A 45,026-nucleotide genomic window follows, 5' to 3' on the forward strand; every position below is an offset into this window, starting at 1 on the left:
ATTTTTGAAGTGATCATTTTTTTCTAGTGAGGGCTTGACTTTAGTTAGCTGGTCTGTATTCCATTAGCATGGCGATTCGGAGAACCGTCACCTGGCTCATTTCAGCAAGTTAAGTCCGAATTGATGGGTTAAGCTAACAGTAAAACAATAATGTGAGAAAAAGTCCCTTGGGAAATCTAAGAGACTCAGATTGTAAACAAAAGGTACTTTACGCTTGTGTAAAGTACCTTTTGTTTACAATCTGGACGCGTTATCATTTTTAATCTAATTCTAATCTTAGTCTAATGATAGTGTAATAATGGAGGGCTATTATAAAGGTAAGATTAACTGAGAGGAGAAAAAAATAGCTTTAAGCCATAAATGAGCTTCAGAGCAATTGTAATGATAATCAAAATAATTTAAAGATGGCGATAAGGAGATAATATACATGTATAAGAGTTTGTGTATACTTGTAACAATGTTTGTTATGCTGACATTCCCAGTTCATGCATCTTCTGCGAACCCCGAAAATATAAGGTTTATAGTAACGGATAGTTCTAAAGAAACGTATGGAAATGAACTGAAAAGTGAAATTACTGCGAAGTTAGCCAAACAAATGCCAGGTGGCGAAATTGTAAATAAGGACTTAAGGGAGAATACGCTGGAAAAACTACAACTAGAAGATCAGCAAGATTTAAACAGTTTGGCTAAAGAATTAGGAACTAATTCCTTACTTATTGTGGAAATTCTTCCTGTAAAATCCGATTATCGTGATCTATTATATTATAAAAATATCAAAACGGTGGCTACACTTAGAGTTCGTTTATATAATGCCATTACCCAGAAATATACTTTAATTGAAGATGTTATAGGCCGTGGCTCTAACACTACGTGGCTCCCATATACCTCCATTGGTAAGAAATCCCCAGTGAAGGAAGCTGTGAGAAAAGCAACAGATGCTGGAATAAAAAAGATTAATCAGAGTATCGCAGATTCAAACGCTCCCCCTAAAGACGACAGTGATGCAAAGATTTACTTGAAGATATAGCCAATATGCAGCTCTCTTAGTAGACAAAATGGACGAACATCCAATTGTTTATTTGGAGAGTTTTTGTATGAAAGGTTGACGAATTGAGCGGACGTCACTAAGAGAGCTGGTTTGCATCAGTTAATCATTGATTTTGGAAGGTAGGGGAAACTGCAGTCTAATTGTAGTACCTTCATCTACTATACTTGTCAATTGAATCTCAATGTCATGCTGCTGAGCAATACATTGTGCAATAGAAAGGCCGAGACCGGTTCCACCTGTTAGTTTGGAACGGGATGCATCAACCCGGTAGAAACGATCAAAAACTTTAGACTGCTCTTCTTTCGGTATACCAATATATCCATTAATAGAAATTAATCGTTCAACTCTTTAGCAAATAAGTGATAGGAGGCTTATATAATGTGTACAATCATTCATGGTATCCCAGTAGTAGCGGATCCAACCTTGTCGCAGAAAAAAACCAATATAATTGTATCAGAAGTCATCAAGTCCTGGATTTGGGAAGGCAGGCAACTCGGAAAAATCGAGTTGATTTGTGATGGAAAATGGGTTCATGTCTGCTCTTATGAAAAACCGTCAATTCAATTTTTTCCTAATAAATAATAAAAACTAGGAGTGAATAATTCCAACGCTGGGGAGCATGGTCAAACATCCTAAGCATATAAGAACATTTTCTTGTACAAATAGGAAGAGAAATTTGTACTTTTTAATAAAAAAGGCAGTCAGTACCTAAATGAGTACTGATTTTCTTTTTTATAAAACTCGTGATTCAGTTAGAATGTATTTTATTGGCACTGTCTAGAATTAGAGCCGTTTTCTGACGGGTTTTTCCGCTTCTGTTTGCTTCTGACTTTTTTATATAACAGTAATATTGCGCCTGCAGGAATTTGGATTAATTATAGCTAAGTAATAATTTAAGAGGTTTCTGGATGAGAGGACGAGGACATGAAGATAAGACCAGCTGTATTCTTTCTGATCGGTAATATATAGGAAGCAGGACATCAATGCTGGCATACAGGATATCTCTTTACTCAGGGGGTAATTTAAAGGCAGGCAAGTATGTTTTTATTTAGGATATTTTGAAGAATAGGTAGGTGTTCATTATGATGGAGAATTGGAAACGGCTGCAAAATGGCACAGATATACGGGGGATTGCCATTGCAACGCCAGAGAATGCAGTGACTCTTACATCAACGATAGTACAGGCGATTGGTTCTGGGTTTAGACAGTGGTTATTGGAGGTAAAGAAGATACAGGCAGCTAGCTGCAAGATCGCGATTGGTATGGATTCAAGGTTGTCAGGTCCGGAATTAAAAACGGCTTTGATTGAAAGGTTAGCTGAATTAGGCTGTGATGTCTATGATTGTGGTATGAGTACAACACCAGCCATGTTCATGACCACTATTTTAGAAAACTACCAATGTGATGGGGCTGTCATGATAACAGCCAGTCATCTTCCCTTTTATCATAATGGTCTAAAGTTCTTTACCAAAGAGGGCGGTTGTGAAAAGGAAGATATCGCAGCCATTTTAGAGAATGCATCACAAGCTGATTCTATTTGTTGTGAGCGTAAGGGCGTTGTCTATGAGAAGGATTTGATTGCGGAGTATTCCGAGCTGCTAGTACATACGATTCGCAAGGGGATTAACTCTCAGCAGAATTATGAAAAGCCTTTGCAAGGCTGTCATATTATTGTCGATGCCGGCAATGGTGCGGGAGGGTTCTTCGCGGCAAAGGTTTTGGAGCCATTAGGAGCGGATACGACGGGAAGTCAGTTTCTAGAACCGGATGGAACCTTTCCCAATCATTCTCCCAATCCTGAAAATCAGGCTGCCATGGATTCACTGAAAGCGGCAGTGCTGCGCACTAAGGCAGATTTGGGGATTATCTTTGATGCCGATGTGGATCGAGCTGCCATTGTGAGCAGCAATGGTGTGGAAATCAATCGCAATGCTCTGATCGCTTTGCTCTCTGTTATTGTTCTGGCCGAGCATCCTCAATCGGTGATCGTTACGGACTCTATCACCTCTACTGGCTTACGTAAGTTTATTGAGGAGCAAGGGGGGAGACAGCGACGCTTTAAACGGGGTTATAAGAACGTGATAAACGAAGCAAAACGGCTCAATGCCGCAGGAGAAGCCTGCCATTTGGCGATTGAAACTTCCGGTCATGCTGCCTGCAAGGAAAATTATTTCTTGGATGATGGTGCCTATCTGATTGCAAAGATACTAATCAAAATGGCAATGTTACGTCAGGATAACAAAGAGATACAGAGTGTTATCGAAACATTACAGATGCCTTATGAGAGTGATGAAGTTAGAATTCCTATTATTGATAAGGATTTTCGGGCATGTGGAACTGCTATTCTAGAAGATATAGAAAAACAGGTACAGGAAATACAAGGATGGAATCTCGTTGCTGAGAATTATGATGGCATACGAGTAGCGGCTGATGAATCCAGAGGTAATGGATGGTTTATGCTGAGAATATCCTTGCATGAACCCCTGTTAGTGCTGAATATTGAGTCTGACGCCGAGGGCGGGATAAAAAGTATGTTAGGTATATTAAAACCAATTTTAAAGGGCTATGATGCATTAAAGTTAGACTAAATGCAGCTTTCATAAACCAAATTGAATACGTTTAAAATAGGCATTACTCATATAGAGCAATGCCTATTTTTATAAGCCTAGAAAGTGTAAGTTTCTTAAAGGGAACACTGAACACACCAGGAATGCTTTGTGGTTCGAAACAGCTATGTTTTAAAGAACGCGCAGTGTTCTTAGCTGCGTTTCATATTGCGTATGATGATCTTTGTTTCTTTGCTCACACGGAAAGATTCGGTGATTTTTTGCAGCGTTTTGTTGTAGGTAAAGTCATCCAGCGTATTTTTATTTAAGTAGGTCATAGTTTTTGCTGGATATTTGACAAAGCAGATGGAAAGAGCCCAGGCTACTGCCATTTTAACGTAATAGCCCTTGTGTTTTATCCTATCCAAAAGCAGCAGAACCCGATCGATGTACTCAGCTTCTATGTAAAAAGTCAGCAGCATCACGATGCCGAATCGCAGTTCATATTCTTTTTGCGACAGCAGATAGGGTCGCAGAAAATCCCAGACCCTTGCCAGATGATTTTTGGTGATTTTAAAGCTGCCGCAGCACCAGTCACATACTGCCCAGTTGTTGATTTTTGGCACAAAAGCGGCAACATAGTGCAAGATTTCTTCGATATCCGCCTTTGCATAGCCGATGATCAAGCCTTGCAGCATAACTTCTTCATAATACTCGTCCTGCATTACGGCTATATCATTGCGCCAGTCTCCCTTGGCAAGTTCTTTGGCAAGTTTTCGCAAGCTTGGAAGGCGTACTCCTAAAATGTTGTCCACACCTGGTATCAATTTGCTTTGAAACTGCCGATATTCGTCATCTGCCAGACTGCAAATACGCTCTCTTATCGTCTTCTCCATACATTCTCCTTCTTCAACTTAAACGTTTGATGAAATCGTAGATGACAAATTTTCTATAGCTGCCGATTCATTTTATCACACTGATATCCTTGGTGTGAATGTGCCTAAAATTACAAAGTGAAATACCGTAAGACTGGAAGGATATTTTTGATATAATAAAGAGTAAGTTATGAAAAATAAGCGATGGGGGTAACGATATGACAGCACTAACTAAAGATGAAAAGTGGAATGCTGTTGTTCATTGTGACCATTCCTATGATGGCATATTCTTCTATGGCGTGAAAACAACAGGTATCTTTTGCCGCCCATCGTGTAAATCGAAAGAACCAAGGCGAAATAACGTTGAATTCTTTGATGAAATCAAAGAAGCCTATGCTTATGGATTGCGGCCTTGCAAAAGATGCCGGCCGGATTTGACTGAGTTTCGACCTATGCTGGATATAATTGAAAAAGCCAAACATATTTTTGATACGCATTTTGCTGATGGCGGCAGGCTTACTGCCGAAATTAAAGAACTAGGAGTCAGTCAAAATCATTTTATCCATTTGTTTCGCCAGCAATTTCAGATGACACCTGTAGAATACATTAATCGGCTGCGGGTGGAAAAGGCAAAGCAGATGCTTGTCAATACGGAGTTAACTATAGTAAACATTGCATTGTTATGCGGATTTGGAAGCCTTTCTACTTTTTATGAATTTTTTAAAAAGCAAGTCGGATTACCCCCTAAAGAATACCGAAAACAAAGCTGTACTGATAAGGGATGAACGGTACGTATACTGCAAGATCCAATGGACATCACCCGTGCCTTACGCCTGCTTTGTGAAAAAAACATTCCCCAACGCTTGGATGTAGTTGATTCAGTTATCGCTGGATACCTCTCAAAGCTAACTGCTTTAGAAATGACCATTGAACATCTTACAGGGAAAGCGTCAGAAGATTGATAAATAGTTGGCTGAGTTTGTCTTATTCGAAATGGTTTATTTGAATCTATTATGATCTACAAAATAAAAAGATGAAGCGTGGTTTGGTCATTACTGATCAAACCACGCTTTATTTAGAAGAGTAAGCCCATCTACAATTTCCTTTTCATTTAACATGTTAAAACCTAAAAGAAGTGTGTTTTCTTGGCATGTTAGATGTGCTATCTATGTGGATCATGAAATCTTCTCCCCGTAATACCATGAATAAATTTGCTGCTATTTTATAATTGTATCCATTTAATAATCTTAAATTGGCACTTTTAATACCTCCAATGTAAGCCGATTATGATACTATCATAATCGGCTTATATCGACAAGACAGCATATATAAAGGATGAATTACGTTATCTTTAAAAGAGATTATCAATTGAGGAGGATCATTATGCAGAATAGAATCGAAGACCCATATTGTGGAAATCTGCAATTTATCCATTATTTCCAAATGAGACTCTGGTGTCCATGTTGGTGACGGCAATCCATCGGACTCAGTTCCATTTTGTCCATGATTTATCAATGCTTGGCGATAAACTTCTGGTACATAATGTGCATGGACATCTATGCAGTGGAAAGATGAAGAGAAATTATGAATGTCTTTATAGAAGTAAGTTTATTCATTGTCCCATATTAAATTGCTTCTTTGAATTAAGCATAGCTTATAATTTTGATTATGAGCTATGCTCTTTTGGTCTGAATAGAGACAACTTGAGGTGAAAGTCGATAGCATTTTTGACAACATAAAAAATATATAAATCAAATTTTATCGTAAAGAGCCCTGTTAGTTTTTAATGTGGTTTTTGAAAAAAATTGGACTTTTATTGCAAAAGATTGTAGTGAAATATATACTAATAGCATATTTACTTACTATTAGGGAGGAAGAGAACTGAGGATGTTGATGAAAGTGACATCCATGCAGGTTTTCCAGAAGATACAATAAATACCGATATGGTAATTAAGCTCGAATTTTGTTTTTTTTGCTGTGCTTTTTTGAAAGGTATCGGCTAAATCTACCTAATAATTTGCTTAAAATAGCAAAAATGGTGGTTATGCACAAGGAGTTTGTCAGAATTAGCTAGAAAGTTAATTATTTATTATGTAACAATGTTAATAGATAAAAATCGATCAGGATTACTGTGATGCACGATATAGTAGTATTATGGATATTGTTGAATAGATTAGTAAGAGGAAAATAAATAGTTTCTTGATTTTGTAGATTGGGTATAATATAAGATATAAGATATGTACAATAAGTTAAGTGCGATAGGTTTACACTTAAGGATGGTAAAGAGGATATAATATATGACTAGTATAAAGGATGTTGCAAAGTTGGCAAAAGTGGCACCGAGCACAGTATCATTAGTGCTTAACCATAAGGGTTATGTGTCAGAAATAACGCGGAAAAAAGTCGAAGAAGCAGTGGCAAAACTTTCATATGTGCCAAGTGAAATGGCTCGAAATCTTTCCCTAAATCGTACTAATATGATAGGGGTAATTGTACCAGAAATTTCGCATCCATTTTTTGCAACGTTTATTCGCGAGGTAGAGGTAGAACTCTATAGGCGTGGCTATAAAACAATGGTTTGCTCGACCGTGCAGAAGGCTAATGCGGAACATGCTTTTGTTAATATGCTTCGACGTCAGACTATGGATGGTATTATTATGGGAGCGCATTCGCTAGAACTTGATATTTACGATGGATTGAGTCATCCGATTGTAGCCTTTGACCGTTTTATCAATGAAAATATACCAATTGTTCATGCGGATCACCAAAGTGGTGGTCGACTTGCAGCAAAGGCTTTCTTGCCTCATCGGTGTCATCATATCGTGCAAATCATGGGGGCGCGTGAAGTTCTTACACCAGCTAATGTGCATCATGAAGCTTTCATTGAGACTTTGACGGAAGCGGGGACGCGGGTCGATACGCTGGAGATGGCTTGGAATGCTTTTGACCCCATTGATTTTTTACAGACAGCGGAGCAACTTTTTAATAAATACCCGGACGTTGATGGTATTTTTGGACCAGACTTAGCTATATGCAGTTGCATGCGAGTAGCTGCGCAGAGGGGAATTCATGTACCGGAAAACTTAAAATTGGTAGCGTATGATGGAACTTATATAACGCGTGTGGGGCAGCAGGTAATTACCGCTGTAGTACAGCCAATTGGTCATTTGGCGTATATGGCTGCAGAAAAAATTACATCATGGGTTAATGGAAGACCGGGAGAAAAACTATATGCTTTACCTGTTACCCTTCAAAAAGGAGATACCTGTTGAGGATCTCTTATTTTTTTAATAAGCAGAAAATTAACAATAAACGAAATAAAAAATGAATTCAGAAAAAACTATTGACAAATTTATTATATTATAATAACCTTTAATTATCGAACCGGTTTTATAAAGCAATAAAATGGGTTTAATTTTTTTAAAAAATGTCGAACCGGTTTTATAAATGATGTATAAGGAGGAATATAATGGATTTTATACAAGAAAAAAAATTAGATAAGCAGCAGAAAGCAATTGATCATGCTATGGATTTTATCAAAAAAAAGGGTGAACATTCTACAAAGTCAAGATGGTATCCTGTATATCATATAGCAGCTCCAACGGGGTGGATAAACGATCCAAATGGTTTTTGTTTCTTTGCTGGAAAATATCATTTATTTTATCAATATCATCCGTATTCGGCACAATGGGGGCCGATGTATTGGGGGCATGTGATAAGCGAAGATCTTGTTCATTGGAAAAATGTGCGTGTGGCTTTGGCACCCGTAGATGAATATGATAAAGATGGCTGCTTTAGCGGTAGCGCAATAACTAAAGATGGAAAATTATATTTACTTTATACTGGGCATGTTAATTTACCTCTAGATGAGAAGACAGAGGTTGATCGCATTGAATCACAATGCTTGGCAATAAGTTATGATGGTATAACTTTTGAAAAAATAGCTCGAAATCCGGTAATACATTGTCCTAAAGGTGATAACATTCATAAAGGACATTTTCGAGATCCTAAAATGTGGCAGCATGATGAACATTATTATACTGTTATCGGTGCACAGAACTCAAAAGAAAGAGGACAAGTATTATTATTTGAGTCAACTGATTTAGAACAGTGGACTTTTAAGAGTATTATGGCAAGTTGCAGTGGTAATGAGGGATATATGTGGGAATGTCCGAACTTTGTTGAGGTTGATGGGCAAGAAGTATTCATATTTTCACCACAAGGCATTGAACCGGAGGATAAAAAATTTTTGAATCATCATCAGTCGGGCTATATGCTAGGAAAGCTTGATTATGAAAGTGGCATATTTCATCATGGTGCTTTTGAATTATTGGATTATGGTTTTGATTTTTATGCGCCACAAGTTATCCAGGCACCTGATGGTCGGTGTATTATGATTGGTTGGTTAGCTATGTGGGAAAGTGAAATGCCGGAACAAGAAGATGGTTGGGCTGGCATAATGACGATTCCACGAGAATTGCATATGGAAAATGGAAAATTAAAAATTTGTCCAATACAAGAAATGGAAAATTTGCGAGAGCAAAGTAGAGTGTATGAGAATATAGAGCTTTACGAGGCAGACTCTCTAGATGGGATTTCAGGAGAATTTGGTGAATTGCTGACGGTAATGGATCTTTCAGGAACGGAGACGATGCAGATTAATCTCAGATGTTCTTCGGAGGAAGAGACGGTATTGTCTTATGACAAAAGAAAGCAGATATTTAGTTTAGATCGCAATTGTGCAGGAAAGGGGCCTAAAGGGCAACGTGAGATAAAGATAGGACTTCAGAATAATTGTCTTAAATTACGGATTTTTATAGATAAATCTTCCATTGAGATTTTCTTAAATGATGGTGAGGCAGTATTGTCGGCACGAATTTATCCAAATAAAGAATCATCTCGGATTATATTTTCCCCAGGGGGAGGAAAATTACGATTGACCCAAGTAGCCTTTTATTCATTATCAAGCAGTTAAACATTGGTGAGTACATGTAAGGTAAAGATATTTTTGATTACCGAATTTATCTTTGCCGAACTTATGAAAGTGGTGAATATTGTTGCATTTAGGGCATATAACGGATGAAATTTTCTGCATGAGGCATCGTGCTTTCGATTGGTGTGTTTTGCTGCAGAAACATTGTACCATTGAAAGGCTCGATGCCTCAATTTTCATTTAACTTAACAATACGATAGCGACTAAATGGAGGTTATTATGAAAAATTCATTATATTGGAAGCTGAGTGCGTTCTTCTTTGCATTTTTCTTTTGTTGGTTAGTATTTTTTGCTTTTATGCCAATATGGTTTAAACAGATACTTCATCTTTCGGGAACGGAAATTGGTACAATTTATTCAGTAAATGCCATTTTTACAATGATGATGCAACCTTGTTATGGATATATTTCTGATCGGATTGGTTTGAAAAAAACATTGCTGTATTTTATTACAGGGATGGTATCACTTACTGGCCCGTTTTTCATTTTTGTTTATGGGCCGTTACTTACATCTTTTTTTTCAGCAGGAGTTGTTGTAGGGGCAATTTTTATGGCATTGGTATTTTTAGCCGGTTGTGCAGTTGTCGAATCGTTTATTGAAAAAGTTGGACGTAGATATAATTTTGAATTTGGACGTGCTCGTATGTGGGGCTCACTGGGGGCGGCAGTTGGTATTTTTTTTGCAGGTATCGCGTTTAATATAAATCCCAATATTATTTTTTGGTTTGCATCGGTAGGCTCGGCTGTTATGTTTATTGTATTGATGAATGTAAAACTTGATGAAGCAGATGTTGAAGTTGCTAAGAAAAATAACATTTCATTGAAGGACGTACGACAACTTTTTAAGAGCAAAGATGTATGGAGCTTTATGGTATTTATTCTTGGTTCTGCTTGTGTTTATAGTGTATTTGATCAGCAATTCCCAATTTATTATGCATCGTTATTTCCAACTGAAGCCGAAGGCAATTCTGCTTTTGGCTATCTAAATTCGTTTCAGGTATTTTTAGAGGCTGGTGGTATGTGTATAGCACCGTGGATTGTTAATAAAATCGGTGCAAAAAAGGGTTTGGTTCTGGCAGCAACAATTATGACTTTTCGAATGCTTGGATCTGGTATAGTGACAAATACTTATGGTATTTCCGCAATTAAGTTGTTGCATGCAATTGAACTTTCTATCCTGTTAGTTGCTGTATTTAAATATTTAGCCAAAAATTTCGATAATCGTCTTTCATCCGTGATGTATCTTGTTGGCTTTCAACTTTCTAATCAAGTTGGTGCGGCTATACTTTCTCCGATTGTTGGATCTCTTTATGATAGTATTGGCTTTCCCCCCACATATCTTTTTCTTGGTGTGGTCGTTGGGAGTTTTACCTTATTCGGCTTATTCAGCTTGCGTTCAGATAATAAAAACATAGGTAATATTAGTTCTTCTGCAGTCAATGATAATGTATTAGAACAATCTAAATATAACTAGCAACCTATGCGTTATGGAGAAATTATGGCAGGGCTATTTTTTTCACTATTCCGAATATTATCACCTTTATGCTGTCCAAAAGTGCATTGTCAAGGGACGCATACCGGTTCAAAGGAATAATGAGGGAGAAAAATTTATGCCCAATAGAATTTACTCTATAGGAGAAGCACGGATTGATTTTACTTGTGTTTAAATGTTGGCGGGAAGGAGGTTATTGCACGTCTATCGGTGCGGAATACACAACCGAGGTGATTAGGTAACGATGATGATCAATTGGAATCATATGCATGTCTTTGATTTTGCGACGGAGTTGGCAAATGTGTAATATTAAACAGCACTCGAGATAGGTAACCAATATTAAGCATGGTAATGACAACACTGAGGTGTAAAAAGATATAAAATACTGTGCTCACATTGAGTTTTATTTTAAGTCAGCAGGTTATAACAACAATAAGAAAAGGGTGAAATGAACAATGAAAAAAAGTTTATTTGCTACGTTGTTTCTTCTGGTTTCACTTAGTGCTAGCGGCATTGTACTGGCAGCAGATTCGTCAACTGATGTACCCCAGGAATATAGAGCCTATAATGCATTAGATAAAGCAAATAAAGCCGTTTGGGCTGATTATGAAAAAGTACGGCAGAGTCCCTTTAGGCTTAATTATCACATTATGGCACCTACTGGTTGGATCAATGATCCCAATGGCTTAATCCAATTTAAAGGACAGTATCATGTGTTTTATCAGCACTATCCCTACGCACCGTATTGGGGTCCCATGCACTGGGGGCATGTTGTGAGTAAAGATTTGGTACACTGGCAATATAAACCGATCGCTTTAGCACCTGACCAAGACTACGAGTCGGGTTGCTGGTCTGGTAGCGCTGTGGATGATAATGGTGTAATTACTTTATTTTATACAGCTCATTCTGACAATCGTACAACCAAGGAATTGCAATGTATGGCGACTAGTTCTGACGGTATTACGTTTAAAAAATATGAAGGAAATCCAGTGATTCGGGAATTGCCGCCCGATGCTAGCACTGATTTTCGTGATCCTAGCGTATGGAAGCATGAGAATATGTGGTATATGTTGGTTGGTACTGGCAAAGATGGCAAAGGACGGGCTGTATTATACCGTTCTACCGATTTGCGCCAGTGGGACTATCAAGGTGTTGCTGCTGAAAGTAATGGCACGCAAGGAGATATGTGGGAGTGCCCGAACCTTTTTTCTTTAGGTGAAAAAGATGTATTATTACTTTCACCGATGAATATGAAGGATGCAAAAAATATATTTATTGTTGGAAACATGAATTATCAGACGGAAAAATTTACGCAGCAGAATGTTCAGCAGGTAGACTATGGTCAGGATTTTTATGCTGGTCAAACTTTCCAGGATAATAAAGGCAGACGCATTATGATTGGTTGGATGAATCGATGGGGTAGTAAGTTTCCTACTGCCAACGATGGTTGGGCAGGTGCGTTAACGGTACCTAGGGAGCTAAAACTTAGCAAAGACGGATCTAAAGTACTATCTGTTCCTGTTGAAGAGATGCAGAAACTGCGTGATACGCAAGTTTCCTATAAAAACCTGAATGTAAGCGAAGGTCAGAAAGGATATTTGAAGAAGGTTAACGGGGATTCTTTAGAAATAAAGGCAAGAATTAAACTATTAAAGGGAAATGGACGATTTGGGCTCATCGCACGTGAATCAGACGATGGGAAAGAAAAAACATTACTATACTATGATGTAGGCAAACGAGAATTTGTGGTTGATCGGTCTGAGTCAGGAATAAATGATTGGAACAAAGAGACAGGTGAAGACTACAGTCAAAGCCGAGCAAAAGTAGATCTAAAAGATGATCGCTATCTCGATTTGCAGATTTTTATAGATCGTTCATCTATTGAAGTATTTGTGAATGATGGTGAGGTTGTTATGTCAAACAGAATATATCCTAACAGCACTAGTATTCACTATGATCTTTTTGCAGAAGGAGTATCAGTTCAAGTAGAAAAATTGCAGGCATGGAAACTTCTCAATGGCTGGATTAATTGATCTAGAGAGAGTAATGGCGGAAGTCACGACAAAATGTTATTTTAATAATATTCACAATATATAGTAAAATCAAAATAATAAGAATGCTAAGCCCATATAAAAAATGAGATTCGTGAACTTCGAAATAAAAATGTAATCCTGAAAAAACAGCGGTCTACTTCACGAAAAATTCGAATTTATCAAGAGCAATCGCTATTAGTATAGGTAGCGAAGCTATACAATGTATTGACGGTATCTCGAAGTGGGCTATACAGGAAAAAAAGCCGATGGGCTTAATAAAAATAACTTTATCCATATTATCCATACATATACAAAATACTTGAATCTGTTTAAACTAAATACTGTAATATCAAGAGTGTTTGAAGAACACAAGATTACATAGGAGTGTTTTAAATATGAAAAAAGATTTAGTGATTTTTTTATTGATACCAACTATGGTACTTAGCATAGTTGGCACCTCCCTTGCTGCTACAGTTGATCCTCTTTCAGACGTTAAGCCTGATTCTTGGGCTTATAATGCAGTAAATGATTTAGTTAAAGCTGGTATTATCGATATTAATACTAATGATGGAATTTTTAATGGTACAAACGCTATCACTCGTAATAAAATGGCTTCACTTGTACTTAAAGCTATGGCCAGATTCGACAAAGCTAATGATGCTCAAAAAGATGAGATCGAGAAATTGGCGAAAGAATTCAAGGATGAATTCCAAAGTTTCGATAGGCGTTTAGAGAGGATTGAACATGAAGAAGAATTCAAAGAAGAATTCAAGGATCAATTCCAAAGTTTCGATAGGCGTTTAGAGAAGCTCGAAGATAAGGCGGATAATCCTCGACTTTCTATGTATGGTTATTCTCGTATTAGATACGATCGAGATAACTTCGGTACTAGGGCTTATAAAGATAATCAGACGATGTGGGTTAACATAAGTACCAACTTCAAAATAAATGATATTTGGTCTCTTAGAAGTGAGAATGAATTTGAAAACGATATAACTAACAATACCGGAGCATATACTTCAAATGATTATCAACGGCCATTTTTACAGCTGTATGCGGATGGTTCTATTGGAGAAACTAAAGTGAAACTTGGTAGATATTATCATCTTTCTCCATATGGTCTCACTTTTGATGACAAAATTGACGGCTTTCAAATTAGCTATGGCGATAAGATAAAAGCCACTCTGAATTCGGGTAATACTTATAGTCACATAATGCATGGTTATAGTGGTAATCCTGATGGTGTATGGGAAGACGGGAGTACTAACTATCGTGTTACTTCTGTTGAAGTTGAAGCGCCAGTAAATCCAACCACCTACATTAAAGGTAGCTATGGTAAAGTGACTCGGAGACAAACTGGAGAAGGTTTCAAATCCTATGAAATCGGTTTTAATACCAAACTTAGCGAGGACCTCAGTTTCTTCGCTGCATATGCTAAATCCGATTTCAGCTATAAGAATAAGGCTAATATCATGAGTCTTCAATATAAATCATGTGATCCTGGTATACCGGGTTCTTATGATATCTATGTTAAAAAGTATTTTATACAAGGCCATTCTAGCCTCACAAATATTTTCCTAGATGATCTTAAGTCTAATAATGAAGATTGGAGTGCCAGATATAATGAATTCAAAGGCATTCGCATTGGTTTTGAGTATGTACCAGTAAGAAGTACGAAGCTAATTTGTTATTATACAGTTGGAAAAGCTAATAAATTTGATCCTGGAAATATTTATAATAATGTTCAGGAAGACGCTAAATTTTCTCGTGTTCAATGGGAATTCTATTTCTAAAGGCGTTTGGTGACAAGAAGTGTAGTTGTCGCACAAGGGTTTCACTTCTTTCTGTGCCTTGAGTGAAGCGAAAGGAATGGTTACAAAATGAAGAAATTAATTTCTATTTTTATAGCACTTCTGAGTCTGTTTTTTGGAATGAGTGTTACGTCTGCATTTTATCAATTAACAATATTTCCAAGAACAGGATATAGTTGGGTGGGAGATCCTATGCCGTATTACGACGGTAATAAATTTCAAGTATTTTATTTAGAAGATTTACGGGATGGCGATGTTGGATTTCATCCATGGAGTTTATTTACAACAAATAATTTCTACGACTATAAAAATGAAGGTGTTGTTATTCGATATTCTCAAAATGAATTTGCTCAAGATTCTGCATTAGGTACTGGGTCTGTAATGCAGGAGAAGGACGGATTATATCATGCTTTCTATACAGGATTTAACTGGAGGAAAGTACCAAAAGAAGCAATTATGCATGCTATCAGCAAGGATCTAATAAATTGGATCAAGATACCTGGGGATAAATTTTTTGCTTCAGCAAAATATTTACGCAATGATTTCAGAGATCCATATGTTTTTTATAATGATGATTATAAAGAGTATTGGATGCTTATAACAACTAGAACCAAAAATGATAAGGGCGTAATAGCACTATATACATCAAAGGATTTGAAAAATTGGGCTGATAACGGTGTATTTTTTGACAATGATATGGGAAATTCTGCCAATATGGAATGCCCTACCTTAATTAAATATGGGGAATATTGGTACCTGACTTTTTCTGACCAATGGCCAAATCGTGTTGTTCATTACAGAATTGCAAAGGATTCAAAGGGACCATTTACTAAACCTCAACTAGATTTTTTTGATAGCAATGGTTTTTATGCAGGAAAACTTGTAAAAGATTCTCAGAACCTTTATTTATGTGGATGGACACCGACAAAGGGAGGACATTCCGATAATAATAAAACTGACTGGGCAGGAAACCTGGTAGTACATCAAATTAAACAGAGGGAAAACGGAGAACTTTATCCAACACCAGTTGAACAGGTTGTTGAGAATTTAAATAATAACATTAAGCTAAAGCCAATCACTCAGACAGAAACAGTAACGGCTTCCAATGAGAAGTATACTTTTTCAGCAAAAGGCTATGAAGTGGTAACATTTCCTAAAATACAGGGAGTAAATAAGATAACGGGAAAAATAACTAAAAAATCAAAAGAAGGCATGTTTGGATTTATGTTTAATGTAGGAGAATACGATATTGCATCTTTGAATATTGCATTTAACCCTAAATCGAAAGAGGTCAAATTTTTTAATGTATCCACAGATAAAATTGCAACTGCAAAATCAGAGTTAACAGTTCCACTGGATGTTAATGATAATGAAAGTTTAAATTTTACGTTATTGATTGATGACTCAGTTGCAGTATTGTATATAAATGATAAAGTAGCGTTAAGTACACGCATGTACGCTTTACAAAATCATCAATGGGGGATTTTTTCCATAAATAGTGATGTAACATATGAAGACTTAAATCTAAGTAAGTTTTAACTGGGATTAGTTTCATTAAAAGAAATATATCTAAACAATTATGGTTGAAAATTACTTCGCCCACATGACCCCAAAACGCATCGTCTACGTATCCTGCAATACAGCTTCCCTAGCTAGAGATATTGCGATATTATCAGAATTTGGCTATGTCGCTAAAGAAATTCAACCAGTTGATATGTTCAGTGAAACAAGTAAGGTGCACTGTTGGGCGTTAAGAATCTGTGGTCTTAAGTTTTATGGGCATTTAATTTATTAGTAACAAACTGTTTTGGGAGATTGTTTCTTCAACAAAAGAATATACATCAAGCACCTATGATGAGCGCTTTTTCCATGATCCCTGTAGATTTAGTTTTTTTGATAACTGTTCTTGTTGTATTTGCTGAATAACTTAGTAGACTATCAAGTTATTCAGCATTTCCCAAATTTCAGCAGAACCATTTTTTCTTTGATGTAAATATTGTTCAATAAATTTACAGGAATGCTTATTATATGCACGACTGCACAGTCACTTCTAATAAGTATATAAGTAAAGTTTTTGGAATACAAACTTTGTTTTGTGAGACGTGATTTTGCATTAGGCAATGCTGTGGTGCTAGAAGACTTAGATTATAAAAGAGAAGTGCTAGATCGAGTTGTCGATAAATACACGCCGCATTTTTCAGGCAATAGACTTCAAGAAAATATGGTAAAGGGTACTGCTGTTATTGAAATCGATGTTACAGAATGTACAGGTAAATATTACAGGTAAAATAGTAAACCATTCCATCCTATTAGTTGTTAGTATGGGATGGTTTTTTGATGGAATTTTTATTTACATCAATGATATAGAACTAAAATGGCTGGGATATAGGCGAGAGGAAGTAATCGGCGTTTCTGCAGAAATAGGTCTAGTAAGCTGATGAAAGAAGGACAAATTGGTGAGATGGATATAGAAAAGCTTATTGTATGTATTGCAGGAAAAAAAGGACATTTAAGTGAAATACATAATTATAGGTCATATCAAGTGATAAGTCATGTTGAAATCGATACCGTAAACGATCGTCAAATGCAATGTGGTAGTAACATTTAGTGAAGGTGCTTAAGACTAAAGGAAGGAGTGAGCAGTGAGTTTAGTGATAGTAGCAGCCTTGTTGTTTTAGATCACCGATTAAACCATTTTGAAAGTAGGGATATGTATGTATATATCAATATACGATATAGCAATCGGAATTGTTTTTTTGATTGTAGTAGCGATTGGCATTTATTTGATTCATGTTATACGAAGAATATTGTTCATACTTGATGATGTTAAACGAATTCTCAATGCCAACGAGATGGGTTTAAAAGAAACAATATCATTATTGCCTACTGTATTAGAAAATGTCAATCAAATAGCAGCAAGTGTAAAGGAAACAGCTAGTCAGGCAAATGATGTGATGTATGATGTGAAAGTTGAGTGGGAAACGTTAATCATCTATGCAAAGACCGTTGGTCAGATTGTAAGAGCTATTTTCTTTAAAGGTAAATAAAATGGAAGTCTACATTTGGGCAATGCATAATTGTAGCAGCAAAAGAAATATGGACCTTAAAAAGAATTATCAGGATAAGGGAGGAAGAGAGTATGAATAAAGTTACGAGAACCGTTACGATTTTAATGCTTATTTTAGGTTTGACGGCTTCTGTAGTAAGTGCGGCGAGTAAGGAAGAAAAACGTGAATCTATACGAAGTTCAGCCCAGGAAACCTTGGATAAGCTTTATACGATTCATCCGGGTGCCAGACAAGCCGTTGAGAATGCTGTAGGATATGCTGTATTTCGTATTACTGACGTTAAAGTTGTCTTCTTAGGAGGCGGGGGTGGCAAAGGGGTGGCTATTCACAATACTACCAAGGAAGAAACCTTTATGAGAACAGGTGATGTACAGGTTGGATTTGGACTTGGCATAAAAAAATTTGATGTGGTTTTAGGATTCCAAACGCAAGAAGCGTATTTGGATTTTATCAATGACAGATGGGCCGTAGGTGGACAGGCTACCGTGGCAGCAACAGATAGTGTAAGCGGAGGATCTTTGGAAGGTGCTGTTTCGGCGGGTAAGGACACTTGGATGTATCAATTGACTGATAAGGGGCTGGAAGCCAGTTTGACCATCAGGGGAATTCGCTACTTTAAAGATAAAGATTTAAATTGAAATCGATAATCGTACTAGTGGGGTTAGTTTAAGAAGAAAATAGATGATAAGAACAAACTGCTTTTCTAAGATGGAAGTAAGCATCATTAGAGAAGCGGTTTTTATATTAAACTCATTTTTATGAAAATAAATGTATGTTTCTATACCTTTTGGTAGTCGTATAAATTTTCCAAATCCTTTATCCTATAGATAATAAACAGATTATAGTGCCATTTTATTGCCTGTTCATAAGAAAAGTAAAATTTTTAGTAAAGATATGGAAACATTGGAGGAATTCATTAATGAAAAAAGTAGCTAGTGCTGATCTGCAGCCGGGTATGATTGTAGCTGAAGCGATTTACTCTCTGAATGGAAAACAAATTTTGTTTCCAAAGGGAGGAACCTTAACGAATAAAACCATTCAGAATATAAAGAATTGGGATATTACTTATGTTAGAATCGAAAGCCATTCTGATACAGCGGCTGAGATCATAGAAGAAGGACCTGAAGAAGCCTCTTCTCCCTCTGAATTGCCCCCAATATTAATTAAAAAAGCAATGGATTTTGAGCAGACTTTGCAAGATTCTGTAGAGCAAGTAGATGCACTATTTAATAGTATCAGAAATAATAAGAAGATTGATATCAAACATTTTCATAAAATAGCGTCGGGAATTTTTGAGCATCTCATTTATCCATCAGAGGCAGTAAATCGTTTGTTATTTAGCTTAACGCCTCATAATTCATTAGCTTACCATTCGGTTATGGTGGCAGCTTTATCAGGCATGCTTGCGGAGTGGATGAATTTTTCTTCTAAGGATATTAAGGAAATTATCTTTGCAGGATTATTGCATGATGTGGGAAAAACCCAGCTTCCACTTGAATTATTTATTGATAAAGATTCTGTTACGGCACATTCGGAAAAGATACAAACTCATGTACTTTTAACTTTCAAATTATTGAAAGATAGTAGAGCCCTTTCCCCTACTATTTTAACAGCAATCGTTCAACATCATGAATATATGGATGGCAGCGGGTATCCTCAGCAATTATCTGGAGAAAATATTCATGTCTTCGCCCGAGTGATCGGAGTGGTGAATCATTTAAGCAACATGATAGCGGAATCGGAAAGCATTAATCCGTTTATGCTTTTGCAAGCAATTAAGCTGGAAATGTTCACAAAGCTAGACCCAACGGTATGTGATGTTTTTTCCCGTCGTATTAATGACTATCTGCTTAGTAGTTCTGTAATCCTAGAAGATGGACGCAAGGCAAAGGTAGCATTCTTGCCGAATGTAACGCCCACATATCCTATTTTGCAAGTTGATGATGAATTTATAGATATGATAAAAGATAAGGAAGTAAAAATTGTCGGGCTTGTCATATAATAGATATGACAAGTGATTAAAAGACCTCCTGGATGTAGAAGTGATTTTACATCCAGGAGGTCTTTTATTTTTATTGACTAACGCAATTGCGGCCATTTTCTTTGGCTCGATACAAGGCTTTATCTGCTAATTTAATGACTTCATCAGGGCTGATTTCTTTATGATTGGAGTCTGCTGCGCCGATGCTGACGGTAATACTTAGCTTTTTATTGGTATTTTTTTTGCGTTTACTATCCTGGCGCAATACAAATTTACTTTTTGCGATTTCCTCTCGCAGCACTTCTAAATAAGGGATTGCTTCACTGAGGTTTTTACCAGGGAATAATACCGTAAATTCCTCACCGCCGTATCGAAAGGTTTTACCACCTTTAAAGTTTTTCATAACCTTACCAATTAAGCGAAGGACATCGTCACCTGCATCATGCCCATAGGTGTCATTAAACTTTTTGAAAAAGTCGACGTCGACCATCGCAATGGTATAGTTGCTGCCAAGTTTAAGCATATCTTCGTTTAAGGAACGGCGCGAGGGTAAACCTGTTAGCTCGTCTAAATAGGCTTTAACATAATAGTCCTGAATCACCGACACGATGATCATTAATCCGGCAACAGCATAAAAGAAGGGAATTGCAATCTGGGCGGCATTAAAATGATGGGCAAAAGCGACAGCTGCTAAGACACCAAAAATAGTTGTTTTAAAGTGGGTATTATTTCTTCGACGTTTGATCAATAGTAAAACGCCTGACAGAAAAAAGGTAACTAGAGCAGCATCAGGAATGGGTGTTACAGGCATAAAAGAAAAAGCAAACAATTTTTTACTGATTTCATTGAAAAGCTCTCTATCTCCTGATAATACTAAACCCATAACAAAAACCACTTGAAGAAAAATGAATAAAAAGCATCTTTTTCCCCAGCTTGAAAAAATTCCTCGTTCTGACCAAGATGCAAAAAAGAGCAAATTTAAAGGAAGCAGCAGACTAACTGTTAAATAAATACCATGCAGGGCAACGGTTTTATCTAAATGTGTAGGAATCGGGATGGACATTCCTAACTGGCTTAAAAATAGAATCAATAAGATAAAAAATGCACGACTTCGGTTAAAACAGGAGGTAATTGCAATTCCGAAAAGAAGTATCATATAAGAGATGGTCGGTATGGCAGAGATAAAGGAACTTGGCAGATCATCAAGATGAAAGAATGCGATTCCGGCGATCAGTATAATTCCCAATGGAGTGGTGCGAATTGCAGACAGTATTCTGGTAGCAACAGCACTGCTATTTATTTGAGGCAAAATGGCCTTATTAATCGTAGGGTTCTTGCTAACTCTTTTTTTGTAGGTTCTTGGCATGGTTTCCTCCTAGGTAGACTGGATTTAGGGAAGAGTTGTCAAAAATAGTATTATAATGACTTAATATAGTTCGATAATAAAAAAGAATCTTCCTTCTACCTTTTGGTATAGAAGGAGACTTCTTGAAGCGTTTTTCTCATAAAAAAATATATATTCCTTTTTCAAAGAATATATATAAAGTATGATGAGTTTATACTATCCGGGGGTGAATCATGTTTTCGATTATTTCATTTACAGGCCCTAGTGGTTCAGGGAAGACAACGATACAAAAATATGTGGGCGCTGCCCCTATTATTACTTTTACCTCAAGAAAACCAAGAAAGAGCGAAGTTGATGGTGTACATTACCACTTTACTACTCGTGAAAACATACTTGGGATGAAAGAGAAGGGGGAGTTGCTGGAAGTTACCGAATATAGCGGAAATCTGTATGCATCCAATCTGAAGTCTATCCATGAAGTAGTAAAGAATCAGCAAACGAGGTCAATTGTAGTAGATGTTCATGGTGCCAGAGAATTGAAAAAGCACTTTAATGAAAGGGTTTTATTAGTAGGGGTTTTTGCTTCAAAAGATGAATGCAGGCAAAGAATCTATAGTCGGAGTGACAGTAATATTGAGAAAAGACTATATTCTTATGACGAAGATGTCAAGGGGATGTTAGAAATCTGTAATCTAGTAATTATTAATTCAGATGAAAATTGGCTGAAGAATAAAAAAATTCTTGATTTCTGGCGTAAAAGTTTCATTGAAATCAGCTAGGGGGTGGTCTGGTGCAAAAAGCGCCGTCAGTGAGCGTTTTGATAGTTTCTTGAAAACACACCCTAACAAGGCCTTATAAATACCCATCTAGCTACATGTGATAAAGGGGAGTGAGAAGCTTGCGTTTGCGCATGCCTTGTAGTGACCGTATTGGGTTAGTTCGCGATATTAGCATCATTCTGGAAGAACGCAAAATTAACATCGTAACCATTGAAGTGGAGCAAGGGGCTGTGTTTTTAGAGTGTCAAGGTGTGCTTCAAAAGGACGCGAAAGAACTGATTGAGGCGCTCGAAAGGGTAGCTGATGTACATAGTGTGGAGATAACCCGCTTTATGCCTTCAAAAGAACGGGTGGAACAGCTTGATGCTGTTTTAACTTCCGTCCGAGATGGAATTTTAGTAGTGAATTGTGATGGCAGTATTATTCAATGTAATGCTGCCGCTGCTCGCATCCTAAAGATTTCTTCAAGAACAATGATCGGACAATCCATCGAGAATTCCTCCTGGAATGCACTGGTGGCAGAGACGTTAAAAACGGGCTGCTCCTATAAAGATCAAGAAATGTTCGTTGAATGCATCAGCAGCTATTGTGTGATTAGTACCGTTCCTCTTAAGGATACTAATAATGAGGTAATTGGTGTCGTAACAGTGCTCCGTGATATTGGGGATGTCAGAGAACTGGTGAAAAAGATGACAGCGTCTCTGCCTGTCGATTTTGGTGATATTACCTGTGACAGTATGGTCATGAAAGAATTGATTCTGCAATCCCGCAGATATGCATTAAGTGATTCTACTGTTTTGATTCGGGGAGAGACGGGAACTGGCAAGGAACTTTTTGCAAGGGCACTGCATAGCGGCTCTGCAAGATCCCAAGGTACTTTCGTGCCGATTAATTGTGCAGCGATTCCAGAAACCTTAATGGAGAGTGAACTATTTGGCTACGAAGAGGGAGCTTTTACGGGAGCAGTCAAGGGGGGGAAGCCAGGACTCTTTGAATTATCCAATGGTGGTACTCTATTCTTAGATGAAATAGGAGAAATGTCAGTGCATTTGCAGGTGAAATTACTGAGGGTACTTCAGGAACGGCGAGTACGACGTTTGGGCAGTTCTCGTGAAGTTGCGGTAGATGTACGTGTCATAACGGCTACCAATCGAAATTTGGAGGATATGGTGGTTCGTGGAGCATTTCGGGAAGATTTATATTACCGCTTAAATGTGATTCCTCTTACGATTCCTCCTTTGCGGGAGCGCCCAGAAGATATTGGTTTATTAGCTGAGTATTTTCTACAGCGTTTTGCGGATAAAATGCGTCGTCCAGTGAATGGTTTTAGTAAAGAGGCATTAGAACGGCTAGAGCAGTATAACTGGCCTGGTAATGTACGGGAACTGGAAAATGTTATTGAGCGGGCAGTAAATCTAGTAGAGGGTTCTAAGGTTCGTCCGGAACACATCTGTCTGGGGAGAATCGCAGCGACAGCCAATCCCTTATCAACCATACAATTTGAGACCTATCAGAGCTTAAAAGAACGTTTGGCTGAGGCAGAACGTGCTATTTTAAAAGAAACGCTAAGACGATACCGTTCTTCCCGGCGAGTTGGCTCTGTCTTGGATTTATCTCACACGGCGGTATTAAAGAAGCTGCGGAAATATAATTTAGCCAATGAATAAATCATTTTAACATCCCCTTTCGCATTTTATACGGCTTAGGATAAGCAAACGGAAACTTTTTGCACTATTGGAAACTTTCTTACAATAAAAGATTGCCAAATCATAGAATCTTGAGTGTCCAATCTAAGTACAATCGTACTTGAAGACTTGGCACACTTTTTGCATTTAACTATAGTGGGCTTACCGCTATTTTAGAGTAAGAAAGAGCAAAGATGCAGTCACTAAAAAAATGAAATGATTTCAAGGGGGATGATTGGATTATGGAGCGTAAATTTATGGCAGAACCGTACAAGACCAAGATGGTGGAAACCATTCGAATGACGACTCGAAAAGAACGAGAAGCGGCAATTGAACGTGCCGGGTATAATACATTCTTATTAAATTCCAAGGAATGTTATATTGATTTATTGACTGACAGCGGCACCAATGCAATGAGTGACAATCAATGGGCTGGCATGATGCTTGGAGATGAAGCCTATGCCGGCAGTGTTAATTTCTTTGAATTAGAAAAAACAGTTCGTGAAGTGTATGGTTTTAAATATGTGGTACCTACTCACCAAGGGCGGGGTGCAGAAAATATTTTATCGCAAATAGCAATTAAGCCTGGTGACTATGTTCCTGGAAATATGTATTTTACCACTACTCGTGCTCATCAAGAATTAAATGGTGCTACCTTTGTGGATGTGATTGTCGATGCAGCTCATGATTCGCAGAATGAAGATCCTTTCAAGGGCAATGTGGATCTGAAGAAACTGCAAGATCTAATCGATCGGGTAGGCGGTGACAAGATTCCCTATATCTGCGTAGCGGTAACGGTAAATTTAGCAGGCGGTCAGCCAGTCAGTATGGAAAACATTCGTGCAGTACGAGAGCTTACCAAAAAACATGGCATAAAAATTATGTTTGACGCTACTCGCTGTATCGAAAATTCGTACTTTATTAAAGAAAGAGAAGAAGCGTATAAAGATAAATCCATCGGAGAAATTGTAAAAGAAATGTTCAACTATGGTGATGGCGCTACCATGAGCGGTAAAAAAGACTGCCTAGTAAACATTGGCGGATTCTTGGCGCTAAATGATGAAGACCTATTTCAAAAAGCCACGCAGCTGGTTGTACTATTCGAAGGAATGCCCAGTTATGGCGGTCTGGCTGGTCGGGATATGGAAGCAATGGCTCGTGGTATACGGGAATCCATCGATTATTACTATATTAAACACCGTGTAGAACAAGTTCGCTATTTAGGTGAGAAATTAGATCAGGCTGGCGTACCCATTGTAAAGCCAATTGGCGGTCATGCAGTATTCCTTGACGCGAAGCGATTTTTGCCCCATATTCCTCAGGATCAATTTCCTGCTCAAGCATTGGCTGCTCAGCTTTACATTCTTTCGGGAGTACGCTCTATGGAACGAGGGATTATATCAGCAGGGCGGGATGCTAAAACAGGGAATCACTACTATCCGAAATTAGAGCTCGTGCGCTTAACCATTCCTCGCCGTGTGTATAGCTACGCTCATATGGATGTAGTCGCGGATTCCGTAATTGAACTTTATCAAAATCGTAATCAAATTGCTGGATTAGAGATGATTTATGAACCACCGGTATTACGTTTCTTTACTGCTCGTTTTAAACCCTTTGCATAATGAATAGAAATTAATTGAGTCCTTTTCATAGCTCTATTTGAAAAAGTATTACTTTTCCAAATAGAGCTAATTTTAGGATGAAAAAGAAATGCAGGAAAGTATCAATAAAACTGGAAGTAATACCTCTTGGAAGAATTTTATTTTAGTAGGAGGATGACCAATGGATATTTTTCGCACGAAAAGCATTACGATAATGGAACACGAAGCCAAGACACATTCTCTTAAAAAGACTATGGGAGCCGTAGATATTATATTAATTGGGATCGGCGTAATTATTGGTACAGGGATTTTTGTTTTAACTGGTGTAGCAGCTGCTAAATATGCTGGACCTGGTATTATGCTATCCTTTGTTATATCGGGTATTACTTGTGCCTTTGTATGTCTTGCCTATGCAGAACTTGCTTCCATGGTTCCAATTGCTGGCAGTGCCTATACTTACACCTATATGGCTTTAGGTGAAGGAATTGCCTGGCTGGTTGGCTGGAATCTGGTATTGGAGTATTCTGTAGGAGCCAGTGCCGTTGCGGGTGGGTGGTCCGCTTATACCGTTGGGCTGCTCAAATCAGGGGGAATTGATATACCCTTGGCATTAACAGCGGTTCCGGCAGATGGAGGTATTGTCAATTTGCCCGCCGTTTTAGTCACGTTGTTTATGACGTTTTTATTAGTGCTTGGCGTCAAAGAAAGTGTGACAGTAAATCGGGTATTGGTGGCTATAAAACTGGGTGCGATTTTTATATTTTTGCTAATGGCTGGCCCCAAGGTGGATGTTGTGAATTGGACGCCGTTTATGCCTTTTGGTTTTGCTGGTGTTTCTGCTGGAGCGGCAGTTATATTCTTTGCCTATCTTGGTGTTGATTCGATTGCTACTGCTGCCGAAGAAACCCGTAATCCTAAGCGGGATATGCCTATTGGGATTATAGGATCCTTAGCCGTATGTACTGTTTTATACATTGCTGTAGCTGCCGTTATGACAGGAGTCGTGCCCTATTATCAATTAAATAATGCAGAACCGGTAGCTTATGTTCTGCGAGCTCTTGGTTATAATTTTGGTTCGGCATTAGTTGGAACGGGGGCAATCTGCGGACTTTCTACGGTATTATTAGTTATGATGTATGCACAAACCAGGGTATTTTTCACCATGTCTCGGGATGGACTCATCCCATCGGTTCTTGGAAAAATTCATGAGAAATATCGGACTCCTCATGTAATTACCATCATAGTGGGTGTTGGTGTTGCCCTCATCAGCGGTTTCACCCCGATTGGCATTGTTGCTGAGATGTGTAGCATTGGTACGTTGTTTGCCTTTGTCATAGCCACGATTGGAGTCGTTGTTCTTCGTAAAACCAAGCCGGATATGGAACGTCCATTCCGCTGTCCCGCAGTAAATATTGTTGTTACATTAGCAGTACTTTGTTGTTTTTATATCATGTATAATTTGGCCTTTGCAACTTGGATTCGGTTCTTTATCTGGAGTGCGATTGGTTTAGTCATTTATGGGATGTATGGTTATTCTCATAGTAACTTACATGAGAATAACAAACCAAATCAAAAGTAAGTAGAGTGATTTTATAGTTTGCTTGTAAGCTGTTATGTAGTATTTTTCAATGTAGATAATAAATTAATCAATCAATATTTATAAGCTCAGTTTTGCGATAGGCAGAACTGAGCTTTATGTTTTGTAGCAGTCTTTTAGTAGCTCTTTTCCTATCATTTGCATACACTGTCATAGTACTGAATTTAGAGGGGGAAGTTTAATGTTTGAACTGACTTCTTTACATTGGATTTTCACTAGTTTTATTCTTTTGATAATCCTTACCATGACAATGCGCAGAGATACAAGTCTAATCTGCATTATTGGGATATTCTTAATGGGCTATGTGGCAACAGGAACATTGAATCAAGCTGTTATTGGGATATTTAATAGCTTTGTTTATGCAATCAATGAACTGTCAGGTACGATTTTGATTATTTCTCTCATCGTAGCTATGAGTAAAGCCCTGCTTCATGCAGGGGTCAACGAAATTATGGTAGAGCCTTTTGCAAGGATCATTCGCACTCCTGGTATGGCATATTGGCTCATTGGATTGTTCATGATGATCATTTCCTTCTTTTTTTGGCCTTCACCAGCAGCAGCACTTATGGGTGCTGTATTGCTGCCAGTCAGTCGTCGGGTAGGCTTACCAGCTATGGGGGTTGCAGTTGCTATGAACTTGTTTGGACATGGAATTGCTCTATCCGGGGATTTGGTGATTCAAGGCGCACCGAAATTGACAGCTGCAGCCGCAGGTATTCCAGTCCAGGAGGTAGTAAGTGCAAGTATCCCCTTATTGATTGTAATGGGAGTGGTAACGGTAAGTGCTGCTTATTGGTTATTAAAAAGAGATATGGCTCTTGGGAAGTTAACGGTAGAAAATGAAACGGTTGTAGTAAGTGATCCTAATGAGCAAGAAGATCTGCTTATTCATACTTCCCTTTCTGCTAAAACTAAAGGATGGATTGCAGCTATGGTGCCGATCCTCTTTGGCTTGGATGTGGCCGCACTATATGCTTTTAATTTACGAGGATCAGATGCAACGGCTTTGATTGGCGGAACCTCTATATTCATTATGATTATCATATCTCTTGTAGCTCATCGCAATAATGGCATTGAAAAAACGACTTTCTATTTGCTAGAGGGATTGAAGTTTGGCATCACGGTATTTGGGCCGATTATTCCCATCGCTGCATTTTTCTACTTGGGTGATAGTGGCTTTATTTCTATATTTGGCAAGATTCTGCCTTTAGGATCACAAGGATTAGTCAATGATTTAGGTTTAGCTATGGCTCAAATGGTTTCCATCAGTCCGACAATTGGGGCATTTACGATCATGATTGTGGGGATTATAACAGGTCTCGATGGCTCTGGATTTTCAGGTATATCCCTCGTTGGGTCTCTAGCGAAGCTTTTTTCCGTTTCGATTGGTTCAGGTATAGGAACTCTGACTGCATTAGGGCAAATTGCTGCAGTTTTTACTGGCGGGGGCACTTTAATTCCTTGGAGTGTAATCGCCGCTGCGGCCATTTGTAATGTGAGTCCTTTCGAATTAGCACGGCGTAATTTGCTGCCAGTAATGATTGGCCTCTTTGTAACAACAATCGTTGCCATCTTCTTAATTTGATTTTAAAGGTTTTTCTCTACGAACCACAAAGGCACAATGCCGCCGCTCGCGGCACACAAAGGAGAACACAAAAAGATATAAATAAGTCCTTTGTTTCTTGTTTAGAGGGAACGTTGAACGCAAAGGACACAGAGGTTTTTAACCCTAATTATATCTATTCTCAGTGTTCTCTGCGCCTCTGTGGTTCATTTATGTTTTAAGGATGTGCAGCATTTTTTTTTGCAGCTCTTCTAAAATTGGAATTGAATACAAAAATATGATATAGTTTTCTATAGCATTATGTCAGTAGCGTTAGGAGGGATTGTTATCGATAGCCAAGACCATTCAAAAGATATTAGCAGAATGGTGCAAAAAGATAAAGTTGAGCAGGCCTTATTAGTGGGGCTGCATGGAGCACCTGAATTAAAATATGATGAAAAGGTACAGTATTTGGGGGAATTTAGAGAACGAATCATAAAGAAATTAACCACAGAGCAAGTACGAGAAAAAGGGATTTATTCAGAAATCCTTCAGGCTCTTAAGGACCCAAGAGCGGACAAGCTGATCATCAACGGAAACATAGACTATCGGGTTATTGAAAAATATAAATCCTTGGCAGTGCGTTGCAAGAAAATAAGTTCTGTGCGTAGTGATCCTAGTTTCCGGGGCGATACAGGACTCATCGTGATCAGTGATGAGGCTGTAGATATACAGGATATTGAAGTGGAAGACAGGAGCAGCCGATTAAGTCGTTTGGGAATACCGCCAGCAATCATTGCAGCAGCTGGGCAAAAAATATGTAAGGATTGTATGGAGCAGATCGCCGAAGCAGATGAAAATGAAACGATTAATTACCGGCAGTTGACATGGATAGACCGCTTAACTGGTGACATCTGCCCAGGGCATAAATAAAATAAGTAACTATAGAAATATAGCTATTCGCGATTTTGGCGGAGAGTTTTATTTCTATTAAATCCGTTACTTTTTTCACAAAAAAGGATTGTTTTTGCATTAAGGGTACGATATACTAGCAATATACATAAACTGAAAAATCAGAAAAGGCGGGGATGTACATGTGGGGGAAAGAAATTGATTTAGCACAAATTGTTGAAATCCGTACTAAAACAACCGTATATTTTGGTATTGGCGCCATTACTAAAATGACCGACATTGCAAAAACTTTATCTGAAAAAGGAATTAGTAAGGTGGTCGTGGTTACTGGCAGGGGATCTCACATCAAATCTGGTGCTTGGGAGCATGTGAAAAAAGCATTGGATGCCGTCAATATCCTGCCAATGTTGTATAGTAAAGTCACATCCAATCCAACCGTTGATCAAGTTGATGAAGCGGCAAATGCAGCACTGGAATTTGGAGCACAAGCTGTTATCGCCATTGGTGGCGGCAGCCCCATTGACGCAGGAAAGAGTGTGGCTGCTTTAGTAGCCAATCCAGGTAAAACTGCACGAGAGTTATATGAATATACTTTTTTGCCAGAAAAGGCAGTACCGATTATTGCCATTAATTTGACGCATGGAACTGGAACGGAAGCCAATCGCTTTGCTGTTGTCAGTATACCGGAGAAAGAGTATAAGCCAGTCCTTGCCTATGAATGCTTGTATCCTCTATATTCTATTGATGATCCGGCACTTATGACTACTTTGCCGCCAGAACAGACTGCTTATGTATCCATTGATGCTGTCAATCATGCCATTGAAGCAGCTACCACGAAGCTGGGGAATATATATGCTGTAACGTTGGCTCGCGAAGTAATCTCACTTGTTACCCGTTACTTGCCATTGGCACAAGAAGATCCAAAGAATTTGGAAGCTCGCTATTATTTATTATACGCTTCGATGATTGCAGGGGCTTCTTTTGACAATGGATTGCTGCACTTTACCCATGCCATGGAGCATCCTCTTAGCGGTATCAAAGCTGATTTGCCTCATGGGTCGGGCTTGTCAGTATTATTGCCTGCAGTAGTAAAACATATCTATCCGGCTAAAGCCGCCATTTTGGCGGATATCTTGGCACCAATTGTGCCTGGTTTAAAAGGGGAAGCAACGGAAGCAGAGGCAGTATATATTGGTTTAAAACAGTGGCTTAAGAAACATGGCATGAAGCAAAGCTTACGAGAAGAAGGCTTTGTTGACAGTGATGTAGCCCGATTGACAGACCTTGCTTTTAAAACTCCTAGTTTGGAACTGCTTTTAAGTATGGCGCCAATTGAAGCAAGTCGGGAAACGGTTGCTGCCATTTATCTGGATTCGTTATAAGCAAATTGAAATAGAAACTTTCATTATGGTAAATTTGCATCCTATCGATTCCAAAATGTAATAAATAAAATTTATAGACTTGTGCATAGTAAAATAAAGTGTTACTATGTAAGTAGTTACCAATATGAATGTTATAAAATTCCATACGTTGAGATAGGTGCCCCAAGGGGCTTAATAGGGAAGTCCGGTCTAATGCCGGCGCGGTCCCGCCACTGTAATGAGGAGTGAACCCAAGGTATACCACTGAGACAACTGTCTTGGGAAGGTTTGGGTAAACAATGATCCAGAGCCAGGAGAACTGCCTATTTGACAATCACCGTTTTTACCCACGAGAGATGGGGAGGGGATTAAGTGCACAGCAAATGTTGTATTGTACTTATATCCTAGCGCAATTTTTCGCTAGGATTTTCTATAAGTATTGCTATGATGCTCTTAATTGTTTCTCCCGACCAGCAGTGGTCGGGAGATTTTTTACTTGTTATGTGACTGTTTCGTATCTGGTTACGGAATAGCTAACATATGATCCAAACTTTCATTATCCTTTGCTATGTTGTGAGTTGTTTTGGGAAGGACAGCTAAGTTCCGTGAAAACGGAACTTTTTTTTATCGTATAAGAAAGATCAGGTCAACAATATTTGCATGACGGTATTCAGTTATTTGTTTTATCAATGGGCTCACAGGGAGCGTTAGTAGGTCATAATGGAGAAATTTTTAAAGTGTCTCCACCTATTGTAGAGGCAATTAATTCTGTTGGCTGTGGTGATGCTCTTGTTGCTGGATTTGCCATAGGGATAGCAAGGGGAATGAGAATAACGGACATGATCAAATTAGCTACGGCTACTGCTGCATCTAATGCTTTGCATCATGGAGCAGGAATAATAAATAAGGTTGAAGTAGAAGATTTAATAAAAAAAGTAAAAGTTCATAAATTGATGTAAATGCTTTAAATAAATTAAAAAAAGGCAAGATAATAAACTGTATAGATTATGTATGTGGGAATATCTGAAACGACGCGCATGCTTAGAGCCCTCCAGCTGTTAATTCATCTGTAGGGCTTTCTTGGATTCTGCTGCATATCTTCTTGAAAAAATTTATGCTGCGAAAAACATAAAGTATAATGAAGGAGTTTCTTCAAATAATAGCTAAATAGGAGAATAAGATTTTGTTGCAGCATTATGATAGTCTTCTATCATTTTAATAAAGAAGAGGGGGAAATATATGCGCTTGGAAAAAGAAAATTCTCAATTTTTGATGGTGGATGTGCAAGAAAAACTGTTTCCTTATATTGTTGGCGGTGAGATTATAGCTAAAAAAATAATGACTCTTATAGAAGGATTAAAAGCATTAGAGGTTCCGATCATGGCTGCTCAGCAATATCCAAAAGGATTGGGAAATACCATTGAACAATTGCGTCCATATTTTTCAGAATACCATGACAAAACGACATTTAGTTGTTGCGGCAATGAGGCGTTAGTCAAGGAACTTCATGAGCGGGACAGTAAAAATGTTATCATTGCAGGGATTGAAGCTCATATTTGTGTACTGCAAACGGTAATTGATTTGAAAGAGTTTGGTTTTCAGCCGATTGTGGTGGCAGATGCAATAGGTTCCCGTACCAGAAGTGATTATGAAATCGCATTGGAAAGAATGAAATATGAAGGGGCCATTCTTACCACCGTAGAATCCGTTCTATTTGAGCTTTGTTATCAAGCTGGCTCTGATGCATTTAGGACGATTTCGCGACTAGTAAAGTAATAAATCATGAAAGAAAATGCCTATTTCCCAGTATTCTGAGGAAATAGGCATTTTTTTATTTAAACGTGAGACTGTAGATAAGACAAAAAGGTTTGTGTGGCGATGGATAAGGTTTTTTTCTTATCATAGATAATACCGACGGTTCTTGTGGGCATGGGCGGTGATACTGGGATTTCAATGAGGGTTCCTTCTGCGAGATCTTTCTTAACAAAGTTTCGAATGACAACGGTAATACCCAGCCCGATTTTGGCAAATTCAATGAGAAAATCCATTGTATTGATTTCGACTTCTGGTTTGATAAAGATATTATTTTCCAATAAGAATTGATCTATATATTGTCTTGTTATATTATCTGACTCTAGGAGCATAAAGATACCTTTGGAAAAGATATCATTAGGTTCTACGATTTGCAATGAGTCTAAATACTCCTTCTCTGCAACAAAAATATCCTGGATATCTGCTAATTTAACAAAGGTATAAGGACTGATGTTAAAGGGGCGGCTGACAATACCGAAATCAATCATTCCTTGATCAATATTTTTTAGGGTATCAAAGGTTGTGTTATTAATGATCTTTATTTTTATTTCAGGATATTGTTTCATAAACGGCTTCAGATGTGATAAAAGAAAGTATTTGCATAATACGGTGCTGACACCAATGGTAATCATACCTTGCTTTTTGCTCTTAAGTTCGGTTAATACGTTTTCTCCATCAGCAATGATATGAAGTGCTTTTTGAATATATTCATAGAAGATTTTCCCTTCGGCAGTAAGAGTAACTCCTTTGGAGCCTCGGGAAAATAATTTGACATCTAAGAGGGTTTCTAGTTTTTTGATGGATTTACTTACGGCTGGCTGGCTTATATATAAGGATTCTGCCGCGTGAGAAATATTTTTGTAGAAGGCTACCGTATGAAAAATTTTATAAAGCTCTAAATCTTCACGCATGATATAACTCCTCATTATAGTAAGTATAATTAATATGTATTATTATTATATCATATTAAATTTTATAATATAATGATAGAGCGTGTTTCAATAAATACGCAACCATAGTAAAGAGACTCTAATAGAATTCTGGAAAGAGAGATGATAAACGTGATCACAGGGAAAGTATGGAAGTTTGGGAATGATGTGGATACGGATCAAATCATTCCATCTCAGTATTTGCTGCTGCCTAATGTTGAGGAAATGAAGCAGTATACGTTTGAGCCTTTGGATGAAAACTTTGCTTCTACCGTGTGTCCAGGTGACATTATTGTAGGGGGTGAAAACTTTGGTTCCGGTTCGTCCCGAGAGCAAGCTCCTTTAGTATTAAAAGCTCTGGGTATCAGCGCAGTAGTAGCGAAATCCTTTGCCAGAATCTTCTTTAGAAATGCAATCAATATTGGGTTGCCGGTTGTGATTTGCAAAGAGGTGTATGATGCTGTAGAACAAAAAGATACATTGGAAATTGATGTTCTAAAAGGTACGATTAAGAATGTTACAGAGGATAGGAATTTTACATCTACAAAACTTCCTGCACATGTAATGAATATTTTAGAAGCAGGCGGTTTAATTGGTTTCTTAAATAAAAAGTAAAGGGGGTACAATAATGGGAATGACAATGGGAGAGAAAATCTTGGCCAGAGCCAGCGGTAAGGATCTTGTGAAACCAGGAGAGATCATTACAGCAAAAGTTGACTTATGTATGAGTAATGATGGTACAACCCATTTGAATATTGATATATTTGAAAATCAGCTGAAAGCAGAAAAGGTGTTTAATCCTAAAAAAGTGATTTTTATTGTAGACCATAATGTGCCTTCAGAGAGTGCAAAGACGGCTCAGGTACACAAAAAAATGCGAATATTTGCGCAAAAACATGATATTCCCTTTTATGAAGGCACAGGAGTCTGTCATCAAATTATGATAGAAGATTTCGTTGTACCAGGGCAGCTGGTTATTGCTGCTGATTCTCATACCTGTTCTTACGGTGGTCTGGGTGCCTTTGGCACAGGGGTAGGCTGTACGGATTTTACTTCCGTCATGAATACAGGCGAAATTTGGCTGATGGTTCCGGAAACATTGAAATTTGAAATTGAGGGCAGCTTCAAAGCAGGAGTATATGCCAGGGATCTGATTTTGAAGATCATTGGTGATATTGGGGCTAATGGAGCAAATTATAGAATTATGGAATTTGGCGGTCCTGCAGTGAAGAAATTTACTGTCGATGATCGGGTTGTGCTGTGTAATATGGCAGTAGAAGCAGGGGCAAAAACAGGTCTTGTTGAGCCGGATCAAATTGCGATTGACTATGTTGAAGCCAGAGGACGTCATGACATGAATCTATTTACAAGTGATGAAGATGCAGTGTATGAAAAAACTTATCAATATAACCTTGATGAATTGGAACCGATGATTGCCATCCCTCATTGTGTCGATGATGTAGTTGGCGTAACCCAGATTGGGGAAGTAAAAATCGATCAGGGCTTTATCGGTTCCTGTAATAATGGCAGGATCGAGGAATTACGTGCTGCAGCGCAAATTTTGCAGGGAAAGAAAATTGATCCTTATGTTAAACTGCTGATTTCACCTGCTTCAAAGGCAGTATTTTTAGAGGCGTTAGCAGAGGGATTGATTGATATCTTTGTAGAAAGCGGCGCCATGGTGCTGAATCCCAATTGCAGTGTTTGCTGGGGAAGCTGCCAGGGCGTAATTGGTGAAGGTGAAACCCTGATCTCGACTGGGACAAGAAACTTCAAGGGTAGAGCAGGTCATCCAAACTCGAGTGTGTATCTTGCTTCTGCGGCAACGGTAGCCGCTTCTGCCCTTACAGGAAAAATAACCGATCCTAGGGGGTTTGTGGTATGAAAGAAGCTTTCAAAGGACGAGTGTGGAAACTTGGGGATGATATAGATACGGATATTATTATTCCGACGCAGTTTCTTGCCCTAAAGACCGTAGAAGACATGAAAAAATATGCATTTAACCCGCTAAGACCGGAGTTGGCAGCGCAAATCCAGCCAGGAGATATAATTGTAGCAGGTAAAAATTTTGGCTGCGGCTCGTCTCGGGAGCAGGCTCCTGAGATATTGGCGGCTTTGAAGATAGGCTGCATTATTGCCAAGTCCTATGCCAGGATTTTTTACCGCAATGCATTTAATAATGGTTTATTGCTGCTCGAAAATAATGAACTGTATGATTGTTGCAGTGAAGGGGATCATGTCTCTGTTCATTTAGAGAGCAGCCAAGTTCTGCTAGGGGAAAAATCCTTTGAGGTGGCATCCATTCCAACGGATTTATTGCAGATGGTAGAAGCGGGAGGATTAGTTCCTTTTATGAGAAAGCGCAATGGCAAATAGTATTGCTGGAAAGGAAGTGCAGTATGGGTTATACGCTAACTGAAAAAATAATCATGAGAAATACGAAAAGAAGTTCCGTTACAGCCGGAGAATTGCTCAATGTGAATGTGGATAAGGTTATGGTTCATGATATCTTTGCTCCCTTTGTTGTTGAGAAATTTAGAGAGATGGGTTTTGAAAAAGTTTGGAATCCAGATAAAATTGTATTTGTCTATGATCACTTAGTCCCCACTAGTTTTATTGAAGATTTTCGCCATCATAAAATAGCAGATGCCTTTGCCGCGGAGCAGCACATAAAGGCGGTTCATCGTGCAGATGGGGTCTGTCATCAATTAATGCCTGAGTTACGCTATGTAGTTCCCGGTCAAGTAGTCTTTGGTACGGATTCCCATACTACGACCTATGGTGCCATTGGTTCCTTCTCAACAGGAATTGGCTATACGGAGATGGCGGCGATTTTTGGTACGGGACAATTGTGGATTAAGGTTCCGCCAACTCTTAAGTTTAATATTAATGGCGAGCTTCCTAAGGGCGTTTATTCCAAAGATATAATTCTTAGGATCCTTGGTGATATTGGTGCTGATGGCGGTACTTATAAAGCGCTGGAATTTAGCGGTTCTACAATCAAAGGATTGAGTATATCTTCCAGAATGACTCTTTCCAATATGGCGGTAGAAGCGGGAGCAAAGGTTGGGGTTATTGAGCCTGATGAGAAGACTTTTGCTTTTAGCGGCGTCGAGGGTAGTCAATTCCAAGATCTTAAGAGTGATCCAGATGCCAGCTACGAAAAAGTATTTAACTATGATGCCTCCAATTTTAAGCCTGTGGTTGCATGTCCATCCAATGTGGATAATATCAGTGATGTAGAAGCACTGTTAGGAACAAAAATTGATCAAGGCTTTATCGGTTCCTGTACCAATGGCAGGTTTGAAGATTTAGAAGTAGCTGCCAAGATTCTAAAAGGGCGCAAAATTGCTCCCTTTACAAAATTAATTGTTACGCCTGCAAGCCGGAGTATTTATGCAGAAGCTGCAAAGGCAGGTATTATTGGAATCTTAGTGGAAGCCGGGGCGATTATGAATCCGCCAGCTTGTGGTTTATGCTGTGGCAGGAGCGGTGGGATTGTATCGGATGGGGAGCGGGTAATTGCCACTAACAATCGTAATTTTTTAGGCAGAATGGGTAGTCCGAAATCGGAAATTTTTCTCGCCTCTCCAGCAACCGTTGCTGCAGCGGCTTTAGAAGGTAAGATTGCTGATCCAAGAAAGTATTTATAATTCATAAAAAAGCACTAGCTGCGAAAATGGCAGTTAGTGCTTTTTTGGTACAATAGAATATATAGGTTTTTTAGATGGAGAAAATATAAAAAAATATGAACCACAAAGGCACAATGCCGCTGATACGGCACACTAAGAGAACACAAACGATAATTTATAAAAATAAGCCCTTTGTGTCCTTTGCGTCTTTGTGGTTCGAATCTATTTTTTTGTTTTAAGAGCAATATCCTTTACTACTTCGCCGGCAATGATTAATCCGGCGACAGATGGTACAAAAGAGATGCTGCCGGGAATTTGGCGGCGGATGGTGCATTTACGGGTAGTGCCAGAGGGGCAGATACAACCAGTTGCACAATTAGAGCCTTCTGTTTCGATTGGGGTTACAGGCAATTCTTTGGAGTAGACTACCTTTAAGGAATGCACACCGCGTTTTTTAAGTTCTTTACGCATGACTTTTGCCAAAGGACATACGGATGTTTTATAAATATCGGCTACTTCGAATTTCGTAGGATCAAGCTTATTGCCTGCCCCCATGCAGCTGATAATAGGAATGTTTTTAGCCTTGGCTTTTTCGATTAGATCAATTTTTCCCGTTACCGTGTCAATGGCGTCTACAATATAATCGTAGTCGTCAAAGATTAACTCAGCAGCAGTGTCTGGCATATAGAATTTTTGAAAGATCGTAACTTCTGCATCCGGGTTAATCTCTAAGATTCGTTCTTTCATTACTTCGACTTTCGCTTTACCCACGGTTTTTCTAGTCGCAAGCAATTGGCGGTTAATATTTGTAAGACACACGCAGTCATCATCAATCAATACCAGTTTACCTACACCAGCACGGACTAAACCTTCCACGGTATAGGAGCCTACACCGCCAATACCGAAGACAGCGACTTTACTTTGTTTCAAATTTTCTAAGGCTTCTACCCCGATTAATAATTCGGTTCTAGAGAACTGATGTAACATATTGTCACCCTTTTTCCATATCAATATTTAACCAACTTGGCTGATTCCTTGATTTAGCCACTATTTAACTCAAACCAAATCTTATCAAAAATACTTATAAAATTCAACTAAATATAGTCTACTTTTATTTAAATGCAAAAATCTGTAAAGAAAAAGCTTCTTTATGGTATGTTGACAAGGAAATGTGAGTGTTTGTGTGGAATATACACAATGATTAAATGTCTCGTTATCCTTATATTTGGAGGAATTACTGGTTACTAAATAGATATGACATTCAGTTGTCGCTGCAAATTCAGGAGGTAGAAAGTAATGTTGATTGATTTGACACTTAAGATGAGTAAATCTGATTTTATCACAGATGATCCATCAAGAAAATTAGGACATTTTGGTACTCATTGTGATGTTATGAATAAGGAGTTTCTGTTAGAAAATATTAAAAGAGTGGGTAAAATTATTGATATTAGTAATATAAAAGACAGAGAAGTCAATATTACGGATATCAATATTGAAATTGAAAAAAATGATTTTGTAATATTTAAAACAGATCATTTGAAGATAAATGGATACGGAGCAAAAGAGTATCAAATAAAAAGTGCAGAACTATCCGATTCAGTCATTGATTTTCTAATTGAGAAAAAAGTAAGCTTGATTGGGGTAGATGCCCCAGGATTGCAGAAAGCTTCCAAACATGGGGAAGTAGATCAGCATTGTGCAGATCATAATATTTTCGTAATCGAGAATTTGTGCAACATCGATACCCTTTATGAAAAGGTAAAAAGCAACAGCTTTACGGTCTATTGTTTTCCTTTAAATCTTTTGGATTCAACAGGTTTATCCTGCAGAGTCATAGCAGAGTTTTAATTGGACAGCAAGTAATGGATAAAATAGAAGATGTGAATTCAAACTCCTACAAGGTGACTATTGATATCTTGCAGGAGTTTGTGTTTTTATAGTAAATAGAGGAATATAAGATCCTTTGCAAAATATAGGAAACTCCAATTTAAGTATGGACTCCACCAATTGTACAATAAAGGAGCTATTTATGAAGAATACGAAAGACCTTCAAACTGGACAATTTAGCAATACTCCTATTATTATCTTATTAGTTCTCATGTATGTAATCGTGGCCATGAGCGATAATTTTAAAGGTATTTTTGTACCTTTTTTCAAAGATGATTTTGGTATTAATAATACGCAGATTGGCTATGTCCTGACAGCAGGTTTTTTGGTCTATGCAGTGTTTCAATATGTTGGTGGTATTTGAAGGTAGGCTATAAGAAAGTCAAAGGTTTGATGTTAATGTGCGGTACGTTAATCGCAATGGTTGTCAACATGCTAATGGGGATAGGGAATGATACCATTGGTGTGCATTATCCTATTATAGTATCGCCATCTGCATAACCATAACTACCATCGCTGTTGCATTGATAAAGAGAAAGGTAGATGGCTTTGAAGGGAAGGAAAGGACAGGATGATGAATGGAGTACAATTTTACCGTGATGAACAGTTGCCGTATTTCGAATTAAAGCTATGTGATACCAGCCAGCTTTCCTATAGAAAGCACGCTCATGAGGAATATTCATTAGGTATTGTAGATAAAGGAACAAGCTCATTTTGGTATGAAGGTAAGTGGGAAGAAGTAAATCCGAAAACGATTGTTTTCATCCCTCCGAATTTAGTACATTCTTGTAATCCACAGCAAGAGGATCAATGGAAATATAAAATGCTATTTATCAATACAGCATGGATACATCGTTTCATGGATAGTAAAGAAAGATTTCTTTTCCGGAATCCAATTGTTGAGGCGATTTCTGATCCGGAAATATTTAAAATGACCAACCAAATGATGGAAAATATAATGGAAGATGCAAGTCCTCTAGAAAAAGAAGGCAGCATCATTGCTCTTTTTGATAAAATGGCCGTCCATTTAGATCAAGTAAAAAATATAAAAATCAAACAAGAACTTCCTAAATTAAAAGTCATTAAAGAATATTTACATAGTAATTTTTGTGAAAGAATTACATTGGATGACTTAGAGCGAGTTTCAGGGATCAATAAATTTCATCTGATTCGTCTCTTTAAAGATGAATTTGGCATACCTCCCCATATGTATCAAACCTTATTAAGAATCAATTATGCAAAAAGACAGCTTCGCAAGCAAAGGCAAATAACTGAGGTAGCATTAGAAGCAGGATTTTATGACCAAAGTCATTTCCATAAAGTTTTTAAAAGCCATACAGGGATTACTCCAGAGAAGTACGAAAAAATATAAATTTAATTGATAGGATCCAATTGGATTCTATCAATTTTTTACAATACGCCTGCTGTTTGGTTTGTTACAATGTTAAAAACAGGAGGGCACTATGCAGAAAAATATTTTATCGTATAAAAACAGTATTCATTTTTATAAGCAAAAACAGTTACTAGCTAACCTAGTTATGATTGTAGTTGTTGTATTATGGGGGCTTTCCTTTATCAGCATCAAAATAGCCGTATCGGAAATTCCGCCAACAACCATGGCACTGATACGTTTTGCCATTGCTTCTTTACTTCTTAGTATTCTATTAAAGAAAGTAGAACCCAATGCGAAGATATCTAAGACAGATCTTCCTAAAATGGCAGCAGGCGGTATATTAGGCATCACGTGTTACTTTTATTTTGAGAATATTGGTGTTCAATTATCGACAGCCGTGAATGCATCTCTTATTGTAACCATTGTCCCGATTATTGCCATCAGTTTGGATGTCTTATTCTTTAAAAGTAAGATAACACCATTAAAGTTAATGGCAGTTGGTATCGCATTAATAGGAACGTACTTGTCAATAACCGCCAATGGAAAGATTGAATTTAACTCGAATCATTTCCTCGGCAATATACTCATGATTTGTGCCATGGTATCTTGGGCACTTTATACCTTAATCAATAAATCATTGCAGGGTAGATATTCAGGTGTATGTATGACAACCTATCAAACTATTTTTGGTACTCTCTGTCTAGTGCCTTTATCCATCTTAGAATATAGCGAATGGAGATTGTTTTCTTTGCTGGCATTCTGGCATGTCTTATTTTTGGCGATTGGCTGCTCGGTTATTTGTTATTTATTATATATGTATGTTTTGAAACATCTGGATGTTGCTATTACCACAATCTATTTGAGCGCAGTACCTGTTATTGGAGTGGTAAGCGGACAGTACTTCCTAAAGGAAAGTGTCTTTCCTATTCAAATGATAGGCGGGCTGCTAACTATTTTAGCGATAGTTGTAGTAAATATAGATATAGTAATGCAAAGGAGAAATATGAATTGTGAAAATTGTAATGATTATTAATAAAGAATTGCCAATCGGCTTAATTGCCAATACTGCGGCAGTATTAGGAATCACAGCGGGTAAACTATGTAGTGAAATTGTAGGACATGATCACTTTGATTCAGATGGAAACGTGCATGCTGGTATTACTACCAAAACAATCCCGATTTTATCAGGCACAAAAGCACAAATTAAATCGATACGCGATAGCTTATATAGGGAAGATCACATAGAAACTACTGTCATTGATTTTAGTGAAGCAGCGCAGAGATCATTAGACTATGAGGCATATGTTGCATTATTAGCAAATCTTGAAAGTGCAGCCATTGACTATTTAGGAATCTGCATATATGGTCCGAAAAGAACGGTGAATAAGCTTACAGGGTATTTAGGGCTTCTCAGATAGCTTTGTTAAAATACAATAGTAATTCTGCAAAAATATATTAAATTGCAGGATTATTGTATTTTAATGGTAAATAGAATGAGTGTGATAAAAGCTATGTGAATTAATGATTTTATGTATATATCTAAAATCATTACACGAGGTGAAGTGCGTGTTTGAAAAAATAGTTGTATTTTTTATGACTGGTACAGGAAATTCATATCAGGTAGCTGCATGGTTTGTAGAGTTAGCAGCTGCACTCGGTGTAGAAACGCAAGTGCAGCAAATTAAAGTGACAAAACTTTCTATTGAACCAAATCGTAGAACGCTGTGCGTATTTACATTTCCTACTCATGGATTTACAGCTCCTTGGTTATTGTTAAAACAGATTTTATATCTTCCTAGGGGCAAGGGGACGGCTGCTGTGGTTCTTCCTTCGCGAGCTGGCACTAGGATCAAAGGAATTTCACTTCCGGGAATGGAAGGAACAGCTGGTTATCTAACGGCTTGTCTATTATTTTTGAAAGGGTATAGGGTAAAAGGTGTTATAGGTGTAGATATGCCTAGCAACTGGACTGCAGTCCATTGGGGATTAAGCAAAGAAAATAAAGAGTTTATCATTTCAGCAGCAGAGCCAAAAGTGAAGCATTTTGCTAAAGTGATTTTAAATGGACAAGTATATTTTCATGGTATTGTCCCTTTAATGTTAGGGTTATGGCTAGCTCCTATTTCTGTAATGTATCTGATTCTGGCACAGTTAATACTTAGTAAATTGTTCTTTGCCTCAGACAAGTGTATAGGCTGCCAGCAATGTGCTAACTTCTGTCCTAAACAGGCAATTGTAATGGTCGGATCCAAAAGAAAGCGTCCTTACTGGACTTACTCCTGCGACAGTTGCATGGCTTGTATGAATTACTGCCCTTATGAAGCAGTAGAAGTAAGTCCAATTATCGGAATTATGTTCTATTTTATAGGTACAATACCGATTTCAACCTATATACTAAGTCATTTTGTTACCCGGCCTCTTTCTTGGCTGCCGATCAATTGGGATGGAATCATTCAATATATCTATATTTTAATTTCTGTTTTTCTAGCATATCTGCTGCTGCATGCTGCTCTAGGCTGGCGCTTTTTTTGCATAATCTTTAGCAAGCTTACCCATACTCGCTATTTTCGCAGGTATCATGCTCCCAATGTAAGCGTAAAGAACTTCAATCAACGTTCGGTTTATCACAGATGACTAATCGGTATATACCAAGGATATCTTGTGTATAGTGAAGTTGCCGGTTGACACAATAAATGAATTGATGTACGATAACAGCAATAATAAATGAAGTAAGCTGATTGGAAAACCAAAGGCTTCGTCACTTTTTGAAAAAGAATTGGCGAGGTCTTTTTTGCGTCAGCCAGGAAGTATGAGAATCTGAAAAAAATGTCTTTGTGGTTCGATTGTTTTATATGTTTTTAAAGAACGTTACTTACTAGCAAGATTCATTTTGAGGTATCCTTTTGGGTAGTATCTGACTAAAAAGTGCATACTATCTTTTTGAAGAAAATAATATACAATGGAATGGAGAAGTATAGGTAAAGAAAATACAAAATGGAGGTAGTTTTATGAAGGTGTTAGCATTGAACGGTAGTCCAAGAAAAGGGTGGAATACACAAATCCTACTAAAGCATGCTCTAGAGGGGGCAGCATCTCAAGGTGCAGACACAGAGCTTATCCATCTGTACGACCTAAACTTTAAAGGCTGTATAAGCTGTTTCGCATGTAAATTAAAAGGCGGTAAAAGTTATGGGAAGTGTGCTTATCAAGATGAGTTGACGCCTGTTTTAGAAAAAGTGGAAGAAGCCGATGCCATTATTCTAGGTTCGCCTGTCTATCTAGGAGCAGCTACTGGTGAGATGAGATCTTTCCTAGAGAGATTCGTCTTTCCTTTTCTAGTCTATGATCAGAATTACTCCAGCCTTTTCCCCAAGAAGATACCAACAGGTTTCATTTACACAATGAATGTGGATGAAAAGCGGCTGAAAGATATGGGATATGAGCATAATTTTCGGAATACGGAAATGGCATTAGCTAGAACCTTTGGGAGCTCAGAATCATTGTTAGTTATGGATACCTATCAATTTAGTGATTATTCCAAGTATGTGGTAACTTCATTTAATCCAGTGGAAAAAGCGAAACGAAGGGAAGAAGTATTTCCCATAGATTGCAGTAAGGCATTTGATATGGGGGTCCGTTTTGCAGGAGGCAAGTCCGATGGGATTAATTGAAGTTAACCAAGAGCGCTGCACCCGATGTGGAATTTGTACTGAAGTATGTCCTACTCGGGTTTTAGCTATGAGTAAAAATGGTCCGGAAGCAATTGCTCCTGAGGTCTGCATTGCCTGCGGACATTGTGTAGCTGTATGTCCACATCAAGCGCTAGATAATAAGAAAGCACCTCTCAGCAAGCAAATTGCGTTAGCAGAATTTCCAGTGTTACCTGCAAAAGAGGCTCAATTATTTCTTAGATCCCGCCGATCCATTCGTAAATACAAAGAAAGATCTGTGCCCCACGAGCAATTATTGCAGTTAGTTGAAATCGCTCGTTTTGCGCCGACTGCCAGTAATGGGCAGGGTATATCTTATATAATTATAGAGAATAAAGAGTTTATTGAGAAGTTGATAGAAGTAGTAATTGAATGGATGGAGAGCCAAATTTCTGTACATTGGAGTTTTCTTCTTCATGTGAAAGCATATAGAGAGGATAAGAAAGATACAATCTTTCGAGGGGCTCCCCACATCATTTTGGCAACTGCCAATAAAGATTTTTCCCGCGGTCGTGAGAATACAGTTTTCGCTTTAACATACCTGGAATTGTATGCAACGACCTTGGGGCTCGGATCTTGCTGGGCTGGACTGTTTGAAATGTGTGCATTTTCAGGCTATAAACCTTTACTGGATTTGCTGAACATACCAGAAGGAAAAGAGATAACCGGCACCGTCATGGTTGGCTATCCACAATATAAGTACCAAAGACTGGTAGATCGCAACCCCTTAGATGTTACTTGGTTGTAGGTACAGTTTTGCGGAGAACGTTTAAACACAGAGCACACTGAGAGACTCACCTATTTTTTTAGATTGTGAAGTGTTTTATTATAAGTAGAGAAGGTATAAGTTCTATAGTGGGAAAAAAATGAAATTTTATGAACCACAAAGGCACAATGCCGCTGTTGCGGCACACAAAGGAGTGCGCAAGAAAACGTAAAAATCCTTTGTGTCCTTTGCGTCTTTGTGGTTCCTTTTTAGCCCCCTAGAAGATTT

42 protein-coding genes, 2 pseudogenes and 1 riboswitch are annotated in these 45,026 nt (G+C 38.1%); of the genes and pseudogenes, 39 read left to right on the plus strand and 5 right to left on the minus strand.

All coding sequences use genetic code 11. The features are described 5' to 3' along the window. Window positions 1-427 precede the first annotated feature (427 nt). The gene (locus LMF89_RS20330) at window positions 428-1,027 is read left to right on the plus strand and encodes a hypothetical protein (RefSeq protein WP_229536672.1); all 600 of its coding nucleotides are present in this window, start codon (window positions 428-430) and stop codon (window positions 1,025-1,027) included. A 120-nt stretch (window positions 1,028-1,147) separates the two neighbouring features. Here LMF89_RS20330 and LMF89_RS20335 read toward each other — a convergent pair. Beyond that, window positions 1,148-1,363 (minus strand): annotated as a pseudogene (locus LMF89_RS20335) (ATP-binding protein); the annotation flags it as partial. A 63-nt stretch (window positions 1,364-1,426) separates the two neighbouring features. On the opposite strand from LMF89_RS20335, the gene LMF89_RS20340 reads away from it, so the two are divergent. Both LMF89_RS20340 and LMF89_RS20345 read left to right on the plus strand, forming a co-directional pair. After that, entirely contained in the window at window positions 1,427-1,630 is a 204-nt protein-coding gene (locus LMF89_RS20340; protein ID WP_229536673.1) for a hypothetical protein, read from the plus strand. Between the two features lie 500 nt (window positions 1,631-2,130). Beyond that, entirely contained in the window at window positions 2,131-3,636 is a 1,506-nt protein-coding gene (locus tag LMF89_RS20345; protein WP_229536674.1) for a phosphohexomutase domain-containing protein, read from the plus strand. A gap of 170 nt (window positions 3,637-3,806) precedes the next feature. Here LMF89_RS20345 and LMF89_RS20350 read toward each other — a convergent pair whose 3' ends face one another. Continuing rightward, window positions 3,807-4,490, minus strand: coding sequence for a DNA alkylation repair protein (locus LMF89_RS20350; protein ID WP_229536675.1), 684 nt, complete (start codon window positions 4,488-4,490; stop codon window positions 3,807-3,809). 197 nt (window positions 4,491-4,687) lie between these two features. Between LMF89_RS20350 and LMF89_RS20355 the strand changes: the two genes are divergently transcribed. The 14 genes and pseudogenes from LMF89_RS20355 (at window position 4,688) to LMF89_RS20420 (ending at window position 19,867) form a co-directional block, all read left to right on the plus strand. Next, the gene (locus LMF89_RS20355; protein ID WP_229536676.1) at window positions 4,688-5,254 is read left to right on the plus strand and encodes a bifunctional transcriptional activator/DNA repair enzyme AdaA; all 567 of its coding nucleotides are present in this window, start codon (window positions 4,688-4,690) and stop codon (window positions 5,252-5,254) included. Window positions 5,255-5,278: 24 nt separating this feature from the next. Then, window positions 5,279-5,431 carry a hypothetical protein gene (locus LMF89_RS20360; protein WP_229536677.1) on the plus strand — a complete coding sequence of 51 codons (153 nt, stop codon included), beginning with the start codon at window positions 5,279-5,281 and terminating at the stop codon, window positions 5,429-5,431. A 1,335-nt stretch (window positions 5,432-6,766) separates the two neighbouring features. Beyond that, window positions 6,767-7,741 (plus strand): LacI family DNA-binding transcriptional regulator, encoded by a 975-nt coding sequence (locus LMF89_RS20365; protein ID WP_229536678.1) that lies wholly within the window; start codon window positions 6,767-6,769, stop codon window positions 7,739-7,741. A gap of 197 nt (window positions 7,742-7,938) precedes the next feature. Beyond that, a complete protein-coding gene (locus tag LMF89_RS20370; protein ID WP_229536679.1) occupies window positions 7,939-9,444 on the plus strand; it encodes a sucrose-6-phosphate hydrolase in 1,506 nt (501 codons plus the stop codon). Between the two features lie 237 nt (window positions 9,445-9,681). Continuing rightward, window positions 9,682-10,935 (plus strand): oligosaccharide MFS transporter, encoded by a 1,254-nt coding sequence (locus LMF89_RS20375; RefSeq protein WP_229536680.1) that lies wholly within the window; start codon window positions 9,682-9,684, stop codon window positions 10,933-10,935. A gap of 473 nt (window positions 10,936-11,408) precedes the next feature. Further along, complete coding sequence (locus LMF89_RS20380; protein ID WP_229536681.1) at window positions 11,409-12,986, plus strand: glycoside hydrolase family 32 protein; 1,578 nt, start codon at window positions 11,409-11,411, stop codon at window positions 12,984-12,986. Between the two features lie 395 nt (window positions 12,987-13,381). After that, on the plus strand, window positions 13,382-14,779 hold the full coding sequence (locus LMF89_RS20385; RefSeq protein WP_229536682.1) for an S-layer homology domain-containing protein: 1,398 nt from the start codon (window positions 13,382-13,384) through the stop codon (window positions 14,777-14,779). A gap of 87 nt (window positions 14,780-14,866) precedes the next feature. Next, window positions 14,867-16,336, plus strand: coding sequence for a glycoside hydrolase family 32 protein (locus LMF89_RS20390; RefSeq protein ID WP_229536683.1), 1,470 nt, complete (start codon window positions 14,867-14,869; stop codon window positions 16,334-16,336). A 55-nt stretch (window positions 16,337-16,391) separates the two neighbouring features. Then, window positions 16,392-16,592: pseudogene (locus LMF89_RS20395) on the plus strand (hypothetical protein); the annotation flags it as partial. A 300-nt stretch (window positions 16,593-16,892) separates the two neighbouring features. Further along, window positions 16,893-17,084 (plus strand): hypothetical protein, encoded by a 192-nt coding sequence (locus tag LMF89_RS20400; protein WP_229536684.1) that lies wholly within the window; start codon window positions 16,893-16,895, stop codon window positions 17,082-17,084. Next, complete coding sequence (locus tag LMF89_RS20405; protein WP_229536685.1) at window positions 17,041-17,235, plus strand: PAS domain-containing protein; 195 nt, start codon at window positions 17,041-17,043, stop codon at window positions 17,233-17,235. Before LMF89_RS20400 ends, LMF89_RS20405 begins: the two co-directional genes overlap by 44 nt. Window positions 17,236-17,511: 276 nt before the next feature. Next, complete coding sequence (locus tag LMF89_RS20410) at window positions 17,512-17,844, plus strand: hypothetical protein (protein WP_229536686.1); 333 nt, start codon at window positions 17,512-17,514, stop codon at window positions 17,842-17,844. 92 nt (window positions 17,845-17,936) lie between these two features. Next, window positions 17,937-18,503, plus strand: a complete 567-nt coding sequence (locus LMF89_RS20415; RefSeq protein ID WP_229536687.1) for a lipid-binding SYLF domain-containing protein — start codon at window positions 17,937-17,939, stop codon at window positions 18,501-18,503. A gap of 281 nt (window positions 18,504-18,784) precedes the next feature. After that, entirely contained in the window at window positions 18,785-19,867 is a 1,083-nt protein-coding gene (locus tag LMF89_RS20420; protein ID WP_229536688.1) for a cyclic di-GMP phosphodiesterase, read from the plus strand. Window positions 19,868-19,937: 70 nt separating this feature from the next. Here the strand turns inward: LMF89_RS20420 and LMF89_RS20425 are convergent, their stop codons facing one another. Next, window positions 19,938-21,212: a GGDEF domain-containing protein gene (locus LMF89_RS20425; protein WP_229536689.1), complete on the minus strand. Its 1,275-nt coding sequence runs from the start codon at window positions 21,210-21,212 to the stop codon at window positions 19,938-19,940. Window positions 21,213-21,424: 212 nt separating this feature from the next. On the opposite strand from LMF89_RS20425, the gene LMF89_RS20430 reads away from it, so the two are divergent. From LMF89_RS20430 to LMF89_RS20470, 9 genes are all read left to right on the plus strand, one after another. Next, complete coding sequence (locus LMF89_RS20430; RefSeq protein ID WP_229536690.1) at window positions 21,425-21,970, plus strand: guanylate kinase; 546 nt, start codon at window positions 21,425-21,427, stop codon at window positions 21,968-21,970. A 119-nt stretch (window positions 21,971-22,089) separates the two neighbouring features. After that, window positions 22,090-23,637 carry a sigma 54-interacting transcriptional regulator gene (locus LMF89_RS20435; protein WP_007960630.1) on the plus strand — a complete coding sequence of 516 codons (1,548 nt, stop codon included), beginning with the start codon at window positions 22,090-22,092 and terminating at the stop codon, window positions 23,635-23,637. A 260-nt stretch (window positions 23,638-23,897) separates the two neighbouring features. Next, window positions 23,898-25,277: a tyrosine phenol-lyase gene (locus LMF89_RS20440; protein ID WP_229536691.1), complete on the plus strand. Its 1,380-nt coding sequence runs from the start codon at window positions 23,898-23,900 to the stop codon at window positions 25,275-25,277. 160 nt (window positions 25,278-25,437) lie between these two features. Beyond that, window positions 25,438-26,835, plus strand: coding sequence for an amino acid permease (locus LMF89_RS20445; protein ID WP_229536692.1), 1,398 nt, complete (start codon window positions 25,438-25,440; stop codon window positions 26,833-26,835). A 199-nt stretch (window positions 26,836-27,034) separates the two neighbouring features. Next, window positions 27,035-28,438 (plus strand): hypothetical protein, encoded by a 1,404-nt coding sequence (locus LMF89_RS20450; protein ID WP_229536693.1) that lies wholly within the window; start codon window positions 27,035-27,037, stop codon window positions 28,436-28,438. A 279-nt stretch (window positions 28,439-28,717) separates the two neighbouring features. Then, a complete protein-coding gene (locus LMF89_RS20455; RefSeq protein WP_229536694.1) occupies window positions 28,718-29,329 on the plus strand; it encodes a YueI family protein in 612 nt (203 codons plus the stop codon). A gap of 161 nt (window positions 29,330-29,490) precedes the next feature. After that, complete coding sequence (locus LMF89_RS20460; RefSeq protein ID WP_229536695.1) at window positions 29,491-30,690, plus strand: iron-containing alcohol dehydrogenase; 1,200 nt, start codon at window positions 29,491-29,493, stop codon at window positions 30,688-30,690. Window positions 30,691-30,828: 138 nt separating this feature from the next. Beyond that, window positions 30,829-31,010: riboswitch (cobalamin riboswitch) on the plus strand. 315 nt (window positions 31,011-31,325) lie between these two features. Further along, window positions 31,326-31,628 (plus strand): PfkB family carbohydrate kinase, encoded by a 303-nt coding sequence (locus LMF89_RS20465; RefSeq protein ID WP_229536696.1) that lies wholly within the window; start codon window positions 31,326-31,328, stop codon window positions 31,626-31,628. Window positions 31,629-31,908: 280 nt separating this feature from the next. Beyond that, complete coding sequence (locus tag LMF89_RS20470) at window positions 31,909-32,445, plus strand: hydrolase (protein ID WP_229536697.1); 537 nt, start codon at window positions 31,909-31,911, stop codon at window positions 32,443-32,445. Window positions 32,446-32,504: 59 nt separating this feature from the next. Here LMF89_RS20470 and LMF89_RS20475 read toward each other — a convergent pair whose 3' ends face one another. Next, on the minus strand, window positions 32,505-33,392 hold the full coding sequence (locus tag LMF89_RS20475; protein ID WP_229536698.1) for a LysR family transcriptional regulator: 888 nt from the start codon (window positions 33,390-33,392) through the stop codon (window positions 32,505-32,507). 141 nt (window positions 33,393-33,533) lie between these two features. Between LMF89_RS20475 and LMF89_RS20480 the strand changes: the two genes are divergently transcribed. From LMF89_RS20480 to LMF89_RS20495, 4 genes are read left to right on the plus strand one after another with little or no spacing between them, the layout of a single operon-like run. After that, window positions 33,534-34,025 (plus strand): 3-isopropylmalate dehydratase small subunit, encoded by a 492-nt coding sequence (locus LMF89_RS20480; RefSeq protein WP_229536699.1) that lies wholly within the window; start codon window positions 33,534-33,536, stop codon window positions 34,023-34,025. A gap of 13 nt (window positions 34,026-34,038) precedes the next feature. Beyond that, the gene (locus tag LMF89_RS20485; RefSeq protein ID WP_229536700.1) at window positions 34,039-35,295 is read left to right on the plus strand and encodes a 3-isopropylmalate dehydratase large subunit; all 1,257 of its coding nucleotides are present in this window, start codon (window positions 34,039-34,041) and stop codon (window positions 35,293-35,295) included. Continuing rightward, a complete protein-coding gene (locus LMF89_RS20490) occupies window positions 35,292-35,786 on the plus strand; it encodes a LeuD/DmdB family oxidoreductase small subunit (protein WP_229536701.1) in 495 nt (164 codons plus the stop codon). Before LMF89_RS20485 ends, LMF89_RS20490 begins: the two co-directional genes overlap by 4 nt. A 23-nt stretch (window positions 35,787-35,809) precedes the next feature. Then, window positions 35,810-37,063 (plus strand): 3-isopropylmalate dehydratase large subunit, encoded by a 1,254-nt coding sequence (locus LMF89_RS20495; protein ID WP_229536702.1) that lies wholly within the window; start codon window positions 35,810-35,812, stop codon window positions 37,061-37,063. A gap of 201 nt (window positions 37,064-37,264) precedes the next feature. Here the strand turns inward: LMF89_RS20495 and LMF89_RS20500 are convergent, their stop codons facing one another. Then, on the minus strand, window positions 37,265-38,029 hold the full coding sequence (locus tag LMF89_RS20500; RefSeq protein ID WP_229536703.1) for a tRNA threonylcarbamoyladenosine dehydratase: 765 nt from the start codon (window positions 38,027-38,029) through the stop codon (window positions 37,265-37,267). Between the two features lie 309 nt (window positions 38,030-38,338). Between LMF89_RS20500 and LMF89_RS20505 the strand changes: the two genes are divergently transcribed. From LMF89_RS20505 to LMF89_RS20545, 9 genes are all read left to right on the plus strand, one after another. Continuing rightward, window positions 38,339-38,890 carry a cyclase family protein gene (locus tag LMF89_RS20505; protein WP_229536704.1) on the plus strand — a complete coding sequence of 184 codons (552 nt, stop codon included), beginning with the start codon at window positions 38,339-38,341 and terminating at the stop codon, window positions 38,888-38,890. Window positions 38,891-39,071: 181 nt separating this feature from the next. After that, window positions 39,072-39,293 (plus strand): hypothetical protein, encoded by a 222-nt coding sequence (locus LMF89_RS20510; protein ID WP_229536705.1) that lies wholly within the window; start codon window positions 39,072-39,074, stop codon window positions 39,291-39,293. Beyond that, window positions 39,290-39,430 (plus strand): hypothetical protein, encoded by a 141-nt coding sequence (locus LMF89_RS20515; protein WP_229536706.1) that lies wholly within the window; start codon window positions 39,290-39,292, stop codon window positions 39,428-39,430. The genes LMF89_RS20510 and LMF89_RS20515 overlap by 4 nt, the downstream gene beginning before the upstream one ends. A 70-nt stretch (window positions 39,431-39,500) precedes the next feature. Continuing rightward, window positions 39,501-40,301, plus strand: a complete 801-nt coding sequence (locus LMF89_RS20520; protein WP_229536707.1) for an AraC family transcriptional regulator — start codon at window positions 39,501-39,503, stop codon at window positions 40,299-40,301. Window positions 40,302-40,392: 91 nt separating this feature from the next. Beyond that, window positions 40,393-41,355 (plus strand): DMT family transporter, encoded by a 963-nt coding sequence (locus LMF89_RS20525; RefSeq protein WP_229536708.1) that lies wholly within the window; start codon window positions 40,393-40,395, stop codon window positions 41,353-41,355. Beyond that, window positions 41,333-41,740: a DUF2000 domain-containing protein gene (locus LMF89_RS20530; protein ID WP_229536709.1), complete on the plus strand. Its 408-nt coding sequence runs from the start codon at window positions 41,333-41,335 to the stop codon at window positions 41,738-41,740. Before LMF89_RS20525 ends, LMF89_RS20530 begins: the two co-directional genes overlap by 23 nt. Window positions 41,741-41,888: 148 nt before the next feature. After that, window positions 41,889-42,956: an EFR1 family ferrodoxin gene (locus tag LMF89_RS20535; protein WP_229536710.1), complete on the plus strand. Its 1,068-nt coding sequence runs from the start codon at window positions 41,889-41,891 to the stop codon at window positions 42,954-42,956. Between the two features lie 374 nt (window positions 42,957-43,330). After that, window positions 43,331-43,993: a flavodoxin family protein gene (locus tag LMF89_RS20540; protein ID WP_229536711.1), complete on the plus strand. Its 663-nt coding sequence runs from the start codon at window positions 43,331-43,333 to the stop codon at window positions 43,991-43,993. Further along, on the plus strand, window positions 43,980-44,780 hold the full coding sequence (locus LMF89_RS20545; RefSeq protein WP_229536712.1) for a nitroreductase family protein: 801 nt from the start codon (window positions 43,980-43,982) through the stop codon (window positions 44,778-44,780). The genes LMF89_RS20540 and LMF89_RS20545 overlap by 14 nt, the downstream gene beginning before the upstream one ends. Window positions 44,781-45,026 lie beyond the last annotated feature (246 nt).

Origin of the sequence: Pelosinus baikalensis, from assembly GCF_020819555.1 — a bacterium.
GTDB classification, from domain to species: domain Bacteria; phylum Bacillota; class Negativicutes; order DSM-13327; family DSM-13327; genus Pelosinus; species Pelosinus baikalensis.

Coding starts and splice junctions, on each gene's coding strand:
- LMF89_RS20445 (WP_229536692.1), top strand. CDS start 25,438: ATGGATATTTTTCGCACGAAAAGCATTACGATAATGGAACACGAAGCC.
- LMF89_RS20450 (WP_229536693.1), top strand. CDS start 27,035: ATGTTTGAACTGACTTCTTTACATTGGATTTTCACTAGTTTTATTCTT.
- LMF89_RS20510 (WP_229536705.1), top strand. CDS start 39,072: ATGAAGAATACGAAAGACCTTCAAACTGGACAATTTAGCAATACTCCT.
- LMF89_RS20505 (WP_229536704.1), top strand. CDS start 38,339: ATGTTGATTGATTTGACACTTAAGATGAGTAAATCTGATTTTATCACA.
- LMF89_RS20330 (WP_229536672.1), top strand. CDS start 428: ATGTATAAGAGTTTGTGTATACTTGTAACAATGTTTGTTATGCTGACA.
- LMF89_RS20480 (WP_229536699.1), top strand. CDS start 33,534: ATGATAAACGTGATCACAGGGAAAGTATGGAAGTTTGGGAATGATGTG.
- LMF89_RS20415 (WP_229536687.1), top strand. CDS start 17,937: ATGAATAAAGTTACGAGAACCGTTACGATTTTAATGCTTATTTTAGGT.
- LMF89_RS20360 (WP_229536677.1), top strand. CDS start 5,279: ATGGACATCACCCGTGCCTTACGCCTGCTTTGTGAAAAAAACATTCCC.
- LMF89_RS20370 (WP_229536679.1), top strand. CDS start 7,939: ATGGATTTTATACAAGAAAAAAAATTAGATAAGCAGCAGAAAGCAATT.
- LMF89_RS20380 (WP_229536681.1), top strand. CDS start 11,409: ATGAAAAAAAGTTTATTTGCTACGTTGTTTCTTCTGGTTTCACTTAGT.
- LMF89_RS20500 (WP_229536703.1), bottom strand. CDS start 38,029: ATGTTACATCAGTTCTCTAGAACCGAATTATTAATCGGGGTAGAAGCC.
- LMF89_RS20525 (WP_229536708.1), top strand. CDS start 40,393: ATGCAGAAAAATATTTTATCGTATAAAAACAGTATTCATTTTTATAAG.
- LMF89_RS20490 (WP_229536701.1), top strand. CDS start 35,292: ATGAAAGAAGCTTTCAAAGGACGAGTGTGGAAACTTGGGGATGATATA.
- LMF89_RS20520 (WP_229536707.1), top strand. CDS start 39,501: ATGATGAATGGAGTACAATTTTACCGTGATGAACAGTTGCCGTATTTC.
- LMF89_RS20385 (WP_229536682.1), top strand. CDS start 13,382: ATGAAAAAAGATTTAGTGATTTTTTTATTGATACCAACTATGGTACTT.
- LMF89_RS20545 (WP_229536712.1), top strand. CDS start 43,980: ATGGGATTAATTGAAGTTAACCAAGAGCGCTGCACCCGATGTGGAATT.
- LMF89_RS20440 (WP_229536691.1), top strand. CDS start 23,898: ATGGAGCGTAAATTTATGGCAGAACCGTACAAGACCAAGATGGTGGAA.
- LMF89_RS20455 (WP_229536694.1), top strand. CDS start 28,718: ATGTCAGTAGCGTTAGGAGGGATTGTTATCGATAGCCAAGACCATTCA.
- LMF89_RS20410 (WP_229536686.1), top strand. CDS start 17,512: ATGTATATATCAATATACGATATAGCAATCGGAATTGTTTTTTTGATT.
- LMF89_RS20350 (WP_229536675.1), bottom strand. CDS start 4,490: ATGGAGAAGACGATAAGAGAGCGTATTTGCAGTCTGGCAGATGACGAA.
- LMF89_RS20425 (WP_229536689.1), bottom strand. CDS start 21,212: ATGCCAAGAACCTACAAAAAAAGAGTTAGCAAGAACCCTACGATTAAT.
- LMF89_RS20420 (WP_229536688.1), top strand. CDS start 18,785: ATGAAAAAAGTAGCTAGTGCTGATCTGCAGCCGGGTATGATTGTAGCT.
- LMF89_RS20430 (WP_229536690.1), top strand. CDS start 21,425: ATGTTTTCGATTATTTCATTTACAGGCCCTAGTGGTTCAGGGAAGACA.
- LMF89_RS20540 (WP_229536711.1), top strand. CDS start 43,331: ATGAAGGTGTTAGCATTGAACGGTAGTCCAAGAAAAGGGTGGAATACA.
- LMF89_RS20470 (WP_229536697.1), top strand. CDS start 31,909: ATGCGCTTGGAAAAAGAAAATTCTCAATTTTTGATGGTGGATGTGCAA.
- LMF89_RS20340 (WP_229536673.1), top strand. CDS start 1,427: ATGTGTACAATCATTCATGGTATCCCAGTAGTAGCGGATCCAACCTTG.
- LMF89_RS20390 (WP_229536683.1), top strand. CDS start 14,867: ATGAAGAAATTAATTTCTATTTTTATAGCACTTCTGAGTCTGTTTTTT.
- LMF89_RS20495 (WP_229536702.1), top strand. CDS start 35,810: ATGGGTTATACGCTAACTGAAAAAATAATCATGAGAAATACGAAAAGA.
- LMF89_RS20365 (WP_229536678.1), top strand. CDS start 6,767: ATGACTAGTATAAAGGATGTTGCAAAGTTGGCAAAAGTGGCACCGAGC.
- LMF89_RS20460 (WP_229536695.1), top strand. CDS start 29,491: ATGTGGGGGAAAGAAATTGATTTAGCACAAATTGTTGAAATCCGTACT.
- LMF89_RS20475 (WP_229536698.1), bottom strand. CDS start 33,392: ATGCGTGAAGATTTAGAGCTTTATAAAATTTTTCATACGGTAGCCTTC.
- LMF89_RS20375 (WP_229536680.1), top strand. CDS start 9,682: ATGAAAAATTCATTATATTGGAAGCTGAGTGCGTTCTTCTTTGCATTT.
- LMF89_RS20355 (WP_229536676.1), top strand. CDS start 4,688: ATGACAGCACTAACTAAAGATGAAAAGTGGAATGCTGTTGTTCATTGT.
- LMF89_RS20485 (WP_229536700.1), top strand. CDS start 34,039: ATGGGAATGACAATGGGAGAGAAAATCTTGGCCAGAGCCAGCGGTAAG.
- LMF89_RS20345 (WP_229536674.1), top strand. CDS start 2,131: ATGATGGAGAATTGGAAACGGCTGCAAAATGGCACAGATATACGGGGG.